Origin of the sequence: Cronobacter universalis NCTC 9529, assembly GCF_001277175.1 — a bacterium.
Classification (GTDB): domain Bacteria; phylum Pseudomonadota; class Gammaproteobacteria; order Enterobacterales; family Enterobacteriaceae; genus Cronobacter; species Cronobacter universalis.
Genome location: NZ_CP012257.1, coordinates 2,285,248 through 2,341,577 on the forward strand (window position 1 = coordinate 2,285,248; position 56,330 = coordinate 2,341,577).

Sequence of the window (56,330 nt, forward strand, 5' to 3'; positions counted from 1 at the left end):
TTAGCGTGAAAAGTAATAAGCCTCGAGGCTTGCCATCTGGCGCGTGATATCGTTTAAATGGCAGATACGCCTTTATCCTGACGGGAGTTCTGTTATGTCAACGCTGTTAGAACCGGTAAACATTGGCGCGCTGGAGTTAAAAAACCGCGTCGTGATGGCGCCGCTGACGCGCATGCGCGCGGTGGACGAGCGCACGCCGGGCGACGTGGTGAAAACGTACTACACGCAGCGCGCCAGCGCCGGGCTTATATTCACCGAAGCCACCTCCGTGACGCCGCAGGGCGTCGGCTACCCGAACACGCCGGGGATCTGGTCGGAAAAACAGGTCGGCGCGTGGCGCGAAATCGTCGATGCGGTGCATCAGGCGGGCGGCCGGATGGTGCTGCAACTCTGGCACGTAGGCCGCGTCTCCGACCCGGTTTTTCTGAACGGCGAAAAACCGGTCGCGCCGAGCGCTATCGCCCCGGAAGGCCATGTGACCACAGTGCGCCCGAAACGTCCTTACGGCACCCCGCGCGCGCTGGAAACCCATGAAATTCCGGGCATCGTGGAAGATTTCCGCCGCGCGGCGATTAACGCCAAACGCGCGGGCTTCGACGCCGTGGAGATCCATGCGGCGAACGGGTATCTGTTCGATCAGTTCCTGCATGACGGCTCCAACCAGCGCACCGATCAATACGGCGGGAGCATTGAAAACCGCGCGCGCTTCCTGCTGGAAACCGTGGACGCGCTGCTGACCGAATGGCCTGCCGACCGCGTCGGGGTGCATCTCAATCTGATGTCTAACTCCTATTCGATGCACGATTCTGACCCGGTGGCGATGTTCGGTTATGTGCTGGAGCAACTGAACGCGCGCCGCCTGGCGTTTGTCTTCTCGCGTGAGGCGCTGGATACGCCCAACCGCGTCGGGCCGCAGATCCGCCATAAATTCACCGGCGCCTGGATTGCCAACGAAGGGCTGACCAAAGAGAGCGCCGAGGCGGTCATTGCGAGCGGCGAAGCGGACGCGGCGGCATTCGGCAAGATCTATATCGCTAACCCCGATCTGGTGGAGCGTTTTCGCAGAAACGGGCCTTACAATCCGCTTGATGACGCCACCATCTACGCCGAAGGCGCGACCGGCTATACCGACTATCCGTTCCTTGATGATAATACGCAGTAAAAATGACTCTCACTTCCGGGCGCTGCGGCGCCCTTTTCTTTTTACGCAGGCATAAAAAAACCCCCGGCAAGCCGGGGGTTGGGCGCGTCGCGCTTTGAGGGTAAAGCGCGCAGAAGCGGGGTTACGCCGCTTTGGATGCTTTCGCGTTGATCGCCGTTTCCGCGATGGTGGTCAGTTTGCCGTCGGTGGATTTCTCCTCTTCGAGCGTTTCTGCCAGCAGTTTTTTCGCGTCTTTGTAGCCTAACTGTTCCGCCAGGGTGCAGAGCGTGCCGTAAGCGGCGATTTCATAGTGCTCCACTTTCTGCGCCGCGGCGATAAGGCCAGCGTCGCGTACCGGGCCCTGGGCGATTTCATCAATCACTTCCTGGCCTTCTTCAATCAGCCCTTCCATCGCCACGCATTTGATGCGGCGCAGTTTAAGCTCAGGCACGCTTTCCACCACCTGATCGATGCGTTCAATCTGGCCCCGGGTTTCCTCGAGGTGAGCGCGGAATGCCGCGGCCAGCTTTTCATCGGATGCGGCGCGGGCCAGCTTCGGCAGAGCGCGGGTCAGCTGTTTCTCGGCGCTATAGGTGTCTGAAAGTAGATGTACAAAAAGATCCTGAGCGGTTTTGATCTGCATCTCGTGCCTCCATTAGGGTTGTCAAAAGTAAAGCCCTTTAAGCATGGACAACGAATGCGGAAATAAGCCAGGCGGCAAACGCGAAAAGTGATACAGCATAATCCGAAAACGACACGCCAAAAAAAGCCGCTCACGGGAGCGGCAAAAGTCAGGCTAAGAGTATAACGGCGGGCAGGCTGCGCTGCCCTTGATAGATCAGAAGGTTTCCCAGTGGTCGCTTTGGGCGAGCGCCGCGCGCGGTACGACCGGCGCCAGCGGCTGCGCGGCGGGCGGTTGCGGCTCGTTTTTACGCGCGGCTGAAGCGGCGCTTAAGCGGAACGCGCCCACGGCCTGCGTCAGGCGACCGGCCTGCTCTTCAAGCGATACCGCCGCCGAGGAGGCCTCTTCCACCAGCGAGGCGTTCTGCTGCGTCACGTTATCCATTTCGGCGATGGCCTGCGCCACCTGCTCAATGCCCTGACGCTGTTCATCCGACGCCGCCGCGATTTCCAGCATGATGTCGGTCAGGCGTTTCACCGCCTCGACGATGCCTTTCATCGTATCCCCGGCGTTGACGACTTCGCTGGAGCCGCGATCGATAAGCGCCACCGATTCGCTGATAAGTCCTTCAATCTCTTTCGCCGCCTGGGCGCTGCGGCTCGCCAGCGTGCGCACTTCGCTGGCGACGACCGCGAAGCCGCGGCCCTGCTCGCCCGCACGCGCCGCTTCCACCGCGGCGTTAAGCGCGAGGATGTTGGTCTGGAAGGCGATGCTGTTAATCACCGCCGTGATTTCAGAGATTTTCTTCGAGCTGCTGGAGATATTGCCCATCGTGGTCACTACGCCGGAGACAATCTGCCCGCCGGTGGTGGCTTTGCCGGAGGCGTCCTGCGCCAGTTTGCTGGCGTGATGGGCGTTGTCGGCGTTCTGTTTCACGGTGGCGGTCAGCTGTTCCATGCTGGCGGCGGTCTGCTCCAGCGCGGCGGCCTGCTGCTCGGTGCGTGAAGAGAGATCGGTATTGCCCGCGGAGATTTCGCTGGTGCCCTGGTAAATCGCCTGCGCGCCTTCGCGCACGGCGCTGACGGTTTTCACCAGCGACCGCTGCATCATTTGCAGATGCTGGCTCAGGCGGCCGATTTCGCTGCGCCCTGTCGCCTCTTCCGGCAGCGTCAGATCGCCGCTGGCGATAGTTTCAATGCGCGTCGCCGCATGTTGCAGCGGAACGATAACCACGCGACGCAGCACCACGAAGGTGAGCAGCGTCATGACCAGCGCGACCGCGAACGCGGCGACCATCACCATCAGGCTGAAGTGGGTGCGGCTGCTGGCGTCGCTGCGCAGTTGCTCAACGCGCGCGGTGCGGCTCGCCAGCGCTTTCGCCAGCACCTGGTTGTAGTCGTCGTCAAGCTTACGGGCGGTTTCGTTTTCATGCTCGATAATCGCTTCGAACATGCCGTTTTTGGCATATTTCAGCATCGGCGCCAGGCCGCTGATGTAGGCGTCGTAACGGGCTTTCAGCTCGGTGTCGAGCGCCGCTTCGGAATCCGCTTGGGTAGCGCGATCCACATACTGTTTAAAACCGACGTTGGCCTGCGCAATCGCTTTTTCCGCGTCGGCGATGTTGCGCTTCATGGCGTCCATCTCCGCGACGCGGCTGGCCGCGCCCGCGTGGATCATATTGATACGCGCCGTGCGAAGCTGGTTGGCGCTATCCGCAAGCCCACTGCGAATCTGTATCTCTTGCGTTACGTTGTTAAGCGCGCTGTCGCCCTGCATAAGGAAGTATCCTGCCAGCCCGCCGCAAAGCGCGAACAACACCAGAATCCCTCCCAGGATGACGGAGAACAGCGGGACAAGCCGAATGTGATGCCAGAAGCTTAGCGCCCCGGAATCACGGGTTGTTGTTTTATTCATGGCCACGATTTCCCTTTGGGTAAGATGCAAAAATAGTCTTGCCTTTAGGACATCGGCAGTTTTGCGTAAACGCTTACCCTTAAAAGCGATACCTGGCTCACAGATTCGAAAAGAGGGGCTAAAGTCGGGGAAAGCGAAGAGGCCAGCAGCCGCTAAGCCGCTGGCAGATAAGGTTATTTGTCGCCGAAGTGGATAACGGTGCGGATCGATTTGCCTTCGTGCATCAGGTCAAACGCCTCGTTAATCTGCTCAAGCGGCAGGCGGTGCGTGATGAAAGGATCGAGGCGAATCTTGCCCGCCATCGCGTCTTCCACCATGCCCGGCAGCTGGGTGCGGCCTTTCACGCCGCCGAACGCCGACCCGCGCCAGACGCGGCCTGTCACCAGCTGGAACGGACGCGTTTTGATCTCCTGGCCTGCGCCCGCCACGCCGATGATAACGCTTTCACCCCAGCCTTTATGGCAGCATTCCAGCGCCGCGCGCATCACGTTAACGTTGCCAATGCACTCGAAGCTGAAATCGACGCCGCCGTCGGTCATCTCAACGATAACGTCCTGAATCGGCTTGTCGTAATCTTTCGGGTTAACGAAATCGGTCGCGCCCATTTCACCCGCCAGCTTGAATTTCTCCGGGTTCGTGTCGATGGCCAGAATGCGCCCGGCCTTCGCCTGTACCGCGCCCTGAATGACCGCGAGGCCGATACCGCCGAGGCCGAACACGGCAACGGTATCGCCCTCTTTTACTTTGGCGGTGTTATGCACCGCGCCGATGCCGGTGGTGACGCCGCAGCCCAGCAGGCAGACTTTATCGAGCGGCGCCTGCGGGTTCACTTTCGCCAGCGAAATTTCCGCACAGACGGTGTATTCGCTGAAGGTGCTGGTGCCCATGTAGTGATAAACCGGCTCGCCGTTGTAAGAGAAACGGGTGGTGCCGTCCGGCATCAGGCCTTTGCCCTGGGTGGCGCGCACGGCCTGGCAGAGGTTAGTTTTGCCGGATTTACAGAATTTGCACTCGCCGCACTCAGCGGTATAGAGCGGGATCACATGGTCGCCCGGCTTCAGGCTAGTGACGCCCTCGCCCACTTCCACGACCACGCCGCCGCCTTCATGGCCGAGCACCGCCGGGAATACGCCTTCCGGATCGTCGCCGGAGAGCGTGAACGCATCGGTGTGGCACACGCCGGTGTGGGTGATTTTGACCAGCACTTCGCCCTTTTTCGGCGGCGCGACGTCAATCTCGACGATTTCCAGCGGTTTGCCTGGGCCAAATGCGACTGCTGCACGTGATTTCATAATGTCCTTCCGTTGTAGTGAGTCGTCATAGTTATTTTAGATAAGCGCGCAAAAGCTGGCCGATTTCCGTCATCCGTTGCGCGCGCTGCTCCGGCGTGGTGTCGCCGCTGACCAGCTCATCTTTTAAGTGAATTTCCACCATTTCGCCCATCAGGCCGTTGGCGGCGCCGCGTACCGCGGCGATTTGCTGGAGAATATGGAGACAGGGTTCGCCCGCCTCCAGCGCGCGCTCCAGCGCCTCCGCCTGCCCGCGAATGCGACGCACGCGGGTCAGAATGCGCTTTTTGTCTTCAGGAGAATGCGGCATGGTTTTGGCCTCATGGATACTATAGGGGGGTATGGTATAGAAGTGCATGCGCCTCTGCAAACGGTCATTTTCTGGCGGTACGTTTTTGCGGGAAGGGAAACGGCTTTAGATAAAATGCGTGAGCAGGTCATTAAGCGGGTGAATGAATACAACAAATACAATTCAACTTATTGATTTTAAAATATTTATAGCACAATAAATCAAAACAACACGCGTTAAAGGCGCCATTTTATTAACCCTTTTTGGCATTCTTAAACGCTGTGTAAATCACCTCCACATCCAATAAACCGCAGGAGCCTTCATGAAGTTATTGTTGCCAACGGTAGCCTGGCTGCTGACCGTCATGCTGATAACCAAAAGCCTTTATCTGCTCATACCACCCGCGGCGCAGTACCCTTTTGCAGAACGCATGGGCTACTTTGGCGACGAAAGCGTCATGGACGCTATCCTCTACACCTTTACCGGCATTGCAGTGTTAATCAGTTCACTGCTGTGTTTCTGCCTGTTGCGTCTTCGTCGTCACCGATAAATCGCACGCCACACCACTCCCGCATTACTGCCATTAATCATTCACCAGTTGTATATATAGCCCTCAACCAAACTAACAGCATGATATATCTCAATACCAACGCCTTCGCAGGATGACATAACTGCCGCCCTGCAGAGGACAGGAGTGGTATGAAAAAATTATTGTTAGTGGCTTTACTCGCGATCTTCCCCCCATCCGTTTACCCCTTCGCTTTTGACAACAGTGTGCTGATGCTGCGCTGCCCCGGCAGAGAGACGATTGAAGTGATACTGCACCGCTATGAACATACGCAGGAGACCTGGGGCCGGGATCATTTTGAAACCGGCGGCGGTCACAGGCAGCGGGGAAGTTTAGTGATCTTCCCGTTCGCGAATCTGGACAGCATGGTATATGACCAGATGACGCAGTCGTTCGGCTTCTGGTATCAACGCGAAGCCAGGTTCGTCCACTGCCGGCTTCTGAGCCTGCGCAACGCCTGGCCGGTGGATCTCCCGGTGTTTCTGGAATAAACCCGGCCGAAGCGTGGCGGTTTAGCGCCGCAGCGGCAGCCCGGCGGTTTCTCTGGCGCGCATCACGGTAATAAAGGTGATCAGCGCCGCGCCCATGACATAAAACGCGGGTGAGAAAAGGTTGCCGGTGGAGGCGATGAGAAACGCCGAGAACCACGGCGTGATGCCGCCGAAAAAGGCGACCGACAGGTTATAGGCGACCGACAGCCCGCCGTAGCGCACGCTGGTCGGGAACAGCTCCGCCATCGCCGCGCTGCACGCGCCGTCAAAGGCGGCGATAAACGCGCCCAGCAGCAGCATCGCGAGCACGGCGGAAAGCATATCGCCGTTCGCCATCACCATCAGCGCCGGGTAGGTAAAGAGGATAAATCCGCCGCAGCCCGCGAGCATCAGGGGGCGACGGCCATAGCGGTCGGAGAGCCAGCCCATAAACGGCACCAGCACCGCGATGCCGAACAGCCCGATGGTGGTGATCGCGTAGGCGTCGAGCTTGCTGAAGTGCATCTGCGTTATCAGGTAGCCCGGCATAAAGGTTTGCAGCATCCAGTGCCCGACCGCTTTGATAACCACAAACCCGACGCAGAACAGCAGCGCGCCGCGGGCGCTTTTGAGCGTACTGCGCAGCGGCGCGGCCTGTGTGGTGCCCGCTTTCGCCGCCGCCTGGAATTCCGGCGTGTCTTCAAGATGCGTTCTCAGGTAAAGCCCCACCCAGCCGAGCGGCCCGGCGATCAAAAACGGAATGCGCCAGCCCCAGTCGTTCATCGCGGTTTCGCCAAGACTGGCGGTCAGTAAAAATACAAGTCCGGAGCCCGCCACAAACGCCATAAAGCCGAAGTTATCGATCCAGCAGGTGAAGTAACCGCGCTTATGCACCGGCGCGTACTCCGCCAGGAACGTAGTCGCGCCGGACGTCTCGCCGCCTGCCGCAAAGCCCTGCACCAGGCGGGTGAGCACCAGCAGCGCGGGCGCCAGCAGACCAATCTGATGATACGTCGGCAAGAGGCCCATAATGAAGGTGGCGCCGGAGGTAAGCAGAATGACCGTCGCCAGCACGCGCTTGCGGCCGATGCGGTCGCCAAGCGAGCCGAAATAGAGCCCGCCGAGCGGGCGCATGATAAACCCCGCGCCGAACACCGCGAAGGACGAGAGCAGCGCCGCCGCAGGGTCGCCGGTCTGGAAAAACTGCATCCCGATAATGGCCGCCAGCGTGCCGTAGAGCCCGAAATCGAACCATTCCACAAAATGGCCGACGCCGGTCGCCAGCAGTACCTTACGCAGTTTACGCGCCAGATGCGCCTGTTCGTCCACTGCTGCCCCTGTCGCTTCATGTTGTACTGACTGCGTCATGCTGTCTCTCCCGGCTGGCGCGCTGACAATCGCGCGAGTGTTTCTATAATAGATATAGATCTATAAGCCGCCGTTGCCAGACCGCCCATGTTGCATCGTTTAAAATGTGAGCTCTGCCGCGCAGTCCTCTGCAAAAAGCCGGAAAGATCACATTTCGGCCCGCGTTAATCGCGCTTGCCCGGCATCATGCGCAGCAGCGTGTTGTCTTTCCAGAAATAGTGATGCGCCAGCGCCGCCGCCGCATGAAGCCCTATGACAAAATAGCTGAGATTCGCGATAAAGGCGTGAATGGCGCGCAACTGCATTTCGAGATCTTCATCAGGTTCGGCGGCGACCGGCATGCTGATGCCAAACGCAAACCACGGGCTGCCGCCATAATATTTGGCAACGATCCCGAGCAGCGGCAGGCCGATAAACATCAGGTAGATGACCAGATGCACCAGATGGGAAAGCCCGATATACATCGCGCGCGGTTTCGGCACGATGGGCGGCGCGGGATATTTAATGCGCACCAGCAGGCGTGTGACCATCAGCGCCAGAATCGCGATGCCGCAGCTGAAGTGCGTCCAGATAAACAATCGCCCGACAGGACGCGGCACCAGCCCGCGCAGCTCCATCGCCGCGTAAGCCATAACCACCAGAACGAACACCAGCCAGTGAAGCGTGATTTGTAATGACGTGTATTTACTGCGCATAAGACTATCCTGATTAAACGCAACGAAAACACCAGGATAACGGCTGAAGATGAATTATTCATTAGTTTTCACGCCCCCACAGAATAATGAAAGGAGAGAGTATGAACGCCCACGACGCTCTGTTAACCCGCATGCGCGAGGCGGTCAAACGCGCCAGCGAACTCGCCGTCTGGCCGCAGGACGAGGCGCCAGGCGCGCGTCAGAGCCCGGCGGTGTTCACCCTTGAAGAGCGCCTGACCGGCGACAGCGACCTCGACCGCTCCGTCACCGGCGTGTGCGCGCCGCGTATTGTGGTCTACGCGCCGGAACATCCTAACGGCACCGGCATTCTGGTGACGCCCGGCGGCTCCTACCGCCGCGTGGTGCTGGATAAAGAAGGCAGCGCGCTGGCACCCGCGTTTAACGATCGCGGTTATACGCTGTTTGTGATGACCTATCGCCTGCCCGCCGACGGCCACGCCGAAGGCGCCGACGCCCCGCTCGCCGATCTCCAGCGCGCCATGCGGCTTATCCGCGCCCGGGCGTCGCGCTGGCAACTCGACCCGGACAAACTCGGCGTGCTGGGCTTTTCCGCGGGCGGTCACGCCGCCGCAAGCCTCGGCACCCGCTGGAACGACGCGGTGTACGCGCCGCTGGATGAAACCGACGCGTTCAGCGCCCGCCCGGCCTTTATGGGGCTGGTCTATCCGGTCATGACCATGGAGGAGCCGGTGGCGCACCCCGGCTCGCGGGAGGCGCTGGTAGGCAACGCGCCCGATGAACGCGCCATCCGCCGCTATTCGCCGGAAAAAGCGGTCACCCACGCCACCCCGCCCGCGTTTTTACTGCACGCGGTGGATGACCCGGCCGTGAAAGTGGAAAACAGTCTGCTGATGTTTAACGCGCTGCACGCGCAGGGCGTGCCGGTGGAGATGCATCTTTTTGAACAGGGGCAACACGGATTCGGCATTCGCGATGCCCTGGGGCTGCCCGCGCACGTCTGGCCGGAGCTGCTGATGAACTGGATTGAGAGCAAACGCTGACGCAGCGGGCCGCCTGCAGGCGGCCCTGAAACGGTTAGCTTTGCAGATAGACAACCTGGGTTTGCAGATATTCATGCAGCCCGTGTTTGCCATCCGCTCCGCCGATGCCGGATTTACGCCAGCCCGCGTGGAACCCCTGCATCGCTTCGAAGTTTTCACGGTTGATGTAAGTTTCGCCAAACTTCAGCCCGTTAATCGCTTTCATGGCGGTGGCGAGCGACTGTGTATAAATTGACGACGTCAGGCCGTACTCGCTGTCGTTCGCCATCGCAATGGCCTCTTCCAGCGTCCCGAACGTGACGACCGGCAGCACCGGGCCGAACGTCTCTTCATGCATAATGCTCATCTCCTGGCGCACATCCACCAGCAGCGTCGGCGGATAGAAATAGCCTTTGCCTTCCACCGCCTTGCCGCCGAGCGCCACCGTCGCGCCCTCGCTGACCGCGCGCGCCACTTTCTCTTTCACGCGCGCCAGCGCAGCCGCGTTGATCAGCGGCCCCATCGCGATATCGTCATGCGCCGCCGGATCGCCGAATGTCACCGCGCTCAGCGCCTCGCCAAGCGCGCTGACAAAACGGTCGTAAATGCCCTTCTGCACATAGACGCGCTCAACGCAGTTACAGACCTGCCCGGTGTTAATGACGCGCGAATCGACAATCGCTTTTACCGCAAGCGGCACATCCGCATCGTCCATCACGATGGCGGGCGCTTTGCCGCCAAGCTCCAGACAGACTTTGGTGATGTTTTTCGCAGCCGCCGCCATGATTTTTTCGCCCGCGCCGACGCTGCCGGTCATGCTCACCAGCGCCACTTTCGGGTTGCCGGCCAGCTCCTGGCCGACGGTTTCTCCGCGCCCCAGCACCAGGTTAAATACGCCCGCCGGCAGCCCCACCTCATGCACGATCTGCGCAAACGCGATGGCGTTATTCGGCGTGAATTCGCTCGGTTTAATCACAATGGTGTTGCCGGTAATCAGCGCAGGCGCCAGTTTGCGGGCGATCAGAAAGAACGGGAAATTCCACGGCAGAATGCCGGTGGTAACGCCAAGCGCGCGCTTAAACACCAGAATATTTTCGCCAGGCCGGTCGCTTTGCAGGATTTCGCCTTCATAACGGCGCGCCCACTCGGCCATATAGTCGATGTAATCCGCCGTAAAGTTGACCTCAACGCTCGCGAGCTGCTGCGTTTTGCCGCCTTCGGCCACAATCAGCGCGCTGATTTCCGCCGCCTTTTCGCGGATGCCAGCGGCGATTTTACGCAGCCATCCGGCGCGCTCGATGGCGGGCAGCGCCTCCCAGCCCGCCTGCGCGCGGGCGGCGGCGTCAATGGCGCGGCGCGCGTCCTCTGCAGTGCCGTCCGGGATACGAGAAATCAACGCCTCCGTGGCGGGGTTGACCACATCGATCCACGCCTCGCCCTGCCACTGAACAAACTGACCGTCGATATACATAGGATGTTGTACGGGTGCTGTCATCGCGTGCTCCTGCTGTCGTATGGTTTTTAACAGGTGAATGAATTGTTAAAAAACTACGGGCGGCGGGCAGGCCAGAGAAACGTTTTGGCTGAAAATGTGAATCAGGTCGGGAAAAACGGCGGAGAAACCGCCATGAGATAACAATTATTCAACACGCCGCTGCCCGTTTGCGCCGTAAATCGCGCAAACGGGCAGGCTGGACGTCAGGCGAGCGAGCGATGACGCAGAAAGCTGGTGAGCTGCGGTTCATCGTGCAGCGCCTGCCAGGCGTTCAGTACTTCAGGCGGGATCGCCACTTCATCGATGAAATCGCGGCCCGCCGGGCCGTAGCCGTCTGCGTCGTTACGCAGGCGCGGGATCTCGCCCAGCACCAGCGACAGATACCGCTCTACCGGCCAGAGCCCTTCGGACGGCTCGCGGAACCGCACTGCCCTGGCGCCGTTCTCCAGCACCGGCTGTACGCCGGGGTAACTCAGCCATTCGGTCAGGGACGGCACGTCGCGCCAGGCGCGGGTAAAGGTGGCGTGGGTGCGCCGCTGCATGGTCGGGTCCTGAATCAGTATCGCGCGCGCAGGCAGTTCACCGCGAGCATCCAGCAGCTCGCGGGTGAAACGGGCGTTCTCGCCGCAGTTGGTGGATTTCTCCTCAACGATAATCTGCTCGTCAGGCACTTCATGAAACTCGCGGGCGATACGGGCCAGGATCCCCGCCTCGGTAAGCCCCGTGGTGCGCAGATGGTTGTAACGGGGATGCTGCGCCACGGCGGCATAAAGGAACGTGGTCGAGTGACCCAGCCCGCCGGTAATCAGCAGCGGCAGCCCGCTCTCTTTAGCCAGGCGCGCGGCGGCGTCCACGGTTGGCAGCACCGCGTTGCCCGCGAGCACAATCAGCTGCGCGTCCCCGGCGGCGGGCGCTGCGGCAAAATCGTTACGGGCGAGCCAGGCGCCGATGAGGTTAATACGCTGCAGCGTGCCTTCCGAAAGCAGAGGAAAAGGCATCATGTTCATGGTCACCTCCATAGTCAAAGCCAGCATCCAGCGTACCGACTGGCGTTCGGCTCCCCTACCGGAGAGCTCCTAATCTGCCTGCGCCTGCTGCTCAGCAGACCGCTAAATGTTACAAATTTGAAATAAATCGAATTTGCTGAAAATCGTCGGGTTGCACCTGTTTCCCATTCTGACGGATTCCCCATCCCGAATAATAATCTGCGGCAAACCATCGTTAATTAAGGTTTTATCCCTGGCCGATATGGCTGATTTAGCACCACTGGCACGACCAGTGGTTTGCCAAATACGCCGACCAAACTTAATTTGCTTAACACTTTGACAACCTTTTTTACCGTTCAGGGTTGCACCTGTAGCGCGCCAGGTAGCGCCTTGCACCACCACTCAACGTGCGAGGGTTTCACTCTAATGACGACACACGACGGCAGTATCGCTATCCTCAAAAAGAACCGAAAAGTGCTGATCGCGAGCCTCACAGGCAGCGCTATTGAATGGTTCGACTACTTTCTCTATGGCACCGCCGCCGCACTGGTGTTTAACAAGATCTTTTTCCCGATGGTTGACCCGGTGATTGGGCTTATCCTCTCCTGGCTCTCCTTCTCGCTGACCTTTTTTATCCGCCCGATTGGCGGCGTGTTTTTCGCCCATATCGGCGACCGCATCGGGCGTAAGAAAACGCTGGTACTGACCCTCTCGCTGATGGGCGGCGCGACGGTGATGATTGGCCTGCTGCCTGATTATGAAACGATCGGTATCTGGGCGCCGGTGCTGCTGATCCTGATGCGCATTATCCAGGGCATGGGCATTGGCGGTGAATGGGGCGGCGCACTGCTCCTCGCCTACGAATACGCGCCCGAAAAGCGCAAAGGATTTTTCGGCAGCATCCCGCAGGCGGGCGTGACCATCGGCATGCTGATGGCGACATTTATCGTCTCGCTGATGACGCTGTTTAGCGAAGCGCAATTTCTCGCCTGGGGCTGGCGTATTCCGTTTCTTTTTAGCGCGGTGCTGGTGTTGCTGGGGTTGTGGATCCGTCGCGGAATTGATGAAACGCCTGATTTCCAGCAGGCGAAGCGCACCGGGCAGCTCAGCAAAACGCCGCTGCGCGTGACGGTACGCCACCACTGGCGCGAAGTGCTTATCGCCGCCGGTTTAAAAGTCGTGGAAACCGCGCCCTTCTACATTTTCTCGACTTTCGTGGTGAGCTACGCCACCACTACGCTGGCCTATGAAAAATCCCAGGCGCTGGAATCGGTAACGCTGGCGGCACTGGTGGCGACGGTACTGATCCCGGTGATGGGGCTGCTGTCGGATAAAATTGGCCGCAAGCGGATGTATGCGGTGAGCGTTATGCTGCTGGGCGCCTTTATCGTGCCGTGGTTTATGCTGCTCGACACCGGCACCACCTGGGGGATCGTGCTCGCGACGGTTATCGCGTTCGGCGTACTGTGGGCGCCGATCACCGCGGTGCTCGGCACGCTCTGTTCAGAGATTTTCCACGCACGGGTGCGCTATACCGGTATTACGCTTGGGTATCAACTGGGCGCCGCGCTCGCCGGCGGTACCGCGCCGCTTATCGCCACGGGCCTGCTGGCCCACTCCGGCGGCGACTGGACGCCCGTCGCCTGGTATCTGGCAGTCACCGTCGCGATTTCGCTTCTGGCTATCCTGTGCGCCAGCCGCCTGAATAGCCGTGAAGCCCCTGTGGAAGGCGAAACCACTGTGCGGTAATCAATCAAAAAACGTCATTCCCCGGTAAGGCCGCGTACGGCAGGCGGCCAGCCGGGTGGCGAGACTGCCGACATGCAGCTCAAGCTGATGCCCGTCCGGGTCGAGAAAATACCAGGAATCGCCCTCGCTGCGGTTGGTTTTCCAGATTTTCACGCCCGCGGCGGTCAGGGTGTCCACCACCTGCGGGAAATCCGCCTCGCTCACGGTAAAGGCATAATGCGTGTAGTCACGGGCAGGCTGCCCGGCGTTGTCATCCAGCGACAGACAGAGCCAGAGATCGCCGCACGAAAGATACGCTCCGCCGTCCCAGCGCGCATGCAGCCGCAGCCCTGGCAGCGTCCGGTAAAACGCGAGGCTTCGCGCCACATCGCGCACGGCAAGCGTAAGGTGGTTAAGCCCGCTGAGCATCTGCCGCGCCCCCGTCCTGCAGCGGCCTGGCGAAGCAGACCGCATCCTCCTGCCCCACATAGCGGCCGTAATTGTCGATAATTTCATAACCGCGGCGCAGGTAAAATTCCACCGCGCGCTGATTAGTGCGGCGGGTCTCCAGCCATGCCTGCTGATAGCCGAAGTCACGCGCGAAGCGCTCCGCCGCGCTTAATAACTGGCTGCCCGCGCCGGGGTTATCCGGCAGCGCGAACAGACGTTTGATTTCGGCGACGCCAGGCTGAAGCGGACGACAGGCCACGCAGCCGATGGCCGCGCCGCTGGCGTTACGCGCCAGCAAAAAGATCGCGCCCTTAACGCGCACATCGTCATTATCAAACGACTGCCTGCCCGAGCTGCCGGTGAGCGCCGCCAGCGTCTCGGAGAGCGCGGCCAGCAAAACGATAGCGTCAGGGTGCGTCGGGTCGCTCGGTTCAATCAGGTAATCAGGCATCTTTCTCTCTCATTCACGCGGCGTCAGGCCGCATCACAGCATAGCGCAGCGGCAACCAGTTCCGCTGTAATTCAGACAACGCGCCGCCATACATTCACAATATTTTTTAAAGATTAATTTACATTCACTTGAATTATTAAAATAGCGCGCCCTAGAATAGTTAGAGCACTAACGAATGGATAACCGCCGTGGATACGCGTGACCTGACTTTCTCTCATTTGCTGTGGATGACCGCCCACCACTGGCGTCTCGCGATGGATCGGCGGCTGAAAGGGCTTGGCATGAGCCAGGCGAGCTGGGTGGCCGTCGCCGCGATTGCGCGCCATGAAACCCCGCTGGCGCAGGGCGAGCTGGCGCAACAGCTGGGCGTGGAGAGCGCGACGCTGGTGCCGCTGCTGAATCGTCTGGTGGAACAGCAACTCATTGGGCGCGTCACGCCGCCCGGCGATCGCCGCAAGCGGCTGCTGGTCGCCACAGACCAGGGCCAGGCGCTGTTTGAAAAGGTGAAAGTCGAGGCGGACAGCCTGAGGGAGACTATCCTTTCCACCATTCCCCCGGAAGAACTGGCCGTCACGCGTCGCGTACTGGACCGTTTATTGCAGGAAATTGAAAAACAGTAATGCGATCGGTGAAACACGACCCTTATGCGCCGCGCGAATGGGCGCCCCATGAAAAACCGATGCTGCTCGGCTCGCCGTCGACGCCGCACCATGCGCCCTGGAAGCGCATCGCCTATGGCATCGTCGGGCTGCTGGTGTGTCTGACCGGCGCGCTCGGTAACGCGATGGTCACGGCGAACCTGCAAAATTTGCAGGGCACGTTCGCGGCCTGGTCGACGGAAATAGCCTGGCTCCCCGCGGTTTATGTCATGACCAACGTCTCCATCAACCTGCTGCTGGTGAAATTTCGCCAGCAGTACGGGCTGCGCGCCTTTACCGAAGGGTTCCTGGTGCTCTATGTGCTGGTGACGTTTTTCCACCTGTTCGTTAACGATCTCAACACCGCCATCATGGTGCGCGCAGCGCACGGCATGGTGGGCGCGGCGCTCAGCTCGCTCGGCATCTATTACCAGATCCAGGCCTGGCCCGCGAAGCATCGCCTGAAGGCGCTGACCATCGGTATTACCGGTTCGCAGCTGGCGATCCCCATCGCCCGCCTCTTCTCTACCGAGCTGCTGCAACTGGAGGAGTGGCGCGGTCTGTATCTGTTCGAGCTGGGGCTGGCGCTGATTTCGCTCGCCTGCGTGATTGCGCTGAAACTGCCGCCGGGCGATCGCCGTAAAGTGTTTGAGAAAAAAGATTTTATTACGTTCTTACTGATGGCGCCCGGCATGGCGCTGCTCTGCGGCGCGCTGTCGCTCGGGCGGCTCGACTGGTGGTTTGAAGCGCCGTGGATAGGCTGGGCGCTCGGCGCGTCGCTGGTGCTTATCCTCGCCGCTATCGTGTTTGAGCATAACCGCACTAATCCGCTGCTGAACACCCGCTGGCTCTCCAGCGGCAGTATTGTGCGCCTCGGGCTGATTATGGTGCTGATCCGCATCGTGCTGGCGGAGCAGAATACCGGCGCTATCGGCTGGTTGCAGTATATCGGTTTACAGAATGAGCAGATGACGCACCTGGCGCTGGCGATTCTGGCGGGCGTGATTTGCGGCATCGTCACCAGCGCGCTCACTATCAACCCGCAGAAAACCGTCTGGCCGATTATGGTCTCGCTGGCGCTGATGATTGTCGCCTCGCTGATGGACAGCCAGGCCACCAGCCAGACCCGCGCCGACCAGATGCTGATAAGCCAGTTCCTGCTCGGCTTCGGCAGCGCCTTTTTCCTGGCGCCGGCGATGCTGGCGGGCATTGGCGGCGTGATCGCCGATCCGCGCAACCTGGTGAGCTTCTCGGTGCTGTTCGGCATGAGCCAGAACCTGGGCGGGCTTATCGGTTCGGCGCTGCTCGGCACCTTCCAGACCTGGCGGGAGAAGTATCACTCCAGCCTGCTGGCCGACCAGCTCTCGTCACTCAACCCACTGGTGAATGAACGGCTCGCGCAGTACAGCCAGATCTGGAGCAACCTGCTTACCGACCCGACGCTGTTAAACACCCAGGCGGTGCAGCAGTTGCAGAGCGTGGCGACCACCGAGGCCAATATTCTGGCCTATAACGATACCTGTCTGCTGACGGCGGCCATCGCCGCCTCGACGCTGTTATGGATTTTCTGGCGGCTTATCCGCCTGCGGCTCGCCGCGCGCCGCGCCCTGAAGCAGGCGATGCAGAGCGGCCAGTAACCTGACGATTTTTTGACTGACATGATTCTGGAGTAGTGATGAGCCAACAAGGCGCCCCCACCCCCGCGTCGCCGGAAAAAAACAACCTGCGCGTGGTTTCCTTTTTCGCCGCCGGCGCCATCGGGCTGGTCGGCCTGCTGGTAATTATGTACGCCTGGCAGCTTCCGCCGTTTACCCGCCACGCGGCGTCGACGGATAACGCCTACGTGCGCGGTATGACGACGTTTATCAGCCCGCAGGTGAACGGCTATATCACCAACGTTAACGTGCAGGATTTCGCGCATGTGAACCAGGGCGACGTGCTGATGACGATCGATGACCGCATCTACAAACAGCGGGTGCATCAGGCGCAGGCGACGCTCGCGATGCGCGAGGCGGCGCTGGCTAATAACCTGCAACAGCGCCGCAGCGCCGAGGCGACGGTCGCCCAGAATAAAGCGGCGCTCGCCAGCGCCCGCGCCCAGAGCCTGCATAACCAGGCCGATTTACGCCGCGTGAAGGAACTGACACAGGATGGCTCGCTGTCGGTGCGCGAGCGCGACGCCGCCATCGCCAGCGCCGCGCAGGGCAGCGCCAGCGTAGAGCAGGCCGCCGCCCAGCTTGAGGTGTCGCGCCAGAATCTGCAAAGCGTGATTGTGAACCGCGCATCGCTCGAAGCGGATGTCGAAAACGCCCGCGCGGCGCTGGAGCTTGCTGAAATCGACCTGCAAAACACCCGTATTATCGCCCCGCGCGACGGCCAGCTCGGGCAAATTACCGTGCGTCAGGGCGGCTACGTGACCGCCGGAACGCGGCTGACGTCGCTGGTGCCGCCGCAGAACTGGGTTATCGCCAATCTGAAAGAAACCCAGCTTGCCGACGTGAAAACCGGCCAACCGGTGACGTTCACCGTGGACGCGCTGAACGATGAGAAATTCGAAGGCCGCGTGCAGAGCATCTCTCCGGCGACAGGCGTGGAGTTCAGCGCCATTACGCCCGATAACGCGACCGGCAACTTTGTAAAAATCGCCCAGCGTATCCCGGTGCGCATAGAGGTGCTGGGCGACGCCGAAAAACGCGCCCGCCTGCGTCCCGGCATGTCGGTTCAGGTCACCATCAACACCCGCAGCGAGGCGAAATAATGCGCCGCGCTCTGACACTGCTGACCACCGCCCTCCTGCTCGCAGGCTGTCATTCCGGCAACGTGGAGCAGGCCCGCCCCTCGCTTACTATTCCGCCCGCCTGGCGCGCCGCCGTCGGCCCGTCCTCGCCCACGGAAGGCTTCTGGTGGCGCAATTTTCACGATTCGGCGCTGAACCGCTATGTGGATCAGGCGCTTCGCTACAACAGCGATGTGCTGCTGGCTCGCGAGCGCGTTAATCAGTATCAGGCGCAGGTACAGGCGGCACTCGGCGATCGCTTCCCGACGCTCGACGCCGGTTTCAGCGCCGGCCGCAGCCGTTCGCAATCGGCCGCGACGGGCCTGCCGGTGTATGGCGATCTCTACAAAGGCAGCCTGAACGCCAGTTATAACGTCGATATCTGGGGCGAATACGCCAGCGCCGCCGACGCCGCCAGGGCGAGCCTGGAGGCGCAGAAAGCCGCGGCCGCCGCCGCCAACCTGACGGTGGCCTCGCAGGTCGCCAGCGGTTATATCACGCTGCTGGCGCTGGATGAGCAGCTTCGGGTGACGCAGTCGACGCTTAGCGCGCGCGAAGACGCGCTGAAGCTGGCGAAACGCCAGTATGAAACCGGCTACAGCTCACGGCTGGAGCTGATGCAGTCGGAATCTGAACTGCGCGCCACGCGCGCGCAGATCCCGCAGATTCAGCACCAGATAACCCAGCAGGAGAACGCGCTCAGTATTCTCATCGGCCAGAACCCTGGTCCGGTCGCGCGCGGCGGCGAGTTCGACGCCTTAAGCCCGCTTACGATCCCATCCCAGCTGCCGTCGTCGTTGTTAAACCGCCGTCCGGATATCGTCCAGGCCGAACAGACGCTGGTGGCGAGCGACGCGCAGCTGAACGTGGCCCGCGCGCGCCTGCTGCCGGGCATTAACCTCACCGCGTCGGGTTCGCTCCAGGAGAATACCCTGCCGGAACTGCTCGCCAACCCGCTGCGGCTCTGGAGCGTGGGTGCCAGCGTTCTTGCGCCGCTGCTGAACCGCGAGGCGCTGAATGCGCAGGTTGACGTGACAACGTCACAGAAAAATCAGGCGCTTTACAGTTATGAGAGCACAGTGCGCAATGCGTTCAGGGAAGTGAACGACAGCCTCGACGCGGTGCAGCGTCTTGGCGAACAGCTCGTTGAGCTGCAGGCGCAGGAGCAGGCCGCGCAGGAGACGCTGCGTATCGCCCATAACCGTTACCAGAACGGGTACGCCTCGTATCTTGATGAGCTGGACGCCCGCCGCACGCTCTTTTCGGCGCAGCTTAATGTGGTGCAGGTGAAAAACAATCTGCTGCTGGCGCAGGTGGATCTCTACCGGTCGCTCGGCGGCGGGTGGCCCGGTGCCGCTGCGCAAAACGGTAATCACAGCTATGCTGCTAAGGTAGCCAATCCGTAATTTCATGCGCCTGCACGGCGCTTTCAGGAGAGCGGTTCGATGCAGCAACAATGGAGTGAAGTCGATGAATATCTGGCGCAGGCGCTGATTCCCGCCGATCCGCTGATGGCGCAGGTACTTGAGAACAACCGTCTGGCGGGCCTGCCGCCGCATGACGTCTCGCCCTTGCAGGGGCAATTTCTGGGGCTTTTAGTGATGATGACCGGCGCGAAGCGGGTGCTGGAAATCGGCACGCTCGGCGGTTACAGCACGCTGTGGCTGGCGCGCGCGCTGCCGGAGGACGGGCTGGTGGTGACGCTTGAGGCGAACGCGGAACACGCCGAAGTCGCGGCCGCCAACCTGGCCCTGGCGAGCGTGACGCCGAAGGTGCAGCTGCGCGTGGGGCCTGCGGCGGAGAGTCTGCCGCTGTACGCCGACGAGCCGCCGTTTGATCTGATTTTTATCGATGCCGATAAACCGAATAACCCGCTGTACCTGGAGTGGGCGTTGACGCTTTCACGCACCGGAACGGTGATTGTGGGTGATAACGTGGTGCGCGACGGCGCCGTGACCGATCCGCAGAGCGACGATTTACGCGTGCAGGGCGTGCGAACGTTTATCGAGATGCTCGGCAACCACCCGCGCCTGCGCGCCACCGCGCTGCAAACCGTCGGCAGCAAGGGCTGGGACGGTTTTACGCTGGCGGTGGTGAAGTAATTACGGCCTGGCGGGTGCGGTTTGTTGGGACGGCGGGTGCGCTTACGCTTACCCGCCCTACATATTACGTGCAGGTTATCGCCGGTGTTGTAGGGTGGGTAAGCGAAGCGCACCCACCTTTACCACATAACGCACCCTTACGCCCCGCTCACCTGCTCCATCGCCTGTAACACGCGCTTATCGGATACCGGGTATGGCGTGCCGAGCTGCTGGGCGAAATAACTCACGCGCAGCTCCTCGATCATCCAGCGGATCTCCTGTACGTCGTCGTCATCGCGACGCGCGGGCGGCAGTTTATTGAGCCACTGCTGCCACGCCTGCTGTACGGCTTCCACTTTCAGCATCTGCGCGCGGTCGCGGTGCGGGTCGACGGCCATTTTCTCAAGCCGTTTTTCAATGGCGTTGAGATAACGCAGCGTATCGCCGAGGCGCTTATAACCGTTGCCGGTCACAAAACCGCGGTACACCAGCCCGCTCATCTGGGCTTTGACATCGGACAGGCCGAGCGCCATCGTCATATCCACGCGCCCTTTCAGGCGCTTATTGATGCTAAAGACCGCCGTCAGGATCTGTTCAACCTGTTTTGCGATATCCACCACAGTGTCGTTCAGCTGCGCGCGCACTTTATCGTGAAGCTGCGCAAAGCCCGTTTCGCTCCATACCGGCCCGCCGTTCTCGGCGATAAGCTTATCGACGCCGCAGGAGATGCAGTCGTCAATCAGATCCAGCACCTTGCCGTACGGGTTGAAATAGAGCCCCAGCTTGGCTTTGTTCGGCAGTTTCTCGTGCAGATATTTAATCGGCGACGGAATGTTCAGCAGCAGCAGACGGCGCAGGCCGCGCCACATGGCGTGCTGCTGCTCCTGCGGATTATCGAACAGCCGGATGCCGACGCTCTCTTTCTCATCCACCAGCGCCGGGAACGCTTTCACCTGGTAGCCGCCGCGCTTCTGCTCATAACGCTCAGGCAGCGTGCCGAAGCTCCAGATATGCAGCCCGCTCTGCTCAATGCCGTCATCCGCCACCGCCGAAAGCGTCTCCTGCACTTTCTCTTTCAGCCCCTCTTTCAGCGCGTGGAGATCTTTGCCCTCGCGCAGCTTGCGGCCTTTCTCATCCACCACCCGGAAGGTCATTTTAAGATGATCGGGCACCTGTTCGGCCTGCCACGCCTCGCGGTCAATCGTCACGCCGGTCATGCGGCGCAGTTCGCGCTCCAGCGCGTCCAGCAGCGGCAGCTCCAGCGGCGTAACGCGGCCTAAAAACGCCTCGGCGTAGTTGGGCGCCGGAACGAAATTGCGGCGCACGGGTTTTGGCAGCGATTTAATCAGCGCGATGATGAGTTCGCGGCGCATTCCCGGCACCTGCCATTCGAAGCCCGCGTCTTCCACCTGGTTTAACAGCGGCAGCGGAATATGCACCGTCACGCCGTCGGCGTCGCCGCCCGGCTCAAACTGATACGACAGGCGCAGCTTCAGGTTGCCCTGATGCCAGAAGTTCGGGTAATCAAGCTTGCTGACCTTCTCCGCGCCCTCTTTGATCAACATGCTCTTTTCAAAATTGAGCAGATCCGGCGTCTCGCGGCTCGCCTGCTTCCACCAGCTGTCGAAGTGGCGGGCGGAAATCGCATCTACGCTGATGCGCTGATCGTAAAACTCGAACAGGGTGTCGTCGTCCACCAGAATGTCGCGGCGACGCGATTTATGCTCCAGCTCCTCCACTTCGGCGCGCAGCTTCTGGTTCTCGCGGAAAAAGGCGTGGCGCGTCTGCCAGTCGCCTTCCACCAGCGCATGACGGATAAACAGCTCGCGGGAAAGCGCCGGATCGATCTGGCTGTAGTTGACGCTGCGCGCGGCCACGATCGGCAGGCCGTAGAGCGTCACTTTCTCGCTCGCCATCACGGCGCCCTGCGCGCGCTCCCAGTGCGGCTCGCTGTATGAGCGCTTAATGAGGTGCTGCGCCACCGGCTCGATCCACTCCGGATCGATACGCGCCGCGATGCGGCCCCACAGCCGGCTGGTTTCCACCAGCTCCGCCACCATTGCCCACTTCGGCGGCTTTTTAAATAGCCCCGAGCCCGGGAAAATAGAGAAACGGGCGTTGCGCGCGCCGGTGTATTCCTGTTTATCGGCGTCTTTCATGCCGATGTGCGACAGCAGGCCGGTCAACAGCGCCGTGTGCACCTCGCGGTAGCCCGCCGGTTCGCTGTTTACCGGAATGCCCAGCTCTTTCACCACCTGGCGCAGCTGGGTGTAGATATCCTGCCATTCGCGCACCCGCAGGTAATTAAGGTAATCGGTACGGCACAGACGGCGGAACTGATTGGACGAGAGCGCTTTCTGCTGCTCGCCGAGGTAATTCCACAGGTTCACGAAAGCCAGAAAATCGGACTCTTTATCATGGAAGCGGCGGTGTTTTTCATCCGACGCCTGCTGTTTATCGAGCGGCCGCTCGCGCGGGTCCTGAATCGACAGCGCCGAGGTGATGATCATCGCCTCGCGCACGCAGCCATGCTTTTGCGCCTCAAGCACCATGCGCGCGAGACGCGGGTCCACCGGCAGTTGCGACAGCTGACGGCCCAGCGGCGTCAGTTTATAGACCGACGCCTGCGCGTCGGTGGTGATAGCGCCGAGCTCCTCCAGCAGGCGCACGCCGTCCTGAATGTTGCGCTTATCCGGCGCTTCGACAAACGGGAACGCGGCGATGTCGCCAAGCCCCAGCGCCGTCATTTGCAGAATAACGGACGCCAGGTTAGTGCGCAGGATTTCCGGGTCGGTAAATTCCGGGCGCGAGAGAAAATCGTCTTCCGAATAGAGGCGAATACAGATGCCTTCCGAGACGCGCCCGCAGCGGCCTTTACGCTGGTTGGCGGACGCCTGCGACACCGGCTCGATCGGCAGACGCTGCACTTTGGTGCGGTAGCTGTAGCGGCTGATACGCGCCGTACCGGGGTCTATCACATATTTAATGCCCGGCACGGTCAGCGAGGTTTCCGCCACGTTGGTCGCCAGCACAATGCGTCGCCCGGAATGCGACTGAAAGACGCGGTTCTGCTCGCTGTTTGAGAGCCGCGCATAGAGCGGCAGCACCTCGGTGTGCGGCAGGTTGAGCTTCATCAGGCCGTCGGCGGTGTCGCGGATTTCGCGCTCGCCGCTCATAAAGATCAGGATATCGCCCGGCCCTTCGCGGCCAAGCTCCTCCACGGCATCGAAAATCGCCTGCAGCTGATCGCGCTCGGTGTCGTCTGCTTCTTCCACAATCGGCCGGTAGCGCACCTCAACCGGATACGTACGGCCAGAGACTTCGATAATCGGCGCATTATTAAAGTGGCGCGAGAAACGCTCAGGATCGATGGTCGCCGAGGTAATAATGATTTTCAGATCCGGGCGCTTTGGCAGCAGTTCGCGCAGGTAGCCCAGCAGAAAATCGATGTTCAGGCTGCGCTCGTGCGCCTCATCGATAATGATGGTGTCGTACTGCATCAGCAGACGGTCCTGCTGGATCTCCGCCAGCAGGATCCCGTCGGTCATCAGCTTGACCATGGTGTTGTCGCTGACGTGATCGCTAAAGCGAACTTTATAACCGACGCAACCGCCCGGCTCGGTTTGCAGTTCTTCGGCGATGCGGTTCGCGACGGTACGCGCCGCGAGGCGACGCGGCTGGGTGTGGCCGATAAGCCCTTTTACCCCGCGCCCCAGCTCCATACAGATTTTCGGCAGCTGGGTCGTTTTCCCGGAGCCGGTCTCCCCCGCCACGATCACCACCTGGTGGTCGCGCACGGCGTTGAGAATATCCTGTTTCTTCTGGCTGACCGGCAGGTTTTCCGGATACGTAATGGCCGGGCGCGCCGCTTCGCGCAGCAGGACTTTCCCTGCCGCCTCGCTCATCTCCTGAGAGAGCTGTTCGAAAAGCGCCTGCTGAGATTCAGTATTTTTAATCTTTTTAGCCCCGTGGAGGCGACGGGCGAAGCGGCTTTTATCGCGCAGCATCAGCGAGTCGAGACGTGCCATCAGGGCGGAAAGGGTAATATTTTGTTTTTCCATCATTGCGTTATACGGCCTGTGCGCGGCCCGTTAATTCTAAAAGTTTCGTTAAGCGTAGAGTACCACACCGCTTTCTGGCGTGCCTTGTTCAAAAATTTAGAACATAGAATTCGATATATTGCGCTATCACTGTAATCGGTTTGTGAATAGAGTTGTCGACAAGCAACGGGGGCAACCGCCCTGACAACCAAATCAAAAAGGAACATCCCATGAGCAAAGTACTCGTTCTGAAGTCCAGTATTCTGGCAGGTTACTCCCAGTCCAACCAGCTTTCCGACTATTTCGTGGAACAGTGGCGTGAAAAGCACAGCGCGGATGAAATCACCGTGCGTGACCTGGCGGCGAACCCGGTGCCGGTACTGGATGGCGAGCTGGTCGGCGCCCTGCGTCCGTCAGACGCGCCGCTGACCCCGCGTCAGCAGGACGCGCTGTCGCTCTCTGATGAACTGATTGCTGAGCTGCAGGCGCACGACGTGATTGTTATTGCGGCGCCGATGTACAATTTCAACATCCCGACCCAGCTGAAAAACTACTTTGACCTGGTGGCCCGCGCTGGCGTGACGTTCCGCTACACCGAGAAAGGCCCGGAAGGTCTGGTGACCGGCAAGCGCGCTATCGTGCTGACCACTCGCGGCGGCATCCATAAAGATACCCCGACCGATCTGGTGACCCCGTACCTCTCCCTGTTCCTGGGCTTTATCGGCATCACCGACGTGAACTTCGTGTTTGCCGAAGGCGTGGCCTACGGCCCGGAAATGGCGACCAAGGCGCAGAGCGACGCCAAAGCCGCTATCGACGCGCTGGCCTCTGCGTAATCAGACGGCCAGATGAAAAAACCGCCCTCCGGGGCGGTTTTTTTATGGGCGAAAGCGGCGTTACGCCACGACCCACGGCGTTTCATCGAGCGCGAACACCAGCGTGTTGTCGCGCACCTGGTAGGGAATGGTGTAGGTTCGCGGATCGTGTATATCGCGATCCCCGCAGGGCTCGAAATAGTGCACCAGACAGCGGAACGTAAACGTGCGGTCGGTAATGTCGGTTATCTCGAACGATTCCGGCTGATAGGCGTAGCGGATATCGTCCGGGTGCTCGGACATCACCAGATGTTTAAACAGCCCCGCGTTGGCGCGCAGCACCTGCGCGATAGCCGGTAACGATGACGCCTGCTCGCCGTCCAGCGGCAGAGTATATTCGGTTGCCATAAGGTTTCTCCTGTAAAAACGTTTCCCGAGCCTGACACAGGCGCGCAGCCTCGTCTGTTACCCGTGGGGGGTAGCGGTGTTATTTTTTCATCCACCGGCCATTGATGCCGCGCACGTACTCGCCGGGTTTGCTGCGCGCCACCAGCTTCTGTCCCGCCATTTTCGCCACCTCATCGACCGGCAATCCGTTCTGTTGCGCCACCTCGCGGTAGCTTGCGGCGCGCGCCTGGTTAATGCGCGCCACCAGCGTCGCCGTTTCCGCATCCTGCGCCACGGGCGCGAGATAGCCGGTGAGCGTCTCGCCCACCCGCCCCTGCGCGCGGGCTTCTTCCAGCGTCAGCGCATAACTGGCGGGGCTTGCCAGCAGCAGCGCCAGCGTCACGATCAGAAGGCTTCTCATTGGCTCGCCTCCTCAGAAGAGATCGCTGCGGCTTTGCAGCAACGCTTCGACGTCTTTATCCACTTTGATATGGATATCGTGTTCGATTTTAACGTTCATATTAATGGTAATCGGCTCTTTCGGCGCCGCCACCTCAATGCGCGGCGTACAGCCGCACAGCGCCAGAGTGATAACGCCCGCCATCAGCGTGATTACGGTTTTCATGGTTGTTCCTCGCAGGTCTTCCCTGACGTTGCCTTGCACCGCGCGGCGGGGAGCGTCGCGTGATGTTCAAGCCAGGACTGTAAATTGTCGCCGAAACGTAAACTGCGCCACAGCGTGAAAAGGTTTTCCTGATGCTGATAGTTAAGCCGCACGCCGCTGGTTTTGCCGTCAACGTGGCTTTCGCCCTGGAATTCCGATCGCATGCGCAACACGCCGAGATTATCGACGTCCAGCCGCGTCCAGGAGCGGGAGATTTCCATATAGCGCAGCCAGTTGACCGCCGCCGCGGCTGCCGCGTTATCCCGCGCCATCGCGTCCGCCATCTCTTTATCGACGCGCAGCGTCAGCGGGCCGGGGCTGGTGAGCCAGCCGTCATGCACAATCCACTGCGGGTTATCGAGCCACAGCGGCAGCGCGCCGTTAATGGCACCGGAGAGCGCCACCTGTTTGACGTTGGTCGCGGTGATCAGTTCGCTCGACGAGATATTTTCCAGACGCAGCAGCGCGGCCGTGTGCTGCGGCAGGCGCAACTGCTGCATGCGGATTTTGCCGCCGAGCAGCGACGCGCTGACGTCGCTTAACACCAGCGGATGCGCCTCGCTCCACGGGTAGCTGCCCTGGAGCGACGCCGTGATATCACGCGCCGGCACCTGGCTTTGGATCTCCGCGATATTCAGGCGCACCGGACCGCGCGTGCCAAACTGCCAGGTCGAATCGCGAAAGCGGAACGGCAGCACAAAGTCCACGCCGTTAAACTGATTGTCTTTGATCCAGGCGCTGCCCTGTTTCACCACGCCGTGGCCGCCCGCCTCGAAACCCTGGCCTGCGGCGGCGGAGAACGCCACCTGCGCGTAAAAACCGCCGTCGCGCAGCAGCAGTTTCCAGTCCGGCGGCAGCAGCGGCTGGAAAACCGCAAGCGGCTGCGGCGACCACCAGGCCTGACCGCGCAGCCGTTCGCCGTCCCAGCGGCCATTGACGCGCACCGGGCCTATCTCGCCCGCGCGCAGATCGCCTTTAAACTGAAACGCGCTCGGGTCACGCCCCTGGACGCTGAAATTGAGCGTCGACGGCGGCAGGCTGGCGCCGCTGGTAAAGCGCGTGGCTCCGGCATCCAGCTTCAGCGCGCCTTCCAGCGCCTGCGCGGCGCCGCCACGCGCCCAGCGCACCGGCGTGCTGAGCGCCAGTTGCGGGCGCTCGACCGTCATGCTGCCGTACTGCCACTGGTCGAAACGCGTGTTGAGCTCGCTGAGGGTGATAACGTCGTCGCGCCACTCGCCGCGCCCGCCGACAGACCAGCGCGACCGCATCGGTTCAAAGGTGCCGTTGCCCCAGTAGCGCCAGCGCCACAGTCCCGCATCGGGCAGAAAATCATCGGCGCGGCCATCAAGATGCAGCAGCATATCGCCCTGGCCGGGCTCGCTGGCGCGCGCAATCGCCTGCAAACGCCCGTCGATGCCCTTTTCCGTCACCGTGACGCCCGCGAGCGGCCAGCGGATCTCTTCAATATTCAGCGCATCAATCACTCGCCCGCGCGAGCGCAGCAGCGCGCCTGGCATAAAATGCAGTTCCGGCGACAGCAGCGGCCCGCGCAGCATGGCGGGGAGGCTGGCGTAAAAGGCCAGCGCGTCCTGTTTAGCCTCGCCGGTAATGCGCAGCGGCATCGCGCTCTCGCGCAGGCTCAGGGCGCCGGGGCCGAAAGTCAGCACCGCGTTGCCCTTCCCGGCATTCCCCTGCGTCACCACATTCATGCGCCCGCTGACGCGCGCCGCGTCCAGCCCGCCGCGCCAGTTTTCCACGCGCAATGCCGCGCGCCCGCTCAGCGGAAAGCCCTGGTACGGCCAGCGCCAGCGTCCGTCGCTGAAGGCGAACGAATTGTGGCCCGCGAGCCACGGAAGATCGAGCAGCGGATCGGGATCGTCCTGCGCGAAGACCAGCAACTGCCCTTCGCCGCCGCGCCACGTTACCTCAGCGCGAGCGTTATACGGCGCCTGGGGGAGTGAAAACCGCGCCTGCGCCTCGCCTTTGGTCGGAATGCCGTCCGGCATCAGCGCGAGCGTGAAATCGCCAAGCAGCGACACCGGCGGCTGGCCGTCAAAGAGAGACAAACGTAGCTGCTCAATCTTCAGCGCCTGCCCTTCGAGACGGGCGGACACCGCCAGTTTGTCGCCGGTAAACGTGATGACCTGCGCCTGCGGACTCAGGCTCGCCCTTAGCGCGCCGTCATAATCCGGCAGGTCGGCGAGTTTAAGACGCGCTATCTCCACCTCGCTTTCCGGCAGCATCGCCTGCCACTGCGCGAGCGTGCGCGGCGCGCCGGGCGCAGGGTCGTCAGGTATGGCGCTGAAGCAGCCGGTGTTGAGCGTGAGCGCGCCAAGATGCAGCCGCCAGCGCGTCGGGTGGCTTAGCACGACATTTTGGGCGTGGGCGAGTTCGCAATCGCCCGCGAAATAACGCAGTTCCGGCAGCACAAGAGCGGAGCGGGTCAGGCGCGGGCGCTGCTCCAGCGCAATGCGCGTACCCTGCGGCAGCCAGACGCCCGCAAGCGTCGGCAGCCAGTAGCCCGCGGTTAAGAGCAGCGCCAGAGGAAGCAGCACAACCAGAAGTAATAAAGCGATGACGGCTCTGTATTTACCCTTCATGGGCCGTTAATATCCTGATTCAGCGAGAAATTATGCCGAAGAAAGCCGTTATTCTGACAGCTTTGCCGGACGAGGTGAAGCCAGGGCGGCTCTGAAAGCATAGTTGACCTAGAATTAGAGGTAAGCAGCTGTTCGACAATTAATTTTTAATCTTTGTACGATATTTTTAATTATGCTAACGTGATCACAGAAAATCACTGGAGAAAGTCTTATGAAACTGGCGGTTTATAGCACAAAGCAGTACGACAAAAAGTATTTGCAGCATGTTAACCAGGAATATGGCTTCGATCTTGAATTTTATGACTTCCTGTTAACCGAGCGCACGGCGAAAACCGCCATTCACTGCGACGGCGTCTGTATTTTCGTGAATGACGACGCCAGCCGCCCGGTGCTGGAAGAGCTGAAAAAGCATGGCGTGAAGTTTATCGCGCTGCGCTGCGCGGGCTTTAATAACGTCGACCTCGACGCGGCGAAAGAGCTGGGGCTGAAAGTCGTGCGCGTTCCGGCTTACTCGCCGGAAGCCGTGGCCGAACACGCGGTGGGCATGATGATGTGCCTCAACCGCCGCATTCACCGCGCGTATCAGCGGACCCGCGACGCTAACTTTAACCTCGAAGGGCTGACGGGTTTTACGATGTACGGCAAAACCGCGGGCGTTATCGGCACCGGTAAAATCGGCGTCGCGGCGCTGCGCATTCTGAAAGGCTTCGGGATGCGCCTGCTGGCGTTCGATCCGTACCCGAGCGCCGCCGCGCTGGAGCTTGGCGTTGAATATGTCGACCTGCCGACCCTGCTGGCGGAATCGGATGTCATCAGCCTTCACTGCCCGCTGACGCCGGAAAACTACCATCTGCTCAACCAGAGCGCGTTCGAGCAGATGAAAGATGGCGTGATGATCATCAACACCAGTCGCGGCGCCCTGATCGATTCCCAGGCGGCGATTGAAGCGCTTAAACGCCAGAAAATCGGCGCGCTGGGCATGGACGTGTATGAGAACGAACGCGATCTGTTCTTTGAAGATAAATCCAACGACGTGATTCAGGATGATGTGTTCCGCCGTCTTTCCGCCTGCCACAACGTGCTGTTCACCGGCCACCAGGCGTTCCTGACGGAAGAGGCGCTCATCAGCATTTCTGAAACCACGCTTGGCAATCTGCGCCAGCTGGAACAAGGCCAGCCCTGCCCTAACGAACTGGTGTGACACCGCCGACGCGCCGCCTGGCGCGTCGCGTTTTTTTACCTCCGGGAGACGCTCATGAAAAAAACCCTTTTCACCTTACTGGCGGGCATGACCCTCGCCGGCTGCCAGAACGCCGCGCAGAACGCGCACGTCACGCCCGACGCGCTGCAACACCACCGCTATGTGCTGCAAACGGTGAACGGCGCGCCGCTTGATGCCACGCGCCGCGTGCCGGAGCTGAGTTTTGGCGAGCGTATGCATGTCTCCGGCAGCATGTGTAACCGTTTTATGGGTCAGGGCGAACTGCATGGCGATACGCTGAAGGTGCAGGGGCTTGCGTCAACGCGCATGTTATGCGCCGAGCCGCAGCTCAATGAACTGGATAAGCTGATTAATGAGATGCTAAGCCAGGGGGCGACGGTGAGCGTGGAGAAACAGCAGCTCACCCTGAAATACCGCCAGTACAGTCTGGTTTATAAACTGGCGGATCTGGTGCAGTAATCAGTACGCGGCGCAGGCGCCGGAAGCGAGCGCCGCTTCGCTGCAACGTTTGCCGTTGGGCAGCGCGCACATGCCGGTAGACGTGCCGTCAAGCTGGCGCGCGACCGACAGCGAGCCCCCGACCATCGCGCAGTTCGCCTGCCCTGCGCTCGACATCGCAGCCCGCATTCCCGGCGGCACATGGGCCGCGGTGGCCTGCTGAACGGGTTCGCTGCTGCATGCCGATAATAGTAACGCGGCACATCCTACCCAAAACGCTGCTCGCATGTTTCTCCCCTTTCGTTGACAAGCAAAACCTGAGCATCATAGGCCGCCCGACGCGGCGCGTCGAGATTCCCGCTGCTGCTTTTTTGGACGAAGACACATTTTTTCGCGCTTTTCGGTCTCTTTCTCTTGATCCTGCGCATGAAATGATTCACCTCGCGAATAGTCAGTACACAAAAACGAAAATCCCGGCACCGGGGGTTTGCTAGAATTCCCTTATTACTACAGGGGTCTGTTACGCCAGCGCAGACCTCATAATGTGGCGCAATGTAAGGGTCTTATATGATTACTATCGACGGCAACGGCGCAGTCGCGTCAGTCGCGTTTCGCACCAGTGAAGTTATCGCCATTTATCCCATCACGCCGAGCTCCACGATGGCGGAGCAGGCCGACGCCTGGGCCGGCAACGGGATGAAAAACGTCTGGGGCGACGTCCCGCGCGTGATCGAGATGCAGTCCGAGGCGGGCGCTATCGCCGCCGTCCACGGCGCGCTCCAGACCGGCGCCCTCTCCACCTCGTTTACGTCCTCCCAGGGCCTGCTGCTGATGATCCCGACGCTCTATAAGCTCGCGGGTCAGCTGACGCCCTTTGTGCTGCACGTCGCGGCGCGTACCGTCGCCACCCATGCGCTGTCGATTTTCGGCGATCATTCAGACGTCATGGCCGTGCGCCAGACCGGCTGCGCGATGCTGTGCGCCGCCAGCGTTCAGGAGGCGCAGGATTTCGCGCTGATTTCCCATATCGCCACGCTGAAAAGCCGCGTGCCGTTTATTCATTTCTTCGATGGTTTTCGCACCTCGCATGAAATCAACAAAATCGCGCCGCTCGCCGATGACACCATCCGCGCTCTGCTGCCGCAGGCGGAGATAGACGCCCACCGCGCCCGCGCGCTCAACCCGGAACACCCGGTAATTCGCGGCACCTCCGCCAACCCGGATTCGTATTTCCAGTCCCGCGAGGCGACCAACCCCTGGTATAACGCGGTCTATGACCATGTCGAACAGGCGATGAACGACTTCGCCGCCGCCACCGGCCGCCAGTACCGGCCGTTTGAGTATTACGGCCATCCGGAAGCCGAACGGGTGATTATCCTGATGGGCTCCGCCAGCGGCACCTGCGAAGAGGTGGTGGATGAACTGCTCACCCGCGGCGAGAAAGTGGGCGTGCTGAAAGTGCGCCTGTTCCGCCCGTTCAGCGCGCGTCACCTGCTGGCGGCGCTGCCGCAGAGCGTGCAGCGCGTCGCGGTGCTCGATCGCACCAAAGAGCCAGGCGCGCAGGCGGAGCCGCTTTATCTGGATGTGATGACCGCGCTGGCGGAAGCTTTTAACAACGGCGAGCGCGACAGCCTGCCGCGCGTCATCGGCGGGCGCTACGGGCTCTCTTCTAAAGAGTTCGGCCCTGACTGCGTGCTGGCGGTGTTTAATGAACTGCGCGCGGAAAAGCCGAAGCCGCGCTTTACCGTCGGCATTTACGACGACGTGACGCATCTCTCCCTGCCGCTGCCGGAGAATACGCTGCCCTCTCACGCGCGCCTGGAAGCGCTGTTTTACGGGCTTGGCAGTGACGGCAGCGTCTCAGCCACCAAGAACAACATTAAAATTATCGGTAACGCGACGCCGTGGTACGCCCAGGGCTATTTCGTTTACGACTCCAAAAAGGCGGGCGGCCTGACCGTTTCCCACCTGCGCGTCAGCGAGCGGCCCATTAACGCCGCGTATCTGGTGAGCCAGGCGGATTTCGTCGGCTGTCATCAGTTGCAGTTTATCGATAAATACCCGATGGCCGAACGCCTGAAACCTGGCGGCATTTTCCTCATCAACACCCCCTACGCGCCGGACGAGGTCTGGCACCGTCTGCCGCAGGAAGTCCAGGCGGTGCTGAATAACAAAAACGCGCGCGTCTTTGTGGTCAACGCCGCGAAGATCGCCCGCGAATGCCAGCTCGGCGCGCGTATCAACACCGTGATGCAGATGGCGTTTTTCCATCTGACCCAGATCCTGCCGGGCGACCGCGCGCTGGAGGCGCTCCAGGGCGCTATCGCCAAAAGCTACAGCAGCAAAGGCCAGGAGCTGGTGGAGCGCAACTGGCAGGCGCTGGCGCTGGCCCGCGAATCGCTCTTCGAAGTGGCGCGCCAGCCGGTGGATGAAACCAGCCATCTGCGCCCGCCGGTGGTCTCCGACGCCGCGCCCGATTTTGTCAAAACGGTGACCGCCGCGATGCTGGCAGGGCTTGGCGACGCGCTGCCGGTCTCCGCGCTGCCGCCGGACGGCACATGGCCGCTCGGCACCACCCGGTGGGAGAAACGCAATATCGCGGAAGCGATCCCCATCTGGAAAGAGGAGCTTTGCACCCAGTGTAACCACTGCGTCGCCGCCTGTCCGCACTCGGCGATCCGCGCCAAAGTGGTGGCGCCGGACGCCCTCGCCGACGCGCCCGCCTCGCTCGCCGCGCTGGATGTGAAATCCCGCGACATGCGCGGCCAGAAATATGTGCTCCAGGTGGCCCCGGAAGACTGCACCGGCTGTAACCTGTGCGTCGAGGTCTGCCCGGCGAAAGACCGCCAGAACCCGGAGATCAAGGCGATTAATATGATGTCGCGACTGGAGCATGTGGAGGAAGAGAAACGCAACTACGACTTCTTCCTGAACCTGCCGGAGATCGACCGCAGCACGCTGGAGCGTATCGACATTCGCACCTCGCAGCTCATCACGCCGCTGTTTGAATACTCCGGCGCGTGCTCAGGCTGTGGGGAGACGCCCTACATCAAGCTGCTGACCCAGCTTTACGGCGACCGACTGCTGATTGCCAACGCCACCGGCTGCTCGTCGATTTATGGCGGCAATCTGCCCTCGACGCCGTATACCACCGACGCCAATGGCCGCGGTCCGGCGTGGGCGAACTCGCTGTTTGAGGATAACGCGGAGTTCGGCCTCGGCTTTCGCTTAACGGTCGATCAGCATAAGGCGCGCGTGCAGCGCCTGCTCACACAGTTTGCCGATAAACTCACGCCCGCGCTGTTTGATGCGCTGCAAACTGACGCCACGCCGGACGTGCGTCGCGAACAGGTCGCGGAACTGCGCCAGCAGTTACAGGGCGTGGAAGGCGCGCAGGAGTTGCTCACCGACGCCGACGCGCTGGTGGAAAAATCCATCTGGTTGATTGGCGGCGACGGCTGGGCATATGACATCGGTTTTGGCGGCCTCGATCATGTGCTGAGCCTCACCGAGAACGTCAATATTCTGGTGCTCGATACGCAGTGCTATTCCAACACCGGCGGCCAGGCGTCGAAGGCCACGCCGCTCGGCGCGGTGACGAAATTCGGCGAGCACGGCAAACGCAAAGCGCGCAAAGATCTCGGCGTGAGCATGATGATGTACGGGCATGTGTATGTGGCGCAGATTTCGCTGGGCGCGCAGCTTAACCAGACGGTGAAAGCGATTCAGGAGGCGGAAGCCTACCCCGGCCCGTCGCTGATTATCGCCTACAGCCCCTGCGAGGAGCACGGCTACGATCTGGCGCTGAGCCACGATCAGATGCGCCAGCTCACCGCGACGGGCTTCTGGCCGCTTTATCGCTTCGACCCGCGTCGCGCCGATGAAGGCAAGCTGCCGCTGGCGCTCGATTCCCGCCCGCCGTCAGACGCGCTGGCGGAAACCCTGCTCGCCGAGCAGCGCTTCCGTCGCCTCAACGCGCAGCAGCCGGAGGTGGCTGAACAGCTCTGGAAAGACGCCGCCGCCGATCTGCAAAAACGCTACGACTTCCTGGCGCAGCTCGCGGGCAAAGCAGAGAAAGTCAGCGAGTAATTTAGCGCTTATCGTTATCGCCCCTGTTTTTTGCAGGGGCGTTTGCACCCAGCTCTTCGCGGCTTAATACCCGATACCAGGTAAATTTATCGCCGGTCGTGCACTTCACCGCCACGCCGTGTAAATCCCCGTCTTTCAGGAAAAACCCGCGGTACTGATTTTCACCCACCGCTAAATAACGCGCCTTTTCACCGAGATCATAAATCGTCTGGTAGCGATCGCCGCAACGAAACGTAGTACGGGTATCAAACTGATAAAAGGAATTTAATAACGCGCCGCCCAGCGTGCGGGTATTGGCCATAATAAGACCCGATAAAATGCAGGTGAATACCACAACAAATATATACTGACTGTCCATGGAGAGTTTGGCCCGTTTCTTGCGATTTTTCAGGTTCGCCTCCATCACGCCTGCAATCACAATCACAATTAAATAGGCAATATTCACCACGATCAATGCCGCCAGAAATAACGTCATTGACCAGGTGGTATACGGGAGCTGCGCTGCAGAAATATCCCACGATTCAAGCAAAATGCCGCTGGCGATCATTCTGGCAAGAAACAACACCAGCGCCAGCAGCAGGGTCAGTGCTTTGTTCAGTAGCGATGCAGCAAGCGGGGAGAGGACCGAAAGACAAAACAGATAAGACAGGAGCAGGCTGAACACGCCGAAAAAGCAAGAAGCAGCCACCAGAGACCAGACGATAATGCCAGGTGCGTGCGCGACCGCCAGTAAAAAGCTTAAAGAGATTGAAAGCATGGCGGTGCGAGACAGCGCTACCGAGGCTTTCACTTTACTGTTTTGCTTGCGCGGCAGAAAACACTTCAGACGTTTGCGCTCCTGAGTATGAAACGCCACACGTCCGTTATATTCGATAACATACGCACACACCCACAGCATATTAAACCAGATAGCCGCGCCGATAAGCGACGGGTCATGGGTTTTATTCGCCACGGCCAGAAGAAAAAGCGTAATGACCCAGTTAATACACCAGAAGAGAATAAGCGCGGGCATCTGCCACGGTAGTTTATGCAATAAGCCGAACATGACCTTTCCTTAAGTCAGAAAACCCCACACCTTAATGAGAAATATTTTTACCTGCAACCTGACCATAAAGGTGTAATGACGCAACGTGATTATTTATGAAAGCGTCGCCACAGATGTTGCCCCTCAGAATTAAGGGCATACCGCCAGGTATAATCTGAAGTTGGAATTCGCTATACTCCGCCGCCTGCCTGTAAGGGCTTCACGTAAACCCGAGGAACTGAGATGCATACTTTAGGGATGATTATTGGCGCGTTGCTGGTGGTTTTTATTGTTATGGCTGTCAAAAAGCGTAAGCGTTAATACCTCAGCATTACTGGAAACAAAAAGCGCCGCCTCCCTGCGGCGCTGATTTTTACAGCGACATATCCACCACGATGCGGCCGGTAATTTTCCCGTTACGCATACGATCGAAAATATCGTTGATATTCTCCAGCGGCTCGACCGCAATTTCCGCCGCCACTTTGTTATGCCCGGCGAAATCGAGCGCCTCCTGCAGATCCTTACGCGTACCGACAATCGAGCCGCGCACCGTGGTGCCGTCCAGCACCATATCGAAGATAGAGAGATCGAATTTCCCCGGCGGCAGACCGTTGAGCACCATCGTGCCGCCGCGGCGCATCATGGTGGTCGCCTGGGCGAACGCTTTCGGCGACACCGCCGTCACCAGCACGCCGTGCGCGCCGCCGAAGGTCTCATGGAAATAGCTGCCCGGATCGACTTCCAGCGCGTTGGCCGTCACCTGCGCGCCAAGGCGTTTCGCAAAGTCCAGCTTATCCTTGTCGATATCCACCGCGGCCACGTTCAGCCCCATCGCGTTGGCGTACTGAATCGCCAGATGCCCTAACCCGCCGATGCCGGAAATCACCACCCAGTCGCCCGGTTTGGTGTCGGTCATTTTCAGCCCTTTATAGACCGTGACGCCCGCGCAGAGGATCGGCGCGATACTGGTGAACTCGACATTATCCGGCAAGATGCCGACGTAATTGGCGTCCGCCAGACAGTAGTCGGCAAAGGTGCCGTTGACCGAATACCCGGAATTTTGCTGGCCGTGGCAGAGCGTTTCCCATCCCGCAAGGCAATGCTCGCAGTGGCCGCAGGCGGAGTAGAGCCACGGCACGCCCACGCGATCGCCCTCTTTAATGTGCGTCACGCCCTGGCCGACCGCCACGACGTGGCCCACGCCTTCATGGCCCGGAATAAACGGCGGGTTCGGTTTCACCGGCCAGTCGCCTTCCGCCGCGTGTAAATCGGTATGGCAGACGCCGGTCGCGGCGATTTTCACCAGTACTTTACCCGGCGTTACTTCCGGCACCAGCACTTCCTGGATCTCCAGCGGCTGCCCGAAGGCTTTTACCACTGCCGCTTTCATTTTCATCACTTTCATCAGTCACCTCGTTAACGGGTCGTTCGGATGGATCAGAAAAGGTTCAGAGGCTGGATGTCATAGCTGACCAGCAAATTTTTCACCTGCTGGTAATGCTCCAGCGCTTTCTTATGGGTTTCGCGGCCGATACCGGAATTCTTATAGCCGCCGAACGCGGCATGCGCCGGATAGAGGTGGTAGCAGTTGGTCCAGACGCGGCCCGCTTTGATTTCGCGGCCCATGCGCCAGGCGAGATTCGTGTCGCGCGTCCAGACCCCCGCGCCGAGGCCAAATTCCGTGGCGTTGGCCAGTTTCAGCGCCTCTTCGGCGTCTTTAAAGGTGGTGATGCCGATAACCGGCCCGAAGATCTCTTCCTGGAAGAAGCGCATCTCGTTTTCGCCTTTAATCAGCGTCGGCTCAATGTAGAAGCCCTTCTCCAGCGCCGCGCCGTGGTTCAGACGCGAGCCGCCCGCGAGGATCTGGCCGCCCTCGCCGCGCGCGATATCGATATAAGAGAGAATCTTGTCGAACTGTTCCTGAGAGGCCTGCGCGCCAATCATAGTGTCAGTGTCATAGGGGTCGCCTTTACGAATGTTGGCCATACGCGCCAGCACACGCTCCATAAAGGGTTCGTAAATCGATTCCTGAATCAGGGCGCGGGAAGGACAGGTACACACTTCCCCCTGGTTAAAGAAGCCCAGAATCAGCCCTTCGGCCGCTTTTTCGATAAATTCAGGCTCTGCCTGCATAATGTCGGCAAAGTAAATATTAGGCGACTTTCCGCCAAGCTCGACGGTGCTGGGGATAATATTTTCCGCCGCGCAGGCCAGAATATGCCGTCCGACCGGCGTCGAACCGGTAAACGCGATTTTCTCGATGCGTTTACTGCGCGCCAGCGCCTCGCCCGCCTCCTGCCCGAACCCGTGCACCACGTTCACCACGCCCGGCGGCAGCAGATCGCCAATCAGCTCCATAAATACGGAAATGCCAAGCGGCGTCTGTTCCGCAGGTTTGAGCACCACGCAGTTGCCCGCCGCCAGCGCAGGCGCGAGTTTCCACGCCGCCATCAGGATCGGGAAGTTCCAGGGAATTATCTGCCCGACCACGCCGAGCGGCTCGTAGATGTGATAAGCCACGGTATATTGATCGATTTCCGCCACGCTGCCCTCCTGGGCGCGCAGACAACCGGCGAAGTAGCGGAAGTGGTCTACCGCCAGCGGAATGTCGGCGTTCAGCGTTTCGCGAATCGGTTTACCGTTGTCCCAGCTCTCGGTGAGCGCCAGCTGTTCGATATGGCCCGCCATGCGATCGGCGATGGCCAGCAGCAAATTGGAGCGCTCCTGCACGCTGGTTTTGCCCCACGCGGGCGCCGCGGTATGGGCCGCATCCAGCGCGCGTTCGATATCGGCGGCGCCTGAGCGCGGGAACTCCGCCACCACCGCGCCCGTCACCGGCGTGGTGTTAGTGAAATATTGACCTTCAACAGGCTCGACAAACTGACCGCCAATATAGTTTCCATAACGCTGTTTAAAGCTAACGAGAGCACCAGGCTGACCGGGGTGAGCATATTTCATGGCAGATTCCTCAGTGTAGCGACAATCGGTTAAGCACAGTCTGCTGTGCGGCGTACAGAGATAAGCAGTTCTTATGCCAGAGTGATACGCCCGAAAAAAATTCACCATTACCTGTTTATAAACAGAAAGTTACGAATGATTCGTTTTACGTGATGGCGCGCCGGGCGGGTGCGGGACACGGAAAATGTCGCGGAACTGTGTCATGTGTCGCAACACATGGGACACCAAAATGCTACATATTTGAAACATGTACACCCACCGGAGAATGCCATGCCGCACAGCGCCTCGTTGACCTCCGCAGGCTTAACGCCGTACTGCGACGAGCTGTCTTTTCCGTGTCTGCTCAACGACTCCTGGCAGCGCAGCCAGCGATACGGGCTGACCCGCGACGACGACGCCACCTCGTTTGTGAGCCGCGCACTGCTTGAAGAGGCGCGATCGCAACACGGCTGGCTGAAAACGCTCGCCCGCCCGCTAATGCAGCGGCTCGGCGAAAGCCTCAACCGCGCGCCCTCTGTCGTGGTCGCCTCTGACGATACCGGCCTGGTGCTGGATACCTTCGGCAACAACCAGTTTCTGCAAAAGGCGCAGCGCGTGGCGCTCGCGCCCGGCAATCTGTGGGGCGAACATGCGCGCGGCACCAATGCCATCGGCACGGCGCTGGCGCTGCATGCGCCGTGCGAAGTCCACGGCAACCAGCATTTTCTCAATCAGAACGCGGGGCTTTACTGCTACGGCGTGCCGGTGTTTCGCCCGGACGGGCAGATCGCGGGCGTGCTGGATCTCTCGACGCCCGCCCGCCAGCCCGTGGCGGAAGCAGGCCGTCTGATGCGCCAGGCCGTGCGCCAGCTGGAGCATGACTGGGTTATCGCGCAGCTCGACGCGCAGCAGTGGCTCCTGCGTCTGCACACCGACCCGACCGCCCTCGGCTCGGCGCAGGAATTGCTGCTGGCGTTCAGCGACAACCGGCTGGTGGCCGCCAATAAGCTGGCGATGGATGAGTTCAAGCTTTCTACCGCGCATATCGGCACGCTTTCTCTTGATGCGCTCTTCCCGCAGGCGCTGCCGGCGGGCGATGACGCCGCGCTCACCGCCATTAACCAGCGCCGTTACCACACCCGCCGCCAGCTTCCGGCGCGGCGCGTCTGGGCCGCGCATCCTGCGCTCGCGCAGGAAGAAGAGAGCGGCGTTGAGACCGCCAAGGCGCTGCGCCTGCTGAACGCGGGCATCGCGCTGTGCGTGACCGGCGAAACCGGCTGCGGCAAAGAGCACCTGAGCCGCCGCCTGCATCAGCAGAGCCAGTGGCGCGACGGCCCGTTCGTCGCCATTAACTGCGCCGCGCTGCCCGAGCAACTGATTGAATCGGAGCTTTTCGGCTACCAGCCCGGCGCGTTTACCGGCGCCAGCAGTCGCGGCTATATCGGTAAAATCCGTGAAGCCGACGGCGGCGTGCTGTTTCTGGATGAGATCGGCGATATGCCGCTTGCCATGCAGACCCGCCTGTTGCGGGTATTGCAGGAGAAAAAAGTGGTGCCGCTCGGCGGCACCCGCGCCGTGCCGGTGGCGTTTACGCTTATCTGCGCCACCCACCGCCCGCTCGACGAAATGGTGGCGCGCGGCGCATTTCGCGAAGATCTCTTTTACCGCATTGAAGAGTACCGTCTGCGCATTCCGCCGCTGCGCGACTGGCCTGCGCTGCCGCGGTTTGTGCAGCGGTTGTGGCAGGAGCTCGGCGGCGCGCGGCGCGGCGTCACGCTCTCTGCCGATCTGGTCGACCATATCGCGCGTCTCCCCTGGCCGGGGAACGTGCGCCAGCTCGCAAGCGTGCTGAAAGTCTTGCTGGCGCTGGCGGATGACGGTGACGTTGTCACGTTAGACGATCTGCCTCATCCGTATCGCTCCGCAGGCGAGACCAAAGAAACGGCGCAGCCTTCAGAGAACGCTGCGCCGGATGTGGACGCCGTATTACAGAGCGTGAACGGTAATATGAGCCTTGCGGCGCGCAAGCTTGGCGTCTCGCGCAGCACGCTCTACCGGCGGCTTGAGAAACAGCGCGCTAGCGCAGACGTCCGCTGATATCGCCGAGCGCGTCGATGGCCGCCTGCGGGTAGCCTGCGGCGCGCAGCGGCGCGACAATTTCCTGCGCCAGATCCGGCACGTAACCGACCAGCAACTCCCCTTTGCCGCAGAACTCCGCCTCGCCGAGCGCGGCGGGCAGAATCACGCTCTGGGCGCGCTCAAGCGTCATCACTGCGCCATCAGGCGTGTGAATCGTCACCGGCGCGCCAATATTGGTGACAATACGCACCGAGGAGAAGTGGTAGTCGTAGCAGGTATCAAAACGCCAGCGCTCCAGGGCGAAATAGGGCCCGGCGCAGCACAGCAGGCGCTGCACGGCGACGCACTCCTCCAGCACCAGACCGCGCTGCGGCTGGGTCAGCAGTTCCGGGCGCAACTCTTCCAGCAGTTTATCGATGTTCCTGGCCTGCTCATCAGGGGGGACCGGCGAGCCATCTTCCATATTCCACGGCATCGCATGCTGCTGAATATCAGACGTCTGTTCTATTTCATAGATCAGCGTGTCCGGCCCGAAAGAGTGCAACTGGCCGCCCGGCACATAGATCGTGTCGCCGGTTTTCAGCGGCAGGCGGTACATGACGCGGTCATAATCGCCCGCCAGCAGCGCCTCGCGGATCGCCTCTTTTTTCATACCGGTTTTAATACCGGCAAGGCAGGTTGCGCCGGGCGCCGCCCAGAGAATATGCCAGGCCTCGGTTTTACCATTGGGCTGGTTTTCCAGGCGCTGCGCCATTTCGTCGTTGGCATGCAGATGCACCGGCAGCATGCCGCTGCCGTCGATAAATTTGCACAGCAGCGGAAAGTACGGGCCGCGCCAGCCAGGCGCGACCAGTTCATCGGGATAGCGCGTCGTCAGCTCACGTAGCGACATGCCAGCGAACTCGCCGTTGGTGACGGTGGCTATCATGCCGTCCACATCGCTCACCTCCCAGGTTTCAGCGACGCGCGATCCCGGCAGTTCCGCCTTGCCGAGCTGCGTTTTGATGCGCGTGCCGCCAAAGATGTGGGTCGCGAGCGGCGTCGTCAGCGTCAGCGGATAGTTGAGCATCCCTCTCTCCTTTTTATCAGATGACCGCCTGGCCGCCCGTGACCGCCACGGTCGCGCCGGAGACATAGCTTGCCTCGTCGCTTGCCAGCATCACATAAACCGGCGCCAGTTCCGCAGGCTGACCGGCGCGCGCCAGCGGCACCTGGCTGCCGAACTCTTTCACCTGCTCCGGCGGCATCGTGGACGGGATAAGCGGCGTCCAGATGGGGCCCGGTGCGACCGCGTTCGCGCGAATGCCTTTTTCGGCAAGCAGCGCGGCCAGGCTGCCGGAGAAGTTCACGATAGCCGCTTTGGTGGCGGAATACGCGATGAGCTTCGGCTTCGGCTGGTCGGCGTTCACCGACGCGGTGTTGATGATAGAACCGCCCGCCGGCATATGCGGCACGGCCGCTTTGCAGATCCAGAACATGCCGTAGAGGTTAGTTTTCATGGTGCGGTCGAACTCTTCATCGCTGATTTCATCCAGCGAATCGCGGGTCATCTGGAACGCCGCGTTGTTGACCACGATGTCGATTTTGCCGAATTCATCGGCGGCTTTTTGCACCAGCGCGCGGCAGTGGGCGGCGTCGGTGATATCGCCGGGCACCAGAACCGCTTTACGGCCCGCCTCTTCAACGAGACGCGCGGTGTCTTTGGCATCGTCATGCTCATCAAGATACGAGATAAGCACATCCGCCCCTTCGCGGGCATAGGCGATGGCGACCGCGCGGCCAATGCCGGAATCGCCGCCGGTGATGATGGCGGCTTTACCGGTGAGACGGCCTGAGCCCTTGTAGCTCGTTTCGCCGTGATCGGGCTGCGGCTGCATTTTGGTGGTGCTGCCAGGGACATTCTGCTGCTGTTCCGGGAATGGCAGTTGCGGACGTGTCGTCATGGTTTGTTCTCCTGTTTCTTTTCGTTTCGCGCCTTTAAAACGCGAAAGACATCCGGGTTTCAGGAACCTGACGCTTATCAGCGCCAACGATAAATTCAGGTTTCAGTATAGTTGACGAGATATTTATGCAAGCGAAGCGGGAAACCAGACGGGTAATTTTTATCCGGTGCGGGCGATTATTCTGGTGGCGTTATGCCATGCGGATTGGCTTATTAGCGAGACGGAGTCTGTTTCTGCAAAGTCTTTTATTAATAAGGGGTTGGAAGCGAATAATTTTATTGTGAAACGGGCGAAATATAATGCGCGGCGGGCGGGTATTTATTATTTTTACAATGGATGAGAAAACGCTGATAAATCCGGGCCAGCGCCAGAATCACCAGGCCCGGTGTTTAAAAATGTTGCAATTAAATATCGATATCCACCCACAGTGCCGCGTGATCGGAGCCTGCCTGCTGCGGCTTTTTCAGCTCCGGGTAAACGTCCCATTTGACGGGCCGCTCGCCGGGCCACATCCCTTTGCGAATAACGCCGCCTGCGGTGACGCGCTCCCAGAGCGCGGGTGACAGCAGAATATAATCAAGCTTGTTGTTTTTGGCGCTGTTGCCCCAGGTGCCGGGAAATCCGCCGTTGTCGAACGCCGGGTGGGTAAAGGCGTCGCGCAGATCGGTCTCTTTCAGCAGCGGCGCCAGGGCGTCGCTCTCCGGCGTGTCGTTGAAATCACCCGCGATAGCGATAAACTGCTCGCCGGCGTCGCGGCGCGCCTTATAGATCTCCGCCACCCGTTGCGCCTGCGCTTTACGGCGGGCGTCGGACTCCGCCTTGCCGCCATAGCCTTTACTCTTCAGGTGATTGACCATCACCCACAGCGTATCGCCGTTCGCCAGCGGCACGGAATATTCCGGACAGTCGCGCGAAAAAATCAGCTGGCCGCGCGCGTCGCGATCGTCAACATGGCTGCGCATCGGGCCGATGGGGTACGCCGCGCCGGTGAGCAGGCCAACGTCGATGCCGCGGCTGTCGTTGCCGTCGATGACCATCACATGACGAAAGGGCTCGCCGCCGAGCGCCGCGATAATCTCCTGGTTAAACGCCGCCAGCGCCGGGCGGCTTTCCGCCTCGACCACCGCCAGCACATCGGCGTTGAGATCGCTCATCACTTTTGCGGTGATGCGCATGGCGACTTCATCCACCGGCGATTCGATAAGCTCAAGCGAACCCACCCAGTCGGCGCGACCGCCGGCGATAATATCGATACCGCCATCGCGCGGGCGCTTCAGCAGGCTGCCGCGATTGCGGCGCAGAATAACAAACGGCCCGGTGTCCGATTTCTCAAGCCCGAGCGCCACCATCAGCTTCACCATCTCTTTCTTACTGGCCTCGCTATAGGTGATGTCGCCGAGCAGTTCATTCAGCCGCGCGAATTTTTCCAGCACCGGTCGCCCCTGCGACCAGCTGCTCTGCGACATCACGCGCGCGCGATCGAACAGGTTTTCTACATTATAAGACGCCAGACGCATAGCCCCTCCCGTTGTGGTTATCCCCCGCCGCAGGCGCTCAGGCCCGGCATCAGGTCTTTCTCAGTGTGGCAGCAAAATGTTACGGCTTCAAAACAGGCGCTACGGCGCAAAACGCGCTGGCATTCGTCGCCGTAATCCGTACCATACACGCCACGCACAGGAACACATTCGGGCTTGCTGGCGCCTGCGGCGATATCCGCCGCGCGCGGGCAGGCCAACGGTGAATACGCGCGCCGGGCAATCCGCCAGGGCGCGCCGCAACGCAGAACTGAGCCACTTTTAAATGTCTGAAATTCAAGAAATTAGCAAAAAAGAGCAGTACAACCTCAACAAATTGCAAAAGCGCCTGCGCCGCAATGTCGGGGAGGCTATCGCCGATTACAATATGATTGAAGAAGGCGACCGGATTATGGTCTGCCTCTCCGGCGGCAAAGACAGCTACACGATGCTGGAGATTTTGCGCAACTTACAGCAGAGCGCGCCGGTGAATTTTTCGCTGGTGGCGGTGAATCTCGACCAGAAACAGCCGGGTTTCCCGGAGCATATCCTGCCGGAGTACCTGGCGGCCCTCGGCGTGGAATATAAAATCGTTGAGGAAAATACCTATGGGATCGTCAAAGAGAAGATCCCGGAGGGGAAAACCACCTGCTCGCTGTGCTCGCGTCTGCGTCGCGGCATTCTTTACCGCACCGCCACCGAGCTTGGCGCGACCAAAATCGCGCTGGGCCATCACCGTGACGACATTCTGCAAACGCTGTTCCTGAACATGTTCTACGGCGGCAAAATGAAAGGCATGCCGCCGAAGTTGATGAGCGATGACGGTAAACATATCGTGATTCGCCCGCTCGCCTACTGTCGCGAAAAAGACATTGAACGTTTCTCGCAGGCGAAAGGCTTTCCGATTATTCCGTGCAACCTCTGCGGCTCACAGCCGAACCTGCAGCGTCAGGTGATCGCCGATATGCTGCGCGACTGGGATAAACGCTATCCGGGCCGTATCGAAACCATGTTCAGCGCGATGCAGAATGTGGTGCCGTCGCACCTGTGCGACACCGAACTGTTCGATTTCAAAGGCATTCATCACGGCTCTGAAGTGGTGAACGGCGGCGATCTGGCGTTCGACCGTGAAGAGATCCCGATGATGCCCGCCGGCTGGGCACCGGAAGATGAAGAGGCCCCGCCGATGCAGCGCCTCGATGTGCTGGAAATCAAATAAGCCTGAAGCCCTCCTCGCGGAGGGCTTTTTTTTGCCCGTTTAACGCATGTGCGGCGGCGGATCGTCGATGGGGCGCGGGTCCGGCGATGGCGGATCGGGAACCGGCTGCGGCGTTGGGATCGGGTCCGGCACCGGTACGGGATCGATGGGCACCGGATCGCTCATGCTGGTTTGATACAGATGATGCATCGTCTTTTCCTCTTTAATGGCGTATACATTAAGCGTAGAAGATGCGTCACAGAAGGGAAAAGCGCGGCGGCGCGCCGATCAGACCACGAGAAACGAGCAAAAAAAAGCCGACTTAATCAAGTCGGCATCGTACGAATCAATTGTGCTATGCAGTAATTCAAAAAAGGAAGTAAGACAATATGGAGCGCAACGCCCATCGCTTGACGTTGCATTCACCTGCGACAAGAATGATGCCGTGAAACCGCGTGGCATTTCTTGATATCGCTCAAATTCGTGGGCTTTTTTGCTTCAGCACACCGGCGAAAACCGTTTTTTTACAACCATTTACTTCGATGTAACCACCACGTAACACCGCCAATCACCAGCACCAGCGCCACGCAGAAGACGCTGAAACCGAGATGCCAGCCGCCGCCGGGAATGCCGCCAAGGTTGACCCCGAATAATCCAGTGAGGAACGTACTCGGTAAAAAAACCATCGCCATCAATGACATCGTATAACTGCGACGCGACAGCGACTCCTGCATCGTCTGGGAGATTTCATCGGCCATGACGGCGGTACGCGCGATACAGGCGTCGATTTCATCCAGCCCGCGGCCAAGCCGGTCGGCGATATCCTGCATCCGGCGGCGCTGATCGTCATTCATCCAGCTAAATCGCTCGCTGGCGAGACGGGAGAAAACATCGCGCTGCGGCGACATATAGCGGCGCATCACAATCAACTGCTTGCGCAGCAGCGCCAGCACACCGCGCGGCGGCACGATCTCTTCCAGCAGATTGTCTTCCAGATCGATGATCTTATCGTGCAGCTCTTCGATAAATTCGCTGGCGTGGTCGGTGAGCGCGTCGCAGGCATCCACCAGCCAGCCGCCGACATCCGCCGGGCCGCTGCCCTCATTGAGATCGTGAATAATATCGTCGAGCGCCAGCACCTTACGCTGGCGCGTGGAAACGATAAGCCGTTCATCGATATAGAGCCGCATCGCCACCAGCTGATCTGGCCGTTCGTCGGTGCTGCCGTTGATGCAGCGCAGCGTAATCAGCGTGCCGTCGCCCATGCGCGTCACGCGTGGGCGCAGGCTCTCGCCCGCCAGCGCGTCGCGCACCAGGTTTGGTAGCAGCGGCGTCTCAGCGAGCCACTGCGCGCTCTCCGGGTTGGCATAATTCAGATGCAGCCAGCAGGGCTGGTCTTTATCGATAACGCAGTCATTCTGCAACGGCTTTACGCCGCCGTGTCCGTCCAGCAGCCAGGCGATGACCGCGTCCGGCACGTTCACTTCAGAGCCCTTAATGGCCTCCATCGCGTCTCCTGATGTTCAATTCAGATGATGAAAGCTGGCGGCCGCCAGCGCCCCGCTCATGCCCAACGCCGCGGTTAGCGGCTTTCCAGCGCGGCCTGAATGGCGTCGGCCAGTTCAGCCAGATGGTGGCGGGTATATTCGATATCTTTGGCGAGTTTATCGCGCCCTTCGTAATTGTTGGGCGCCGCCACGGAAGCTTTAATCAGCTCCAGCGCGGCGTTCACCGCCAGCAGACGTTTTTCCGCATCGCTGCGGGAGGGGTAATTTTCAGGCAGCATAGCGCGCTCCGGTCATTCAACTGGCTTTATGGTGATACATTGCGCAGGAATTTCAAGCCGGAGCGATTCGGTTGCGGATTAAAACAGCGCCACCAGCAGGGCGACAGGGAAACTCATCGGCCAGGTCGCGCCGATAAGCGTCGCGCAAAGCAGCTTAATGCTGGTTTTGTCTTTCGCGATGAAAAAGGTGATGAGCGCCGCGATTGCCGCCATAACGGCGTAAAACACGAGCATATGTTGATAGAGCGTCATGATGGCGTATCCATACTGAGAATGCGGTCGCAATATGCGATTTTTTATGACGCAGATCAAGTATCACAGAAGGCCGCCGCGCAGAAAAACTTGATCTGCCTCACCATATCCCTGCTGCTAACAAGGATGAATCAAATCCGCGCGTGATGTGTTAACGTCAACTCACACATAAATTTTACAATTCAGGGCCGATCTGCCGCAATGAGAACCACGCGCGTTACGTTACGTCTTTCCCACGCCGTCAGCGACGTTATGCTTGATGACATTAAAGCCATTATCCCTGCGGATGCGCTTCAGGTCTTTATTAATCAACTGGATGAAACCCAGTACGCCACGCTGGAATGTATTCAGACGGAGCGGAACTGTTCGCTTATCGCCTCCGCGATTGTGGTCTGGCGTCAGCTCGGCCATGTCAAAAGCCTGGTATACCGCAACGGCGATGTGCTGCGCGACGTCTCGGACGCCAGCCAGTTTCAGATTTTCACCATGCTGCGCGCGCCGTTGACGGTGCTGGCCGTTCGCTGAGCACTTTCAGAAAATTCTCAACTTCTCCCCTGCTCTGCCGATAACCTTCTGAAAATGGACGGGGAAGAACGTTATGCTGCCTGGAATACCCACGCTGGCGCTGGCCTTTACGGTCTGGCTGCTGATTTTTATCCCTTCTTACAAGATAGCCAGACGCGCGGGCTTCGGCTGGTCGATGGCGTTGCTGCTGACGCTGCCAGGCCTGAATATCATCGCCTGGTGGTGTTTCGCCTGTATGAAGTGGCCAGCGCGCCGCTATTTCTGACCTGCGCCTGACGCGGGCTTCGCCGGGCGCGTTATCCTCGCCCCGTCACGCCGCGCCCGCTGAAATATTCAGGCGAACCCGCGCATAGCGTTAAAGCTCCGCGTCCCCTTGCCGATGATGCAGATAACCCAACGCCCGCGTTGACAGTAAAAGCCCGAGGCGTTCGCGCCGTAAAAGAAGCCGTGCTTAAAGGTAGCACCCACTATGTTCAGCCACATCGACAGAAAAGATGCCAGACGCATGGCAGCCCTGGATATGCTCCGGGGAAATCACGGGCATCAGGACCCGGTACTGCTGCAATTCGCGAGGCTCGCCAGCCTCGCGCTCGGCATCCCAGGCTGTTTTATCGCCGTGGTGGATAAAGCGGGACTGCCGGTGCATCTCGCGCACCCTGAACCGCTTCAGGTCGACGCCGCCGTACTCACGCAGACATTATGCGAAGACGATGCGCCTGTCTGGTGTTGCGATACGACGCTGGATGACCAGGCGCGTCAGCATCCGCTGGCGGCCTCCTCGTCTGATGTACGGTTTTACGCGCTGGCGCCGCTACGCACGCGCGACGGCAGCCTGACCGGCACCATTGGTATGACGGATACCGTGGCGCAGCCATTTAACGATGAACGCGCCCGCACGCTCTCGCTTATCGCCGGACTGACCGGCGCCTGGCTTGAGACATTAAACGCGGTCGGCTTTTTAGATCCGGTGACCCGCCTGCCCAATCGCCAGAAACTGTTGGCCGATATGGAGCGGCTTTCCGCGAGCGGCAGCATCGAACGCTATACGCTGATGATTTTCGACTGCATCGACATGCCGACGGCCTATGAGCTGGCGCGCTCGCTCGGTATGCCGGCGCTGGAGACGCTGCTAAACGATCTCGGCCCGTTGCTGCGCATGAAGCTGCGGCTGAAAAGCGACACCGTGCTCTATAACGTGGCGACAGGCCGCTACGCGCTCCTGCTGAAAACGCGCAACCAGAAAGCCATACGCCGCAATGCCGCGGTGCTGCCGCTGGTGAATGCGCGAATGCTCCAGGGCATCAACATTCGGCTCAATATCTTTGCGGGGGAAGTGGGCTGGCAGCCGGAGAAAACGACGCCCAACGAGGCGCTGCGTCGCGCCATCAGCGCGGTGCATGAAGCCATCTGGCTTAACAAGCGCCATATGGTGTTTGATCCTGAGCGCGATGAGAAGCGCAACGTCGATTTCCAGTTGCTGCACGACCTCAGCGAGAGCATCGCCAAAAACCGCGGGCTCTATCTGATGTACCAGCCGAAAATCAAGCTCAGCACTAACCGCGCGGTCGGCGCGGAAGCGCTGCTGCGCTGGCGCCATCCGACGCGCGGCGATATTCCACCAGGCGTGTTTATTCCGCTGGCGCAAAACACCAGCCTGATGGAAGAAATTACCCAGTGGGTGATCGACGCCGCGCTGCAGCAACTGCAACAGTGGCGTAAACAGGGTATTACGTTGCCCTTGTCGGTCAATATCAGCGTCAGCGATCTCTCGCGCGCCGGTTTCGCGGACGCGCTGGAAGCGCGTGTGCTGCGCGCCGGGCTCTCGACGAACGACATTCGTATCGAATGCCTGGAGACGGAAAAGGCGCTGGAGAGCGAAACCGCGCTTTGCGAAATGGATATGCTCAAGCTGCGCGGCTTTAAAATCCTGCTGGACGACTTCGGCGCAGGCTACAGCAACATCAACTACCTGCGTCGCATTCCTATCGACATTATCAAGCTCGACCGATCGCTCACCTCCAGTATCGCGCAGGAGCGCAGCAGCCAGATTATTGTCCGTAACGTAATCCAGATGCTGAAAGAGCTGGATTACGTGGTGCTGGCCGAAGGCGTGGAAGATGCCGAAACCGCGCGCCTGCTGCTGGAGTTCGGCTGCGATGAAGCGCAGGGTTATTTTTTCTCGCGCCCGGTGGAGCCGGAATATATCGCGCAGTGGATATAAAGCGTGTTTTCCGGTGTGCTGGCGCGCCGGAAAACATTATCTGCGCCTTTTATTTTAGCGGCATAATAACCTGTTTGTTTCTGCGGTTTATTATTAATTATTTGGTAAGCAAGTCAGTGTATTAATACACACTCCCGACTCCTGGCTTCCTGTAATACGCGATCAGCATGGCTTAAACAGAAAAATAATGTTATGCCGGAATATTTCCCGTCTACGCTTATTTGCAGACCTTAGCGATCCACTAAGGCACACTTTGCCATCACCAGGGAAACAGGGTTCACGGATGAACCCCCTTTACTGCCCGTCCCTGGACGCCTCTTCTCGTCACGCCATGTCACCTCTGCGATGCCGCCTTCCTGGCGGGCATGAGAAGCCGCCAGCGCACGTTTTCTGTTCTGTTAATCATTACATTCTGCTTTCCTGTGAAATATGACGAAATATTACATCAATCTTCAGAATATTAATTTTTCCCTTCACGGAAATATAACGGTTAATAATCACACTGCCGTTTCGTCATGGACGATAAAATAATAAAACAAGCGAAGCGCAAATAAATAAAAACAGACCTGAAAAAGCCCCTTTAATTTACCATAAAAACAGGCATTTCCTGTTCACACCTTATTTTATTGCTTCACAGACTTGCAGCATGGAAATACCTTGCCTACAGTTATCAATACCTTTTCGATAGCAGTCACGCACTGCTGTAATAAGTACGACCAACAACATGAGGAGAAACCTATGACTCAGCATCGAGGTGGTTCAGGTAATTTCGCAGAAGATCGTCAGCGCGCTTCCGAAGCAGGCCAGAAAGGCGGTCAGCACAGTAGCGGTAATTTTAAAAATGATCCGGATCGCGCCGCAGAAGCAGGCCACAAAGGCGGCCAGCAGAGCGGGGGTAACTTTAAAAATGACCGCGAGCGCGCCTCTGAAGCCGGACGTAAAGGTGGTGAAAACAGCCACGGCGGCGGACGATCCTCATAGCCTGTATCCCTGAAGCGTAATGTCAAAGGCAATGCTTCAGACGAATTGACCATCAGGGAATATAAAGGAGAGCGCAACGCTCTCCTTTTTTGTCGTTCAGACGGTGGTAAAAGCAGCGACCTATTTTTGCCGACTGCTGAATATATAGTTTTCCCCCGTGTCGTCGGTGAGAAACACCTCCTGCGCCTCCCCGCTGGGCAGTACAAAATACACGCGTTCCCCCTGACGCAGCGCAGTAAAACCGCTTATCTCCTGCGATTTATCAATTTCGAACGTTTTTACCGTCTCCCCGGTAACGGTATCGGGTTCACTCACGCTGTAGCTGGCGGTAAAATCCACTTCCGGGCGGTCTTTCAGATGCAGCTGGATAGAAGGCATATCGGCTCCCCGAGTGACTCAGACCCTGTAAGTGTAGCCCACGCCCGTTGTTCCTGTGGACGTCCTGTGACAAGCTTAAGCGAGTTCACCAATAAAATTAAAGCGATACGAAACGCGGCCGATAACTGATATGCATGAAAGCAGTAACCTGCGGCTGGCGCCTGCTACGCCACACCAGCCAACCATCACACCTGAAGCGAGGGTGCGTGCCATCGCGCTGACAGGCAAAGGGAGAGTGATATGAAGCGGTCCGGCCTTCTGGCAGTTGTCGGGGCAGTGTTTTTATTGCAAGGGTGTCATTCGGACAGCATCGACCAGGTCAAATCCCTCAGCATCGGGGAGAGTTCAGTCGGTCAGGTCTTTGAGTCGCGCACCGACTGCGTACAGGGCGCCTGGCGCAGCTTCGAAGATGCGGGTGGGCGCGATGTCGTGCTCTATTCCTGTAAGCTACCCGCGCCTGAGCTGGCTAAGCTGACCGACAAGTTCCGCGTGCACAGCAACCAGATGGTCGAACAGAACACCACAGCGCGCTGGCGCGCAGCCCACCGCGACGATATCGCCCGCGTCATGAGCGAAATGAGTATCCGTGACGTGGAGCTCCTGTATGTCTGGCGCATTAACGACGGCGCGGCGCCGCAACTTGCGGATGTGGAAGTAAAAGCCGCCACCACGTTTTCCAGCTTCAGCTACAGCGTCAACCAGCCCGATAAGTTTGTTGCGCTGGCTTACAAGGATACCCTTGCCGATCTCTGGCCGCAAAGCCTGTTTCCGCAGCTTGATAAAAACGCGGGCCCGCTTTACCGCCAGCTCAGCGCGCTCTGAATGTGAAGGCGGCTCGGTGTGCCGCTGGCGGGCGGTATCCCCGGCCACCGCCCTCCGTTAGCGGTTGTTTTTTGCGCAATCGATACCCTGACTTAAGTTAAATTTTTTTCACAATCCTCTTCCCACGGTCGGAATGAATTTTTATGCAGTCACTTGCCGGTAGATATGCAAATCGGCGCTGATTTCGGTTTTACAGAAATACTATCGGGAATGTGCTTATATTTTTTATTATTGTGCTTACGTGACTATTTCAATAGAAATTTAAACCAATAGTGATTATTAGCGCCATTAGCCATTTAGAATGAAAAATCAGCAATAATTGTTTAGCATATATAATATTTCTTTACTCTCCCTGTCATTCCCTCGCGTTCCTTCCAAAAAACTTACTTTTCTCACGTTACAATTGAAACACTTGCATCGCTGACCCGATGCGTACGTTAATTAAGCATATAAAATGAATATGGAGAGGAAAATGAACTGGCGGGTGGTTGATTCAATAGTAAGCACCAACACCAATTCTGTATTTACCTTAATTTCTTCGCAACATAATATTAAACTAATCCTTTGGTATAAAGCCACGTATTATTTATCGCCAGGCGATACGATCTCAATTAACGGCGATGCGATGGCTGTGAATAACTTTCCTGTTCAGCTCAGTCTCTACCGCACCCTCTATTATAATACCCGGTTCTGGCAAACCATTCTCCACAGCAATAACCACTGCGCCGGCAACCTTCAGCAGAGCGTAAGCCGGTGCGTTTACCGCAGTAAATGCAAACTCCTCTACTGCCCGTTCCAGCAGCACTGATCGTTAAGCCGTTTCGCATAGTATTTTCCTGACAGGCATGGTTCAATCTCACACCGACACGCCGCCCGGAGCCGACGTGCCAGCGTCTTTTTATTTTAAATAACAGGAATACATGTCCGTGAAATACTTTCTGAAATCCGCGCTGCTGGCGCTGGCGTTAAGCCCGCTCTGCGCGCAGGCGGATGAGATTACGCGCAGCGCGGCGGCGGACGCCTGTAGCCAGCAGGCAGGCGAAAACAGCGGTGAGTGCCTGGAAGCGGCGGGGCTGGAGTCCGATAACCAGCTTAAGCAGGCGTTTAACGCCAAAGTGACGGAGTTGCAGAACTTCGACTATACCCGCTGGCCGCAGGGCGATGAGGCGCGGCGTACCCAGATGGTGGAGGCGCTGAAGGTCAGCCAGCAGCAGTGGACCGACGCCAGGGACGCCTTCTGTACGGCGGCGAGCGCCTCGGCCGCGGGTACGCCCTGGCTTGCGGCCCACGCGTTAAGCTGCGTCATTAATATGAACCAGCGCCGCGTGCAGGAGCTCGCACTGATCCACCCGGAAGGGGAAAAATAATTTTGCGTTAAGGGCAAAGCGGCTATTTCCGGCGCCGCCATGACGGCAGGCGCCGGAAAACATCAGTGCTTAAGAATATACATGGTGCGGCTGTACGCCACATCTTCCGGATTATTAATCGGATAACCTTTCAGCCACGGTTTAATTAACCGCCCATTGGTATACTGATAAATCGGCGCGATGGGCGCCTGAGTTGAGATAATTCTCTCGGCGCTATTGTAATCGCTATTGCGCGCTTTGGCGGAATTCTCCTGTGCGGCCTGTTGCAGCACTTTGTCATAATCCGGGTTTTTAAAGCGCGCGATATTTCCGCTGTGGGTGGAGGTCAGCAGCGAAAGAAAGGTTGACGGCTCGTTATAATCTCCCACCCAGGAGGCGCGGATCACATCGAAATTACCGGTATTGCGGCTGTCGATATAGGTTTTCCACTCCTGGTTTTTCAGCTTCACCTCCACGCCCAGATTCTTTTTCCACATCGACGCCACGGCGATGGCGATTTTCTGGTGGTTTTCAGAGGTGTTATAGAGCAGCGTCAGGTTGAGCGGACGCGCCGGGCCATAACCCGCCGCCTGAAGCAGCGTTTTCGCCTGCGCGTTTAACTCCTGCTGGCTCATCTGCTCCCACTCCGACTGCGCGGGCGTAAAGCCTGCGGTCACGTCCGGCGTAAAACGCCAGGCCGGTTTCTCGCCGGTGCCGAGCACTTTTTCGGCCATCAGACGGCGGTCGATGGTCATGCTGAGCGCCAGACGCACGCGCGGGTCCGCCGTCGGGCCTTTCTGCGTGTTAAAGGCGTAGTAATAAGTGCCCAGCTGCGGCGGCGTAAAGACCTGATCGGGGATCTCTTTTTTCAGCTTCTGATAGAGGTTTTTCGGGAAGGATTCGGTGATGTCGATATCATTCGCCAGATAACGCTTGGTGGCGGCGGACTCCTGGTTCACCGGCAAAAACGTTACCTGCGTCAGCACGGTTTTCGCGTTATCCCAGTAGTGCGTATTGGGCGTCAGCACCAGCTTTTCGTTGACCACGCGGTCTTTCAGCACAAACGCGCCGTTGCCCACCAGCTTGCCGGGGCGCGTCCACTCGCCGCCCTGCTCCACGTTCGCTTTTTGCACCGGGTAGAGCGCCGCGTTGGCGGCAAGCGCCGGGAACCACGGCAGCGGTTTATCCAGCGTCACTTTCAGCGTATGCGCATCCGGCGCGCTCACGCCGAGCGCTGCCGGCGCTTGTTTACCGTCGATAATCGCCTGTGCGTTCGAGATGCCCGCCAGCGCAAAGAACCAGGCGAACGGCGAGGTGGTTTTCGGGTCGACCATGCGCTGCCAGCTGTAGACGAAATCCTGCGCCGTCACAGGGGTGCCGTCGGACCACTTCGCGTCGTCGCGAAGCGTAAATGTCCAGATGCGGTTGTCGTTGGTCTGCCACTGCGTGGCGACACCCGGCACCAGCTCGCCTTTTTCATTCTGGTTAACCAGCCCTTCAAAGAGATCGCGCAACACCTGAATCTCCGGCAGACCTACCGCTTTCGCCGGATCCAGCGAGGCGGGCTCGTCTTTCAGGTGGCGCACCAGCGTCTGGCGTTCGGCAAGCGCCGTGCCGGGCGGCACGTCGGCGGCAAACGCGCCGGTCAGCGCGCTCGCGACCCATAATGCGCTCAGGGTAAAGCTTACAGGAATTTTCATGAGGTCCTCGTTCTCGTGGTCCCGCGCCGAACCGCTCTCCGGGCGCTGTCGGGGAATTATTTGTTGGATGAATATAAATTGCAAACCACTGGCCGCGATTTTGCGCGCTTACCCGGCGTCAGATCAAAGCGTTAATGCCTGAACGTTTACATAACGCGCAACGCGCCGATGACTGTCAGGCTGTTGAATTTCGGCGAAATGTCGTCAACACTCCTGTTATCTCCCTTTGACGGCGGCCCCCTATGAATACGCTTCGACCCCGCGCCCGGCGCGGCGCTTTACCTGACGATGCCAGGCGCTATGGCGAATCGGCGCTCGGCGCGCCGCTGCTCTGGTTCCCGGCACCGGAGGCGCAGCGCGCGCCAGGGCTTATCATCGCCGGTACTCACGGGGATGAGAACGCGGCGCTGGTGACCCTCTCCTGCGCGCTGCGCACGCTGGAGCCGGCGCACCGGCGGCATCATGTGGTGCTGGCGGTCAACCCGGACGGTTGCCAGCTCGGCCTGCGCGCCAACGCCCGCGGGGTCGATCTCAACCGCAATTTTCCGGCGGCCAACTGGCAACCGGGCGAAACCGTCTATCGCTGGAACAGCGCGGCAGATGCGCGCGACGTGACGCTCTCCACCGGGGAAAAGCCGGGCTCGGAGCCGGAAACCGCCGCGCTGTGCCAGTTAATTCATCAGCTAAAACCCGCCTGGGTGGTGTCGTTTCACGATCCGTTAGGCTGTATTGACGATCCGCAGCAGACGCCGCTCGGCCGCTGGCTCGCCGACGCGTTCGGCCTGCCGCACGTCACCAGCGTCGGTTACGAGACGCCGGGCTCGTTCGGCAGCTGGTGCGCCGATCTGGGGTTAACCTGCGTTACCGCCGAGTTTCCGGCCATCTCCGCCGACGACGCCACCGAGCGTTATCTGGCGGCGATGACCGCGCTGCTGCACTATGACGATGAGAGCTGAGGCCCGACGTCAGAATAGAGATAGAGCTGACCAGGCGTAAAGCGTAAGGCGGGCTCGACATCCACCGCAAGCCAGGTGGGGCCGTCGAGATCGGTAAAGCGCATTTGCGGGATCAGCGGCAGCGCGGCGCCGATGGCGCGTGAGGTACAGAGCATACAGCCGAGCATCAGCCCGAATCCGTCCTCTGTCGCCTGACGGGCCAGCGCCAGCGCCTCGGTCAGACCGCCGGTTTTATCGAGCTTGATGTTAATCATCTCATAGCGTCCGGCGAGCGTCTTCAGACTGCCGCGCGTGTGGCAGCTCTCATCGGCGCAGATGGGCAGCGGGTGAATAAAGTTTTCGAGCGCGCGATCGTCAGACGCCGGCAGCGGCTGTTCCAGCATCTGCACGCCGAGATCCGCCAGCAGCTGACAGCGCGCGGCCAGTCCTTCCGCATGCCAGGATTCGTTGG

Annotated in this window: 53 protein-coding genes (1 of these 53 running past the window's edge); 24 read left to right on the plus strand and 29 right to left on the minus strand. The window is 59.7% G+C overall.

All coding sequences use genetic code 11. The annotated features are described in order from the left end of the window. The first annotated feature begins 94 nt into the window (after positions 1-94). Positions 95-1,162, plus strand: coding sequence for an alkene reductase (locus AFK65_RS10555; RefSeq protein ID WP_038857107.1), 1,068 nt, complete (start codon positions 95-97; stop codon positions 1,160-1,162). 121 nt (positions 1,163-1,283) lie between these two features. Here AFK65_RS10555 and AFK65_RS10560 read toward each other — a convergent pair whose 3' ends face one another. The 4 genes from AFK65_RS10560 to AFK65_RS10575 form a co-directional block, all read right to left on the minus strand. Beyond that, the gene (locus AFK65_RS10560; protein ID WP_007698019.1) at positions 1,284-1,784 is read right to left on the minus strand and encodes a YciE/YciF ferroxidase family protein; all 501 of its coding nucleotides are present in this window, start codon (positions 1,782-1,784) and stop codon (positions 1,284-1,286) included. A 195-nt stretch (positions 1,785-1,979) separates the two neighbouring features. Continuing rightward, the gene (locus tag AFK65_RS10565; protein ID WP_038857106.1) at positions 1,980-3,677 is read right to left on the minus strand and encodes a methyl-accepting chemotaxis protein; all 1,698 of its coding nucleotides are present in this window, start codon (positions 3,675-3,677) and stop codon (positions 1,980-1,982) included. A gap of 173 nt (positions 3,678-3,850) precedes the next feature. Beyond that, the gene (locus tag AFK65_RS10570; RefSeq protein WP_007698027.1) at positions 3,851-4,969 is read right to left on the minus strand and encodes an S-(hydroxymethyl)glutathione dehydrogenase/class III alcohol dehydrogenase; all 1,119 of its coding nucleotides are present in this window, start codon (positions 4,967-4,969) and stop codon (positions 3,851-3,853) included. A 31-nt stretch (positions 4,970-5,000) separates the two neighbouring features. Beyond that, a complete protein-coding gene (locus AFK65_RS10575) occupies positions 5,001-5,276 on the minus strand; it encodes a metal/formaldehyde-sensitive transcriptional repressor (RefSeq protein WP_015741363.1) in 276 nt (91 codons plus the stop codon). 301 nt (positions 5,277-5,577) lie between these two features. On the opposite strand from AFK65_RS10575, the gene AFK65_RS10580 reads away from it, so the two are divergent. Then, positions 5,578-5,805: a hypothetical protein gene (locus tag AFK65_RS10580; RefSeq protein ID WP_007698032.1), complete on the plus strand. Its 228-nt coding sequence runs from the start codon at positions 5,578-5,580 to the stop codon at positions 5,803-5,805. A gap of 149 nt (positions 5,806-5,954) precedes the next feature. Continuing rightward, positions 5,955-6,314, plus strand: a complete 360-nt coding sequence (locus AFK65_RS10585; protein WP_007698034.1) for a hypothetical protein — start codon at positions 5,955-5,957, stop codon at positions 6,312-6,314. 21 nt (positions 6,315-6,335) lie between these two features. Here AFK65_RS10585 and AFK65_RS10590 read toward each other — a convergent pair whose 3' ends face one another. Both AFK65_RS10590 and cybB read right to left on the minus strand, forming a co-directional pair. Next, complete coding sequence (locus AFK65_RS10590) at positions 6,336-7,661, minus strand: MFS transporter (RefSeq protein WP_032804640.1); 1,326 nt, start codon at positions 7,659-7,661, stop codon at positions 6,336-6,338. Between the two features lie 164 nt (positions 7,662-7,825). Continuing rightward, positions 7,826-8,356 carry a cytochrome b561 gene (gene cybB / locus AFK65_RS10595; protein ID WP_007698041.1) on the minus strand — a complete coding sequence of 177 codons (531 nt, stop codon included), beginning with the start codon at positions 8,354-8,356 and terminating at the stop codon, positions 7,826-7,828. Between the two features lie 101 nt (positions 8,357-8,457). Between cybB and AFK65_RS10600 the strand changes: the two genes are divergently transcribed. Beyond that, the gene (locus tag AFK65_RS10600; protein WP_007698044.1) at positions 8,458-9,378 is read left to right on the plus strand and encodes an alpha/beta hydrolase; all 921 of its coding nucleotides are present in this window, start codon (positions 8,458-8,460) and stop codon (positions 9,376-9,378) included. Positions 9,379-9,412: 34 nt separating this feature from the next. Here AFK65_RS10600 and aldA read toward each other — a convergent pair whose 3' ends face one another. Continuing rightward, complete coding sequence (gene aldA / locus AFK65_RS10605; RefSeq protein ID WP_038857105.1) at positions 9,413-10,852, minus strand: aldehyde dehydrogenase; 1,440 nt, start codon at positions 10,850-10,852, stop codon at positions 9,413-9,415. 203 nt (positions 10,853-11,055) lie between these two features. Next, on the minus strand, positions 11,056-11,859 hold the full coding sequence (locus tag AFK65_RS10610) for a YdcF family protein (RefSeq protein WP_038857169.1): 804 nt from the start codon (positions 11,857-11,859) through the stop codon (positions 11,056-11,058). Positions 11,860-12,264: 405 nt separating this feature from the next. Here AFK65_RS10610 and AFK65_RS10615 point away from each other — a divergent pair, with 405 nt between their 5' ends. After that, positions 12,265-13,587 carry an MFS transporter gene (locus AFK65_RS10615; protein ID WP_038857104.1) on the plus strand — a complete coding sequence of 441 codons (1,323 nt, stop codon included), beginning with the start codon at positions 12,265-12,267 and terminating at the stop codon, positions 13,585-13,587. Here the strand turns inward: AFK65_RS10615 and fos are convergent, their stop codons facing one another. Both fos and AFK65_RS10625 read right to left on the minus strand, forming a co-directional pair. Next, entirely contained in the window at positions 13,588-13,995 is a 408-nt protein-coding gene (fos, locus tag AFK65_RS10620) for a FosA family fosfomycin resistance glutathione transferase (protein ID WP_007698054.1), read from the minus strand. Further along, entirely contained in the window at positions 13,979-14,467 is a 489-nt protein-coding gene (locus AFK65_RS10625) for a GNAT family N-acetyltransferase (protein ID WP_038857102.1), read from the minus strand. Before AFK65_RS10625 ends, fos begins: the two co-directional genes overlap by 17 nt. Before the next feature lie 188 nt (positions 14,468-14,655). Here AFK65_RS10625 and AFK65_RS10630 point away from each other — a divergent pair, with 188 nt between their 5' ends. Genes AFK65_RS10630 through AFK65_RS10650 form a run of 5 tightly spaced genes read left to right on the plus strand, consistent with a single transcriptional unit; the run spans position 14,656 to position 19,983 of the window. Then, on the plus strand, positions 14,656-15,087 hold the full coding sequence (locus AFK65_RS10630) for a MarR family winged helix-turn-helix transcriptional regulator (protein WP_038857099.1): 432 nt from the start codon (positions 14,656-14,658) through the stop codon (positions 15,085-15,087). Next, on the plus strand, positions 15,087-16,742 hold the full coding sequence (locus AFK65_RS10635) for an MFS transporter (RefSeq protein ID WP_038857097.1): 1,656 nt from the start codon (positions 15,087-15,089) through the stop codon (positions 16,740-16,742). Before AFK65_RS10630 ends, AFK65_RS10635 begins: the two co-directional genes overlap by 1 nt. 38 nt (positions 16,743-16,780) lie before the next feature. Next, the gene (locus AFK65_RS10640) at positions 16,781-17,863 is read left to right on the plus strand and encodes an HlyD family secretion protein (RefSeq protein WP_038857096.1); all 1,083 of its coding nucleotides are present in this window, start codon (positions 16,781-16,783) and stop codon (positions 17,861-17,863) included. Beyond that, positions 17,863-19,287: an efflux transporter outer membrane subunit gene (locus tag AFK65_RS10645; protein WP_007698068.1), complete on the plus strand. Its 1,425-nt coding sequence runs from the start codon at positions 17,863-17,865 to the stop codon at positions 19,285-19,287. Before AFK65_RS10640 ends, AFK65_RS10645 begins: the two co-directional genes overlap by 1 nt. Positions 19,288-19,326: 39 nt before the next feature. After that, positions 19,327-19,983: an O-methyltransferase gene (locus AFK65_RS10650; RefSeq protein ID WP_007698070.1), complete on the plus strand. Its 657-nt coding sequence runs from the start codon at positions 19,327-19,329 to the stop codon at positions 19,981-19,983. A 137-nt stretch (positions 19,984-20,120) separates the two neighbouring features. On the opposite strand, the gene hrpA is transcribed toward AFK65_RS10650, so the two are convergent. Further along, positions 20,121-24,026, minus strand: coding sequence for an ATP-dependent RNA helicase HrpA (gene hrpA / locus AFK65_RS10655; RefSeq protein WP_038857095.1), 3,906 nt, complete (start codon positions 24,024-24,026; stop codon positions 20,121-20,123). Between the two features lie 206 nt (positions 24,027-24,232). Here hrpA and azoR point away from each other — a divergent pair, with 206 nt between their 5' ends. Then, the gene (azoR, locus tag AFK65_RS10660; RefSeq protein WP_007698079.1) at positions 24,233-24,838 is read left to right on the plus strand and encodes an FMN-dependent NADH-azoreductase; all 606 of its coding nucleotides are present in this window, start codon (positions 24,233-24,235) and stop codon (positions 24,836-24,838) included. A 60-nt stretch (positions 24,839-24,898) separates the two neighbouring features. Here the strand turns inward: azoR and AFK65_RS10665 are convergent, their stop codons facing one another. From AFK65_RS10665 to AFK65_RS10680, 4 genes are all read right to left on the minus strand, one after another. Beyond that, entirely contained in the window at positions 24,899-25,225 is a 327-nt protein-coding gene (locus AFK65_RS10665; protein ID WP_007698080.1) for a hypothetical protein, read from the minus strand. A 79-nt stretch (positions 25,226-25,304) separates the two neighbouring features. Then, a complete protein-coding gene (locus tag AFK65_RS10670; protein ID WP_007698081.1) occupies positions 25,305-25,625 on the minus strand; it encodes a YdbL family protein in 321 nt (106 codons plus the stop codon). Positions 25,626-25,637: 12 nt separating this feature from the next. Beyond that, positions 25,638-25,829 carry a YnbE family lipoprotein gene (locus tag AFK65_RS10675; RefSeq protein WP_007698082.1) on the minus strand — a complete coding sequence of 64 codons (192 nt, stop codon included), beginning with the start codon at positions 25,827-25,829 and terminating at the stop codon, positions 25,638-25,640. After that, on the minus strand, positions 25,826-28,468 hold the full coding sequence (locus tag AFK65_RS10680) for a YdbH family protein (protein ID WP_038857094.1): 2,643 nt from the start codon (positions 28,466-28,468) through the stop codon (positions 25,826-25,828). The genes AFK65_RS10675 and AFK65_RS10680 overlap by 4 nt, the downstream gene beginning before the upstream one ends. A 211-nt stretch (positions 28,469-28,679) precedes the next feature. Here AFK65_RS10680 and AFK65_RS10685 point away from each other — a divergent pair, with 211 nt between their 5' ends. Continuing rightward, entirely contained in the window at positions 28,680-29,669 is a 990-nt protein-coding gene (locus tag AFK65_RS10685; RefSeq protein WP_007698084.1) for a 2-hydroxyacid dehydrogenase, read from the plus strand. 54 nt (positions 29,670-29,723) lie between these two features. Next, complete coding sequence (gene hslJ / locus AFK65_RS10690) at positions 29,724-30,149, plus strand: heat shock protein HslJ (protein WP_038857092.1); 426 nt, start codon at positions 29,724-29,726, stop codon at positions 30,147-30,149. Here hslJ and AFK65_RS10695 read toward each other — a convergent pair whose 3' ends face one another. Beyond that, the gene (locus AFK65_RS10695) at positions 30,150-30,416 is read right to left on the minus strand and encodes a putative hemolysin (protein WP_032804641.1); all 267 of its coding nucleotides are present in this window, start codon (positions 30,414-30,416) and stop codon (positions 30,150-30,152) included. Between the two features lie 279 nt (positions 30,417-30,695). Here AFK65_RS10695 and nifJ point away from each other — a divergent pair, with 279 nt between their 5' ends. Then, positions 30,696-34,217, plus strand: a complete 3,522-nt coding sequence (nifJ, locus tag AFK65_RS10700; RefSeq protein ID WP_007698093.1) for a pyruvate:ferredoxin (flavodoxin) oxidoreductase — start codon at positions 30,696-30,698, stop codon at positions 34,215-34,217. A gap of 1 nt (position 34,218) precedes the next feature. Here the strand turns inward: nifJ and AFK65_RS10705 are convergent, their stop codons facing one another. The 3 genes from AFK65_RS10705 to exaC all read right to left on the minus strand — a co-directional run bounded on the left by AFK65_RS10705 (position 34,219) and on the right by exaC (position 38,199). Continuing rightward, positions 34,219-35,262, minus strand: a complete 1,044-nt coding sequence (locus AFK65_RS10705; protein ID WP_007698097.1) for a hypothetical protein — start codon at positions 35,260-35,262, stop codon at positions 34,219-34,221. A gap of 352 nt (positions 35,263-35,614) precedes the next feature. Continuing rightward, a complete protein-coding gene (gene adhP / locus AFK65_RS10710; RefSeq protein WP_038857091.1) occupies positions 35,615-36,646 on the minus strand; it encodes an alcohol dehydrogenase AdhP in 1,032 nt (343 codons plus the stop codon). A gap of 32 nt (positions 36,647-36,678) precedes the next feature. After that, complete coding sequence (gene exaC / locus AFK65_RS10715; RefSeq protein ID WP_007698127.1) at positions 36,679-38,199, minus strand: acetaldehyde dehydrogenase ExaC; 1,521 nt, start codon at positions 38,197-38,199, stop codon at positions 36,679-36,681. A gap of 270 nt (positions 38,200-38,469) precedes the next feature. On the opposite strand from exaC, the gene AFK65_RS10720 reads away from it, so the two are divergent. Further along, entirely contained in the window at positions 38,470-40,275 is a 1,806-nt protein-coding gene (locus AFK65_RS10720) for a sigma-54-dependent Fis family transcriptional regulator (RefSeq protein ID WP_038857089.1), read from the plus strand. On the opposite strand, the gene AFK65_RS10725 is transcribed toward AFK65_RS10720, so the two are convergent. The 3 genes from AFK65_RS10725 to AFK65_RS10735 form a co-directional block, all read right to left on the minus strand. Next, positions 40,256-41,326 carry a class I mannose-6-phosphate isomerase gene (locus tag AFK65_RS10725; RefSeq protein ID WP_038857088.1) on the minus strand — a complete coding sequence of 357 codons (1,071 nt, stop codon included), beginning with the start codon at positions 41,324-41,326 and terminating at the stop codon, positions 40,256-40,258. The genes AFK65_RS10720 and AFK65_RS10725 overlap by 20 nt on opposite strands. A 16-nt stretch (positions 41,327-41,342) precedes the next feature. After that, on the minus strand, positions 41,343-42,200 hold the full coding sequence (locus AFK65_RS10730; RefSeq protein WP_038857087.1) for an SDR family oxidoreductase: 858 nt from the start codon (positions 42,198-42,200) through the stop codon (positions 41,343-41,345). Positions 42,201-42,604: 404 nt separating this feature from the next. After that, the gene (locus tag AFK65_RS10735) at positions 42,605-43,717 is read right to left on the minus strand and encodes an endonuclease/exonuclease/phosphatase family protein (protein WP_038857085.1); all 1,113 of its coding nucleotides are present in this window, start codon (positions 43,715-43,717) and stop codon (positions 42,605-42,607) included. A gap of 283 nt (positions 43,718-44,000) precedes the next feature. On the opposite strand from AFK65_RS10735, the gene ttcA reads away from it, so the two are divergent. Continuing rightward, positions 44,001-44,933, plus strand: coding sequence for a tRNA 2-thiocytidine(32) synthetase TtcA (ttcA, locus tag AFK65_RS10740; protein ID WP_038857082.1), 933 nt, complete (start codon positions 44,001-44,003; stop codon positions 44,931-44,933). A 39-nt stretch (positions 44,934-44,972) separates the two neighbouring features. On the opposite strand, the gene AFK65_RS22015 is transcribed toward ttcA, so the two are convergent. From AFK65_RS22015 to AFK65_RS21040, 4 genes are all read right to left on the minus strand, one after another. Next, positions 44,973-45,122 carry a hypothetical protein gene (locus AFK65_RS22015; RefSeq protein ID WP_007698143.1) on the minus strand — a complete coding sequence of 50 codons (150 nt, stop codon included), beginning with the start codon at positions 45,120-45,122 and terminating at the stop codon, positions 44,973-44,975. A gap of 314 nt (positions 45,123-45,436) precedes the next feature. After that, positions 45,437-46,420 carry a zinc transporter ZntB gene (gene zntB / locus AFK65_RS10745; protein WP_007698146.1) on the minus strand — a complete coding sequence of 328 codons (984 nt, stop codon included), beginning with the start codon at positions 46,418-46,420 and terminating at the stop codon, positions 45,437-45,439. 74 nt (positions 46,421-46,494) lie between these two features. Further along, entirely contained in the window at positions 46,495-46,698 is a 204-nt protein-coding gene (locus AFK65_RS10750) for a hypothetical protein (RefSeq protein WP_007698149.1), read from the minus strand. 78 nt (positions 46,699-46,776) lie between these two features. Then, a complete protein-coding gene (locus AFK65_RS21040) occupies positions 46,777-46,950 on the minus strand; it encodes a GhoT/OrtT family toxin (RefSeq protein WP_004387319.1) in 174 nt (57 codons plus the stop codon). A 201-nt stretch (positions 46,951-47,151) separates the two neighbouring features. On the opposite strand from AFK65_RS21040, the gene AFK65_RS10755 reads away from it, so the two are divergent. The 4 genes from AFK65_RS10755 to AFK65_RS21045 all read left to right on the plus strand — a co-directional run bounded on the left by AFK65_RS10755 (position 47,152) and on the right by AFK65_RS21045 (position 50,677). Further along, positions 47,152-47,475: a hypothetical protein gene (locus AFK65_RS10755; protein ID WP_007698154.1), complete on the plus strand. Its 324-nt coding sequence runs from the start codon at positions 47,152-47,154 to the stop codon at positions 47,473-47,475. A 73-nt stretch (positions 47,476-47,548) separates the two neighbouring features. Beyond that, on the plus strand, positions 47,549-47,740 hold the full coding sequence (locus AFK65_RS10760) for a hypothetical protein (protein WP_007698157.1): 192 nt from the start codon (positions 47,549-47,551) through the stop codon (positions 47,738-47,740). 204 nt (positions 47,741-47,944) lie between these two features. Continuing rightward, positions 47,945-49,696, plus strand: coding sequence for a GGDEF domain-containing phosphodiesterase (locus AFK65_RS10765; RefSeq protein ID WP_038857081.1), 1,752 nt, complete (start codon positions 47,945-47,947; stop codon positions 49,694-49,696). A 738-nt stretch (positions 49,697-50,434) separates the two neighbouring features. Further along, positions 50,435-50,677: a con-10 family general stress protein gene (locus tag AFK65_RS21045; RefSeq protein ID WP_071602511.1), complete on the plus strand. Its 243-nt coding sequence runs from the start codon at positions 50,435-50,437 to the stop codon at positions 50,675-50,677. Positions 50,678-50,797: 120 nt separating this feature from the next. Here AFK65_RS21045 and AFK65_RS10775 read toward each other — a convergent pair whose 3' ends face one another. Then, positions 50,798-51,055, minus strand: a complete 258-nt coding sequence (locus tag AFK65_RS10775; protein WP_007698169.1) for a hypothetical protein — start codon at positions 51,053-51,055, stop codon at positions 50,798-50,800. A gap of 240 nt (positions 51,056-51,295) precedes the next feature. Here AFK65_RS10775 and AFK65_RS10780 point away from each other — a divergent pair, with 240 nt between their 5' ends. The 3 genes from AFK65_RS10780 (at position 51,296) to AFK65_RS10790 (ending at position 53,244) form a co-directional block, all read left to right on the plus strand. After that, positions 51,296-51,877, plus strand: coding sequence for a hypothetical protein (locus tag AFK65_RS10780; protein ID WP_038857074.1), 582 nt, complete (start codon positions 51,296-51,298; stop codon positions 51,875-51,877). 472 nt (positions 51,878-52,349) lie between these two features. Further along, on the plus strand, positions 52,350-52,685 hold the full coding sequence (gene iraM / locus AFK65_RS10785) for an anti-adapter protein IraM (protein WP_172461545.1): 336 nt from the start codon (positions 52,350-52,352) through the stop codon (positions 52,683-52,685). Between the two features lie 112 nt (positions 52,686-52,797). Next, positions 52,798-53,244, plus strand: a complete 447-nt coding sequence (locus AFK65_RS10790; RefSeq protein WP_007698180.1) for a lysozyme inhibitor LprI family protein — start codon at positions 52,798-52,800, stop codon at positions 53,242-53,244. A gap of 62 nt (positions 53,245-53,306) precedes the next feature. Here the strand turns inward: AFK65_RS10790 and AFK65_RS10795 are convergent, their stop codons facing one another. Continuing rightward, positions 53,307-54,923 carry a peptide ABC transporter substrate-binding protein gene (locus AFK65_RS10795; protein ID WP_038857072.1) on the minus strand — a complete coding sequence of 539 codons (1,617 nt, stop codon included), beginning with the start codon at positions 54,921-54,923 and terminating at the stop codon, positions 53,307-53,309. Between the two features lie 242 nt (positions 54,924-55,165). Here AFK65_RS10795 and mpaA point away from each other — a divergent pair, with 242 nt between their 5' ends. Further along, the gene (gene mpaA, locus AFK65_RS10800; protein ID WP_007698189.1) at positions 55,166-55,879 is read left to right on the plus strand and encodes a murein tripeptide amidase MpaA; all 714 of its coding nucleotides are present in this window, start codon (positions 55,166-55,168) and stop codon (positions 55,877-55,879) included. Here mpaA and ycjG read toward each other — a convergent pair. Further along, positions 55,861-56,330: the end of an L-Ala-D/L-Glu epimerase gene (ycjG, locus tag AFK65_RS10805; protein WP_038857070.1), read on the minus strand. 529 nt of this gene lie beyond the right edge of the window; 470 of the gene's 999 nt are visible here — the last part of the coding sequence; its start codon lies off the right edge, out of view — the gene reads right to left on this strand; the stop codon is at positions 55,861-55,863. The two genes, mpaA and ycjG, sit on opposite strands and share 19 nt — an antisense overlap.

Bases quoted from the DNA above. Each gene is read 5' to 3' on its own strand.
- AFK65_RS10555 (WP_038857107.1), top strand. From the start codon at position 95: ATGTCAACGCTGTTAGAACCGGTAAACATTGGCGCGCTGGAGTTAAAA.
- AFK65_RS10560 (WP_007698019.1), bottom strand. From the start codon at position 1,784: ATGCAGATCAAAACCGCTCAGGATCTTTTTGTACATCTACTTTCAGAC.
- AFK65_RS10565 (WP_038857106.1), bottom strand. From the start codon at position 3,677: ATGAATAAAACAACAACCCGTGATTCCGGGGCGCTAAGCTTCTGGCAT.
- AFK65_RS10570 (WP_007698027.1), bottom strand. From the start codon at position 4,969: ATGAAATCACGTGCAGCAGTCGCATTTGGCCCAGGCAAACCGCTGGAA.
- AFK65_RS10575 (WP_015741363.1), bottom strand. From the start codon at position 5,276: ATGCCGCATTCTCCTGAAGACAAAAAGCGCATTCTGACCCGCGTGCGT.
- AFK65_RS10580 (WP_007698032.1), top strand. From the start codon at position 5,578: ATGAAGTTATTGTTGCCAACGGTAGCCTGGCTGCTGACCGTCATGCTG.
- AFK65_RS10585 (WP_007698034.1), top strand. From the start codon at position 5,955: ATGAAAAAATTATTGTTAGTGGCTTTACTCGCGATCTTCCCCCCATCC.
- AFK65_RS10590 (WP_032804640.1), bottom strand. From the start codon at position 7,661: ATGACGCAGTCAGTACAACATGAAGCGACAGGGGCAGCAGTGGACGAA.
- cybB (WP_007698041.1), bottom strand. From the start codon at position 8,356: ATGCGCAGTAAATACACGTCATTACAAATCACGCTTCACTGGCTGGTG.
- AFK65_RS10600 (WP_007698044.1), top strand. From the start codon at position 8,458: ATGAACGCCCACGACGCTCTGTTAACCCGCATGCGCGAGGCGGTCAAA.
- aldA (WP_038857105.1), bottom strand. From the start codon at position 10,852: ATGACAGCACCCGTACAACATCCTATGTATATCGACGGTCAGTTTGTT.
- AFK65_RS10610 (WP_038857169.1), bottom strand. From the start codon at position 11,859: ATGAACATGATGCCTTTTCCTCTGCTTTCGGAAGGCACGCTGCAGCGT.
- AFK65_RS10615 (WP_038857104.1), top strand. From the start codon at position 12,265: ATGACGACACACGACGGCAGTATCGCTATCCTCAAAAAGAACCGAAAA.
- fos (WP_007698054.1), bottom strand. From the start codon at position 13,995: ATGCTCAGCGGGCTTAACCACCTTACGCTTGCCGTGCGCGATGTGGCG.
- AFK65_RS10625 (WP_038857102.1), bottom strand. From the start codon at position 14,467: ATGCCTGATTACCTGATTGAACCGAGCGACCCGACGCACCCTGACGCT.
- AFK65_RS10635 (WP_038857097.1), top strand. From the start codon at position 15,087: ATGCGATCGGTGAAACACGACCCTTATGCGCCGCGCGAATGGGCGCCC.
- AFK65_RS10640 (WP_038857096.1), top strand. From the start codon at position 16,781: ATGAGCCAACAAGGCGCCCCCACCCCCGCGTCGCCGGAAAAAAACAAC.
- AFK65_RS10645 (WP_007698068.1), top strand. From the start codon at position 17,863: ATGCGCCGCGCTCTGACACTGCTGACCACCGCCCTCCTGCTCGCAGGC.
- AFK65_RS10650 (WP_007698070.1), top strand. From the start codon at position 19,327: ATGCAGCAACAATGGAGTGAAGTCGATGAATATCTGGCGCAGGCGCTG.
- hrpA (WP_038857095.1), bottom strand. From the start codon at position 24,026: ATGATGGAAAAACAAAATATTACCCTTTCCGCCCTGATGGCACGTCTC.
- azoR (WP_007698079.1), top strand. From the start codon at position 24,233: ATGAGCAAAGTACTCGTTCTGAAGTCCAGTATTCTGGCAGGTTACTCC.
- AFK65_RS10665 (WP_007698080.1), bottom strand. From the start codon at position 25,225: ATGGCAACCGAATATACTCTGCCGCTGGACGGCGAGCAGGCGTCATCG.
- AFK65_RS10670 (WP_007698081.1), bottom strand. From the start codon at position 25,625: ATGAGAAGCCTTCTGATCGTGACGCTGGCGCTGCTGCTGGCAAGCCCC.
- AFK65_RS10675 (WP_007698082.1), bottom strand. From the start codon at position 25,829: ATGAAAACCGTAATCACGCTGATGGCGGGCGTTATCACTCTGGCGCTG.
- AFK65_RS10680 (WP_038857094.1), bottom strand. From the start codon at position 28,468: ATGAAGGGTAAATACAGAGCCGTCATCGCTTTATTACTTCTGGTTGTG.
- AFK65_RS10685 (WP_007698084.1), top strand. From the start codon at position 28,680: ATGAAACTGGCGGTTTATAGCACAAAGCAGTACGACAAAAAGTATTTG.
- hslJ (WP_038857092.1), top strand. From the start codon at position 29,724: ATGAAAAAAACCCTTTTCACCTTACTGGCGGGCATGACCCTCGCCGGC.
- AFK65_RS10695 (WP_032804641.1), bottom strand. From the start codon at position 30,416: ATGCGAGCAGCGTTTTGGGTAGGATGTGCCGCGTTACTATTATCGGCA.
- nifJ (WP_007698093.1), top strand. From the start codon at position 30,696: ATGATTACTATCGACGGCAACGGCGCAGTCGCGTCAGTCGCGTTTCGC.
- AFK65_RS10705 (WP_007698097.1), bottom strand. From the start codon at position 35,262: ATGTTCGGCTTATTGCATAAACTACCGTGGCAGATGCCCGCGCTTATT.
- adhP (WP_038857091.1), bottom strand. From the start codon at position 36,646: ATGAAAGTGATGAAAATGAAAGCGGCAGTGGTAAAAGCCTTCGGGCAG.
- exaC (WP_007698127.1), bottom strand. From the start codon at position 38,199: ATGAAATATGCTCACCCCGGTCAGCCTGGTGCTCTCGTTAGCTTTAAA.
- AFK65_RS10720 (WP_038857089.1), top strand. From the start codon at position 38,470: ATGCCGCACAGCGCCTCGTTGACCTCCGCAGGCTTAACGCCGTACTGC.
- AFK65_RS10725 (WP_038857088.1), bottom strand. From the start codon at position 41,326: ATGCTCAACTATCCGCTGACGCTGACGACGCCGCTCGCGACCCACATC.
- AFK65_RS10730 (WP_038857087.1), bottom strand. From the start codon at position 42,200: ATGACGACACGTCCGCAACTGCCATTCCCGGAACAGCAGCAGAATGTC.
- AFK65_RS10735 (WP_038857085.1), bottom strand. From the start codon at position 43,717: ATGCGTCTGGCGTCTTATAATGTAGAAAACCTGTTCGATCGCGCGCGC.
- ttcA (WP_038857082.1), top strand. From the start codon at position 44,001: ATGTCTGAAATTCAAGAAATTAGCAAAAAAGAGCAGTACAACCTCAAC.
- AFK65_RS22015 (WP_007698143.1), bottom strand. From the start codon at position 45,122: ATGCATCATCTGTATCAAACCAGCATGAGCGATCCGGTGCCCATCGAT.
- zntB (WP_007698146.1), bottom strand. From the start codon at position 46,420: ATGGAGGCCATTAAGGGCTCTGAAGTGAACGTGCCGGACGCGGTCATC.
- AFK65_RS10750 (WP_007698149.1), bottom strand. From the start codon at position 46,698: ATGCTGCCTGAAAATTACCCCTCCCGCAGCGATGCGGAAAAACGTCTG.
- AFK65_RS21040 (WP_004387319.1), bottom strand. From the start codon at position 46,950: ATGACGCTCTATCAACATATGCTCGTGTTTTACGCCGTTATGGCGGCA.
- AFK65_RS10755 (WP_007698154.1), top strand. From the start codon at position 47,152: ATGAGAACCACGCGCGTTACGTTACGTCTTTCCCACGCCGTCAGCGAC.
- AFK65_RS10760 (WP_007698157.1), top strand. From the start codon at position 47,549: ATGCTGCCTGGAATACCCACGCTGGCGCTGGCCTTTACGGTCTGGCTG.
- AFK65_RS10765 (WP_038857081.1), top strand. From the start codon at position 47,945: ATGTTCAGCCACATCGACAGAAAAGATGCCAGACGCATGGCAGCCCTG.
- AFK65_RS21045 (WP_071602511.1), top strand. From the start codon at position 50,435: ATGACTCAGCATCGAGGTGGTTCAGGTAATTTCGCAGAAGATCGTCAG.
- AFK65_RS10775 (WP_007698169.1), bottom strand. From the start codon at position 51,055: ATGCCTTCTATCCAGCTGCATCTGAAAGACCGCCCGGAAGTGGATTTT.
- AFK65_RS10780 (WP_038857074.1), top strand. From the start codon at position 51,296: ATGAAGCGGTCCGGCCTTCTGGCAGTTGTCGGGGCAGTGTTTTTATTG.
- iraM (WP_172461545.1), top strand. From the start codon at position 52,350: ATGAACTGGCGGGTGGTTGATTCAATAGTAAGCACCAACACCAATTCT.
- AFK65_RS10790 (WP_007698180.1), top strand. From the start codon at position 52,798: ATGTCCGTGAAATACTTTCTGAAATCCGCGCTGCTGGCGCTGGCGTTA.
- AFK65_RS10795 (WP_038857072.1), bottom strand. From the start codon at position 54,923: ATGAAAATTCCTGTAAGCTTTACCCTGAGCGCATTATGGGTCGCGAGC.
- mpaA (WP_007698189.1), top strand. From the start codon at position 55,166: ATGAATACGCTTCGACCCCGCGCCCGGCGCGGCGCTTTACCTGACGAT.